We start from the raw sequence: 54259 nt of genomic DNA, 5'->3' as shown, positions 1-54259 counted from the left end.
CCAGGCGTATGAACCGGCCAGCGCACCAGCGGCTGCCGACTCGCCAAAACCCGCTGTCGCAGCGCCCAGCAAACCGTGGCAAGTCCTGCTCAAGGATGTGCAACTGCGTAACTATCAGGTCCACCTGGCCGACCGCCAGGCCAAACCCGCCGTTGCTCTGGAACTGGGCCCGCTGAACGTCGATGTGCAGAACTTCGACAGCCTCAACGGCAACCCCTTTACCCTCAAGGTCGACACCGGCCTGGGCAAGCAAGGCAAGATCCAGGCAACCGGCGAGGTCAACCTCAACCCGGTCAGCGCCAAGCTGAAAGTGAACACCCAGGATATCGACCTGCGGGTCGCGCAATCCTATATCAGCCCGTTCATACGCCTGGAGCTGCGTAGCGGCATGCTCGGCAGCAACCTCGACGTGAACCTGAAAAGCACCGATCCTCTGGCCCTGCAGATCACCGGCCGGGCGCAGGTCGATCAGTTGCACACCCTCGACACCCTCAAGACCCGCGACTTCCTAAAATGGCAGCGCCTGGTGCTGGAAGGCGTGAACTATCAGCATGGCAACAGCCTGTCGATCGACAAGGTCAACCTGCTGCAGCCCTACGTGCGCTTCATGATCAACGATGATCGCACCACCAACGTCGACGACCTGCTGATCCCACAGCCGGCCAACAGCGGCGCCAAGCCGGAGACCAAGGCGGCTGCCAGTAACGAAAAACCTCTGGGCATTCATATCGGGCAGATTGCGATCAACGACGGCTCGGCGAACTTCGCCGACTTCAGCCTCACGCCCAACTTCGCCACCGCGATTCAACAGCTCAACGGGCAGATCGGCACCATTGACAGCCGCCAGGCCAAACCGGCCAGTGTCGACATCAAGGGTAAAGTGGATCGCTATGCACCGGTCACCATCAAAGGTAGCGTGAACCCGTTCGATCCGATGGCGGCGCTGGATATCGCCACCAGCTTCAAACGTGTCGAACTGACAACCTTGACGCCCTACTCGGGCAAATTCGCCGGTTTCCGTATTCGCAAGGGTCGCCTTAACCTCGACCTGCATTATGTGATCATCAAAGGCCAGTTGAAGGCCGAGAACAAAGTGGTGGTCGAGCAACTGCAACTGGGTGAGAAGGTCGACAGTGCCGATGCGGTAGACCTGCCGATTCGCCTCGCGATCGCTCTGCTCAAGGACTCTGACGGCAAGATCTCGATTGAGCTGCCCGTCAGCGGCGACTTGAATAACCCGCAATTCAGCGTGATGCCGATCGTGTGGCAGACATTGCGCAACCTGGTGGTGCGCGCAGCAACGGCGCCCTTCAAGTTTATCGGTGGGCTGGTGACCGGCGGCGGTTCGGAAGACCTCGGCAATGTCTCGTTCGCAGCAGGCTCCAGCGAACTGAACAAAGACGCCGAGGGCGCCCTGAACACCCTGGCCAACGCCCTCAAAGAGCGCCCGACCCTGCGCCTGGAAATCGAAGGCACCGCGGCTGCCGACAGTGACGGCAAGTTCCTGGCAGAGCAGCGCCTGGAGCGTGAATACCAGTACAACTACTACAAGATGCTGCAGCGCCGTGGGGACAAGGTTCCGGCCCAGGCTTCCTTGCTGCAAGTACCGGAAAAGGAAAAAGCCCCGTTGCTCGAAGGTATCTACCGCACCCGCCTGAAGCAACAACCACCGGCGGAATGGAAAAACCTGAGCGACGATGAGCGCACGGCCAAACTGAAGGACGGCGTGATCAAGTTCTGGAGTGGCAGCGACGTGCTGCTGCGCCAGCTCGGTCAGGACCGCGCGAGCACCATCAAGGACTACCTGGTGGACAAAGGGCAGTTGGAAGATGACCGGGTGTACTTCATCGATGCCAAACTGGGCCAAGCCGAGAAGGATGGCCGGGTGATAACGCCGATGCATCTGGACGCCGAGTAACCCCTCGATCGTCATACACCGACGAAATGCAGAATAGAACAGGCCCCGACACATGTGCCGGGGCCTGGAATGACCACATCCCTATGGTCGGTCGCATGAACCCGTGAGGTGCATTGAGTGGATATCTAACTCACTCGTTGCCGCCGACGTCTAGTTCAGACGATTGATTGAGCGTTACTCTGCTTTCAGGCCATCGGCCGATACAGCTTTCACGCCTTTGATTTTCTTGGTGATGTTCACCGCAGTAGTTTTCTGCGCTTCAGTCACTGCGACGGAAGAAGACAGGGAAACTACACCCTTGTTGGTTTCGACTTTGATGTCGGTACCAGGAATACCTTTCTCGGTGACCAAGTCAGCCTTCACTTTGGTGGTGATCCAAGTGTCCGAAGTGGCTTCCTTGGATTTGTCGATGTTGTCAGCTTTTACCGCACCGCCAGCCAGCAAGCCGTCAGCGGACACCGCAGTGACACCCTTGATACGCTTGGTGATGGCTACGGCGGTGGCTTTCTGCGAGTCGGAGATGGCAACGGTCGAAGACAGGGAAACCACACCTTTGTTGGTCTCAACCTTGATGTCCGAACCTGGGATGCCCTTTTCGGTCAGCAGGTCAGCTTTGACTTTGGTGGTGATCCAAGTGTCCGAGGTGGACTCTTTGGCTTTGGTCATTTCGCCAGCAGCCAGTGTCATAGGCGCCTGGGAGGTTTGAGCGAAGGCAACGTTGGCCATGGCCAGGGTCAAAGCGGTAGCAGTTGCGGTAGCGAGAGCGAACTTCTTCATACGAGTAACTCCTGTTTTATTAAAAGTCTGCAGTGTGTGTACCTTGATGCTGCAGCGTTAACAGGAATATTGCAGGCACTGTGCCAAGTCGAATCAGAAAAATAAAACCTTTAAAAACAACACGTTAAGAATTTAGCCAGTTTTCGCATTCGTGCAATTTGCATGAAGCGGATCGTGCCTGCATGCAAGTTGCGGTTTTTGGATGTGATTAAGCGCCTGATTTTTCGGCATTTTCCTGCGCGCATAAAAAAAGGACTCCGAAGAGTCCTTTTTCAGCGTGAAGCCTGCGGGTATTTAAACGCCCGAAGCCTTGGCTGCTGCCACGTCTTTGATGGACAGCTTGATGCGGCCGCGGTTGTCCACGTCCAGTACCAGCACTTCCACTTCCTGGCCTTCTTTCAGAATGTCGGTCACTTTCTCAACACGAGCGTCGCTCAGCATGGAGATGTGAACCAGACCGTCTTTGCCCGGCAGGATGTTGACGAATGCGCCGAAATCGACGATGCGCTCAACTTTACCGACGTAGATCTTGCCGATCTCGGCTTCGGCAGTGATGCCCAGAACGCGCTGACGCGCAGCTTCTGCAGCTTCCTTGGTTTCGCCGAAGATCTTGATCGAGCCGTCGTCTTCGATGTCGATCGAAGCCTTGGTTTCTTCACAGATCGCACGAATAGTCGCGCCGCCTTTACCGATGACATCACGGATTTTGTCGGTGTCGATTTTCATCGCGATCATGGTCGGAGCATTTTCCGACAGTTCGGTACGGGACTGACCAATGATCTGGTTCATCTGACCGAGGATGTTCAGGCGCGCTTCCAGGGCTTGGCCCAGAGCGATTTCCATGATTTCTTCGGTGATGCCCTTGATCTTGATGTCCATCTGCAGCGCGGTCACACCTTTGGCGGTACCGGCTACCTTGAAGTCCATGTCGCCCAGGTGATCTTCGTCGCCCAGGATGTCGGTCAGGATGGCGAACTTCTCGCCTTCTTTAACCAGGCCCATGGCGATACCGGCAACCGGTGCCTTCATTGGCACACCAGCGTCCATCAGTGCCAGGGAAGCACCGCAGACCGAAGCCATGGAGCTGGAACCGTTGGACTCGGTGATTTCCGACACCACACGGATGGTGTACGGGAACACGTCGGCGGCAGGCAGCATGGCCGCAATCGAACGACGGGCCAGACGGCCGTGACCGATTTCACGACGACCAGCACCACCCATGCGACCACACTCGCCCACCGAGAACGGAGGGAAGTTGTAGTGCAGCATGAACGGGTCTTTTTTCTCGCCTTCCAGGGTGTCCAGCAGTTGTGCGTCACGGGCAGTACCCAGGGTCGCAACGACCAGGGCCTGGGTTTCACCACGGGTGAACAGCGCCGAACCGTGAGTCTTCGGCAGAACGCCGACTTCGATGTTCAGCGGACGCACGGTGCGAGTGTCGCGACCGTCGATACGTGGCTTGCCGTTCACGATGTTTTCGCGAACGGTGCGGTATTCGATTTCGCCGAAAGCCGCTTTGACGTCGCTGGAAGAAGGCTGGCCTTCTTCACCGGACAGCTTGGCCACGACCTGATCCTTCAACTCGCCCAGGCGAGCGTAACGGTCGGCCTTGACGGTGATGGTGTAGGCCTGGGAGATCGCTTCGCCGAATTCGGAGCGGATAGCGCCCAGCAGTTCGGTCGCTTCGGCTTGTGGAGCCCAGGCCCAAGTTGGCTTGGCAGCTTCGGCAGCGAGTTCTTTAACGGCGTTGATCACAACCTGGAACTCGTCGTGAGCAAACAGTACAGCGCCCAGCATCTGGTCTTCGGTCAGCTCTTTGGCTTCCGATTCAACCATCAATACGGCTTCCGAGGTACCGGCAACGACCATGTCCAGGCTCGAGGCTTTTTGCTGCTCGTAAGTCGGGTTCAGCAGGTAGCCGGTGCTTTCGTGGAAAGCAACGCGCGCGGCGCCGATCGGGCCATCGAAAGGAATACCGGAGATGGCCAGGGCAGCCGAGGTACCGATCATCGCAGCGATGTCCGGATCGGTCTTTTTGCTGGTGGAAACGACGGTGCAGACAACCTGCACTTCGTTCATGAAGCCTTCTGGGAACAGCGGACGGATCGGACGGTCGATCAGTCGGGAAGTCAGGGTTTCTTTCTCGGAAGGACGGCCTTCGCGCTTGAAGAAACCGCCAGGGATCTTACCGGCAGCGTAAGTCTTTTCCTGGTAGTGAACGGACAGAGGGAAGAAGCCCTTGCTTGGGTCCGCGTGCTTGGCGCCAACAACGGTCACCAGTACGGTAACGTCGTCGTCAACGGTAACCAGCACTGCGCCGGAGGCTTGACGGGCGATACGGCCTGTCTCGAGGGTAACGGTCGACTGACCGAACTGAAATTTTTTGATAACCGGGTTCACGGTGTCCTACCTTCTTTGTGGCTCTTGGGGAACTTGTCTTCTTGCGAAATTCTTGGGCAATGTCGGGAATCGGCCCAACCCTTGTCCAGGGGTAAAACGTGTATCCAGATAAAACTTGAGGCTGGAAGCCTGCCATGGGCCAGCGGGAATCCCACTGACACACGACAAACAACCAACCTCTAGCGCAATCGCTTATTAGCGACGCAGACCCAGGCGACCGATCAGAGCCTGATAACGACCCAGATCCTTGCCTTTCAGGTAGTCCAGCAGCTTGCGGCGCTGGTTTACCATGCGGATCAGACCACGACGGGAGTGGTGATCTTTACCGTTGGCCTTGAAGTGACCTTGCAGCTTGTTGATGTTGTGAGTCAGCAGTGCAACTTGCACTTCTGGCGAACCAGTGTCACCAACAGCTTGCTGATAGTCAGCTACGATTTGTGCTTTTTCTTGAACGTCGAGAGCCATGAGGCAATCCTTTTTTCAGGAAACCACCCAAAGGGCAGTTTCAACAGGCCAGGGACAAATCCCTGTATCTAAAAATGAGTAGTGACCGTGCCTGCTAACAGCCACCCTCGTTCCAGTTTGCGTAAAAGCTACTGCGCTTTTACCACAAACAGGTTCCGGTCATTCTGACCGAATCAGTCGACGTGGCGCGATGCGCCCGTCTTCGCTCACTTCACCGATACCGATAAAGCGACCGTTATGATCCTGTACCCGCACCATGCCGAATTTCGGGGCGTCCGGGGCACGTACCGGCTGGCCGTTGAGCCAGTAGAACGCGCTGTGCTCCGAAAAGTGCAGCAATGGCCAATCGAGTAAACCGCTGTCCGATGGCATCAGAAAGCGATCAACCGCTTCATTGCCGCCTTCGGCGTGTACCGCTTCCAGCTCTTCCAGCGTAACCGTCTGCGCCAGACTGAAAGGGCCGGCCTGGGTGCGTCGCAGTTGTGCAACATACGCGCCGCAACCGAGCGTTTCACCAATATCTTCCACCAGGGTACGGATATAGGTGCCTTTGCTACAGTCCACGGCCAGGCGTGCGGTGTCGCCTTCACAGGCGAGCAATTCCAAGCGCGCAATAGTAACAGAACGCGGTTCGCGCTCCACTACTTCGCCCGCACGTGCCAGCTTGTAAAGTGGCTGCCCATCCCGCTTGAGCGCCGAGTACATCGGCGGTATCTGGCTGATTTTCCCACGAAAAGCGGGCAAAGCAGCCTCGATATCAGCACGACCAACGGTCACGTCGCGAACCTGCAAAACATCACCTTCGGCATCGGCCGTGGTGGTGGTCTTGCCCAGTTGCATCAGGGTTTCGTAACCCTTGTCGGAATCGAGCAGGTATTGCGAGAACTTGGTGGCCTCGCCAAAGCACAACGGCAACACGCCGGTGGCCAGCGGATCGAGGCTGCCGGTGTGCCCGGCCTTCTCGGCATTGAGCAGCCAACGGACTTTCTGCAACGCCGCATTGGAGGTAAAGCCAATGGGTTTGTCGAGCAGAATGATGCCGCTGACGTTACGACGGATACGTTTGACCTGAGCCACCGCTTACTCCTTGGCGTCTTCAGGTGTGGACGGGTGCTGATTATCCTCAGCCACGGCGCGCTCGATCAGTGCCGACAGGTGCGCACCACGCACGACGCTTTCGTCGTAGTGGAAGTGCAACTGAGGCACGCTGCGCAGCTTCATTTCGCGGGCCAACTGCATGCGCAGGAAACCTGCGGCCGAGTTGAGCACCTTGATGCTTTGCGCAATTTCTTCGCTGCTGTCCTCACCCATCACGGTGATGAAGATTTTGGCGTGACCCACGTCACGGCTCACGTCAACGGCGGTGATGGTGACCAGGCCAACACGGGGGTCTTTGACTTCGCGACGGATCAGTTGGGCCAGCTCGCGCTGCATCTGATCGCCGATACGCTGGGTACGGCTGTATTCTTTTGCCATGTCTTGTTACCTGTTACTGCCACACGGTGAAACCCGTGGGGTCTGAAAGCGGCAAACGCCCGGCCTGACAAAAGCCAGACCGGGCGTTGCGTTTAGAGTCCGAACGTTGCGCGGGGCATTTGCATGCCCACACGCGGCGTGGCTCCTGAAGTGCGCGAGTTAGAGGCTGCGAGCAACCTGAACCTTCTCGTAAACTTCGATCTTGTCGCCAGGCTTGACGTCGTTGTAGCTCTTGACGCCGATACCGCATTCCATGCCGGCACGTACTTCGGAAGCGTCATCCTTGAAGCGGCGCAGGGATTCCAGCTCGCCTTCGAAGATAACGATGTCTTCACGCAGTACACGGATTGGACGGTTACGGTGCACAACACCTTCGATAACCATGCAACCGGCGATCGCGCCGAATTTCGGCGAGCGGAACACGTCACGCACCTCGGCGATACCCAGGATATTCTCCCGAACGTCGCTGCCAAGCATGCCGGTAAGGGCTTTCTTGACGTCTTCGATGATGTCGTAGATGACGTTGTAGTAACGCATGTCCAGGCCTTCCTGCTCGACGATCTTGCGAGCGCCAGCATCGGCACGCACGTTGAAGCCGAACAGTACAGCGTTGGAAGCCAGTGCCAGGTTAGCGTCGGACTCGGTGATACCACCGACACCGCCACCGACGACACGCACTTGCACTTCGTCGTTACCCAGGCCGTTCAAGGCGCCGTTCAACGCTTCGAGGGAACCACGAACGTCAGATTTGAGGACGATGTTGAGCGTCTTCTTCTCTGCCTGGCCCATGTTCTCGAAGATGTTTTCCAGCTTGCCGGCGTGAGCGCGAGCCAGTTTGACTTCGCGGAACTTGCCTTGACGGAACAGAGCCACTTCACGGGCTTTCTTCTCGTCCGACAGCACGCTCATCTCGTCGCCAGCGTCCGGGGTACCGTCCAGGCCGAGGATCTCGACAGGGATGGAAGGACCCGCTTCCTTGATTTGCTTGCCGTTCTCGTCGAGCATGGCACGTACACGGCCGTAGTTCGAACCGACCAGCACCATGTCGCCTTGACGCAGGGTGCCGTCTTGAACCAGAACGGTTGCAACCGGGCCACGACCTTTGTCGAGACGCGACTCAACCACAACACCGCGACCTGGGGCCGATGGCGTTGCTTTCAGTTCGAGTACTTCAGCTTGCAGCAAGACCGCTTCGAGCAGCTCGTCCACGCCAGTACCGACTTTCGCCGAAACCGAAACGAACGGCGTATCACCGCCCCACTCTTCAGACGTCACGCCGTGAACCGACAGTTCGCTGCGGATGCGATCGAGATCGGCGCCCGGCTTGTCGATTTTGTTCACTGCCACAACCAGTGGAACACCAGCGGCCTTGGCGTGCTGGACAGCTTCAATGGTCTGCGGCATTACGCCGTCGTCCGCTGCAACCACCAGGATCACGATGTCAGTCGCCTTGGCACCACGGGCACGCATTGCGGTAAACGCGGCGTGACCTGGGGTGTCGAGGAAGGTGACCATGCCGCGATCGGTTTCAACGTGGTACGCGCCGATGTGCTGGGTGATACCGCCGGCTTCGCCTGCAGCTACCTTGGCACGACGGATGTAGTCGAGCAGCGATGTCTTACCATGGTCAACGTGGCCCATTACGGTCACAACTGGCGCACGGGAGAACGTCTCACCTTCAAACTTCAGGGACTCGGCCAGGGAATCTTCCAGGGCGGTGTCGCTGACCAGGGTCACTTTGTGGCCCAGTTCTTCGGCTACCAGTTGAGCAGTTTCCTGATCAAGCACCTGGTTGATGGTCGCTGGAGTACCCAGTTTGAACATGAACTTGATGATTTCAGCAGCCTTGACCGACATCTGATTGGCGAGATCGCCAACAGTGATGGTCTCACCGATCTGCACATCACGCACGACAGGGCCGGTTGGGCTCTGGAAACCGTGGGCGTTGCGTTTTTTCAGCTTGGCCTTGCCGCGACCACCACGACGGAAGCTATCGCTTTCTTCGTCGGTAGTACGTGGCGCAACGCGTGGAGCAGGCGCTTTCTCTTTGACCGAGGCGCGATGCGGAGCGTTTTTGCGCTCGCCATCACCGCCGCCACCGCGACGACTATTATCGTCGGCACGTGGTTTGTCCGGACGACGAGGTTCGTCACGCTTGCGGGCGTCGGCAGCAGGCGCTGGTGCAGCGGCAACCGGAGTGGCCTCACGCACAGCTTCTACAGGCGCAGCAGGAGCGGCGACCGCTTCAGTACCAGCAGGTTGCGCAGCAGTAGGCTGGCGACGCGCTTCTTCTTCGGCGCGACGCTTGGTTTCTTCTTCAGCCTTCTGACGAGCAGCATTATCTACTGCGCGACGTTCTTCCAGATCGCGTTTGCGCTCGGCTTCGATTTCTTCCGGGCTGCGCTGTACGAAGACTTTCTTCTTGCGTACTTCAACGCTGATGCTCTTGCTACCAGCAACACGCAGGGTGCTGGTGGTTTTGCGCTGCAATGTAATCTTGCGCGGTTCTTCCACTTTCGCCTTGTGGCTGCTCTTCAAGTGAGTCAGCAAAGACTGCTTCTCACTATCGCTCACACCTTCATCGGCGGCGGTGTGCGGCAGACCTGCCTCACGCATCTGCTGCAACAGGCGCTCTACCGGTGTTTTGACCTCATCGGCCAGTTGTTTCACCGTGACTTGCGTCATGCACTTCTCTCCTCAGGCCGCGCCTAATTACTCGAACCAATGGGCTCGGGCGGCCATGATCAACTTGCCGGCACGATCATCGTCAATGCCGTCGATGTCGAGCAGATCGTCAATAGACTGCTCGGCCAGGTCTTCGCGGGTAATTACGCCGCGCACCGCCAGTTCCATCGCCAAATCCTTGTCCATACCCTCAAGCGAGAGCAGGTCTTCGGCCGGATGGGCGTCTGCCAGCTTTTCCTCAGTAGCGATGGCTTTAGTCAACAAACGATCCTTGGCCCGAGCGCGAAGCTCGTTGACGGTGTCTTCGTCAAAGCCATCGATGTTGAGCATTTCTTCCAACGGTACGTAGGCAATCTCTTCCAGGCTGGTGAAGCCTTCATCTACCAGCACCTGCGCCAGGTCTTCGTCGACTTCCAGCTCGTCGATGAAGTTGCGCAGGATGTCACCGGTTTCAGCTTGCTGCTTAGCCTGGATGTCCGATTCGGTCATCACGTTCAGGGTCCAGCCGGTCAGTTGGCTGGCCAGACGCACGTTCTGACCTCCACGACCAATGGCCTGAGCCAGATTGTCAGCGCCAACGGCGATGTCCATTGCATGGGCATCTTCGTCAACGATAATTGCCGCCACTTCAGCCGGCGACATGGCGTTGATCACGAACTGCGCCGGGTTATCATCCCACAGGACGATATCCACACGCTCACCGCCCAACTCGCCCGACACTGCCTGGACGCGCGAACCGCGCATACCAATGCAAGCGCCCTGCGGGTCGATGCGTTTGTCCTTGGAGCGGACTGCGATCTTGGCGCGCGAACCCGGGTCGCGGGCAGCAGCCATGACTTCGATCAGGCCTTCGGCGATTTCCGGCACTTCGATACGGAACAGCTCGATCAGCATTTCCGGCGCGGTACGCGACAGGATCAACTGAGGGCCGCGGTTCTCGGTGCGGATTTCCTTGAGCAACGCACGCAGACGCACGCCGACACGGAAGGTTTCGCGAGAGATGATGTCTTCGCGGGCCAGCAACGCTTCGGCGTTGTTGCCCAGGTCGACGATCACGTTGTCGCGGGTGACTTTTTTCACGGTGCCGGAGATGATTTCCCCCAGCCGCTCGCGATAGGCGTCAACGACTTGAGCACGCTCGGCTTCGCGAACCTTCTGCACAATGACCTGCTTGGCAGTTTGCGCAGCAATACGGCCGAACTCGATCGATTCGATCTTTTCTTCGACAACATCACCGACATTGGCGCCAGGGTGCGTTTGCGCAACCTTGCTCGGCCAGGTTTCGATGGCCGGATCATCAAGATCGGCTTCTTCAACGACCGTCCAGCGACGGAAAGTCTCATAGGCACCGGTGTGGCGGTTGATTTCCACACGCAGATCAACTTCGTCTTCAAAACGCTTTTTGGTAGCAGTGGCCAGGGCCAGCTCCAGCGCTTCAAAAATCACGTTTGCCGGTACGCCCTTTTCATTGGATACCGACTCAACAACCAGCAGTACTTCTTTGCTCATCGTACGCCTCGCCTTTCGCAAGCCATTGGATCCGCGGGATCCGCGTCTCAGTCAAAACTGGGAATAATGTTGGCCTTGTCGATCATATCGATCGGCAACAGGAACTCATGATCTTCTACTTGCACCACGACATCCTGCTCTTCTACACCGCGCAGAAGGCCCTGAAAATTGCGCCGCCCTTCAAAGGGCGATCGCAGCTTGATTTTCACTTGTCCACCGGCAAATTTTGCAAACTGCTCGAGAGTGAACAGCGGGCAATCCATGCCTGGCGAGGAAACTTCGAGGGTGTACTCAACAGCGATTGGATCTTCAACATCCAGGACACCACTGATCTGACGGCTGACAATGGCACAATCGTCCACCAGCACGCCGCCCTCTTTATCAATATAAACGCGCAACATTGAGTGGCGACCTTGAGCCGAAAACTCAATACCCCAGCATTCATAGCCCAGGGCCACGACCACCGGGGCCAGCAAGGCCTGCAACTCTTCTAGCTTGCTCGACACCTGAACCCCCTCGTGCATGTATGTGCATGCTGTGCAAAATAAAAAAATGGGCGAAACGCCCATCCTTGAAACGCCGTCGAATAGCGGCGTTGAAAGTGTCCAGCTAACAAAAAGCCCCTTAATAAGGGGCTCCGCTAAAACTGGTTGCGGGGGCCGGATTTGAACCGACGACCTTCGGGTTATGAGCCCGACGAGCTACCAGACTGCTCCACCCCGCGACAAAGCTGGGGCGGAAGTATACGACCGATCCCTTACAGGGTCAATGTAACCTTCCACCTACAAGAAAGCCCGCAACAGCGGGCTCTCCTGATAATTGGTACCGAGAAGGGGACTCGAACCCCTACACCCTATGGGCACAACCACCTCAAGGTTGCGTGTCTACCAATTCCACCACCTCGGCAATACAGCGCTTACAACCCTTCTTACTTTTGCTCTTGAGCTGGAGGTACGTCAGTCGCTGGAGTAGCCGACTTTTGCTCTTGAAGCACCGGGACATCATCAGAAGCCGGCTTTGCTTTTGGTACTTCCAACACTGCTGGGTTTGGCAAACCTACTTGAGTCAGCACATGAGCTTTCTCTTTAGCAAAGTAACCTAACCCTAAGCTGGTTATGAAGAAACCTGCGGCAAGTATAGCAGTAAACTTACTAAGAAAGGTAGAGGAACCTTGGCTTCCGAATACAGTATTTGAAGCACCTGCACCGAAAGACGCACCAGCATCCGCACCTTTACCCTGTTGCAACAAAACCAGGGCAATTACGCCCAGGGCAGCCAACAGATGAAAAACGACTACGACTGTTTCCAGCATTTTTTCAGTTTCCCGCGGCGCGACAAATCGCACCGAACTCATCTGCATTCAGGGAAGCTCCACCAATGAGCCCCCCATCGATATCCGGCATGCCGAACAGTTCGACCGCATTGGCCGCCTTCACGCTGCCGCCGTATAGAAGCCGCACACCTTGTGCGACCTCAGAATTCTCTGCCGCCAACTGCGCGCGGATGGCTGCATGCACATCCTGCGCCTGTTGCGGTGTTGCAGTCAGCCCGGTGCCAATGGCCCAGACCGGCTCGTAAGCAATGACTGCCTTCGCAAATGCACCAACACCCAACTCTTCGATGATGCTGCCCAACTGACGCGAGACAACCTCAAAGGTATTGCCCGATTCACGCTGCTCAAGGGTCTCCCCTATGCACAACACTGGAATCAAGCCACAAGCCTGTGCCGCTGCAAACTTGCGATTGAGTGTGCCGTCACGCTCGCCCATCAACTGACGGCGCTCGGAGTGCCCGACAAGCACATAGGAACAACCCGCATCAACCAACTGACTTGGCGAAATCTCACCTGTCAGCGCACCTTGCATGGGCTCCATCGCAGAATTCTGCGCGCCGATCTGAATCGACTTACCTTTCAAGCCATCAACCACTTGGTTGATATGCAAGCAAGATGGAAAAACCGCGACATCAACACCGCTCGGCAAAGCCAAATGACGAAGGCCATTGATCAGCTCAGCGACACTGGCGCGGGTACCGTGCATCTTCCAGTTACCAGCTACCATAGTGCGACGCATGCTGTACCTCGTCGGTCAAAGTGGGCGCAGATGTTACCCAACCACATCATCACTGGCAAGCCGAATTCAGGCGCAAACTTCAGTTACCAGTTTTGCCAGGTCTTCGGCATGCCCGCGAACCTGGGTTTCGTCCTCGCCTTCGACCATGACGCGCACCAGAGGCTCTGTGCCAGATTTGCGCAGCAACACTCGCCCACGCCCCGCCATTGCCAGGGTCACGCGCTCGCAGGCCGCTTTGACAGCCGGGTGTTCGATCGGATTGTCGCCACCGGAAAAACGCACATTGAGCAGCACCTGCGGGCACTTGCGCAAGGCCTGACGCGCCTGGGCCAGGCTCTCCTGGCGACGGCGCAACGACAACAATACCTGCAGCGCTGCAATGATCGCGTCGCCCGTGGTGGTGTGCTGGAAGCACACGACATGGCCGGAGTTCTCGCCACCGATCTGCCAATTGCGCTCCTGCAGCTCGGCAATCACATAGCGATCCCCGACATTGGCCCGCACAAAAGGAATTCCCAGCTCGGCCAGCGCCAACTCCAACCCGAGATTGCTCATCAGCGTGCCGACAACCCCCCCCTGCAGCCGATTACGCTCATGCAGGTCGCGAGCAATGATGAACAGCAGGTCATCGCCATCAACCACGGCGCCGGTGTGATCCACCATCAAGACGCGGTCGCCGTCACCATCAAAGGCAATACCCAGGTCGGCATGCTCGGCGAGGACGGCAGCCTGCAGTTGTTCCATATGCGTGGAGCCGCAGTTGTCGTTGATGTTCAACCCGTTAGGCTGGGCCGACAGCACCGTCACTTCCGCACCCAGCTCCTTGAATACGCTCGGCGCCACCTTATAGGTCGCACCATGAGCACAGTCGACGACGATCTTAAGCCCGGCGAAATTGGTGCTGCTTGGAACACTGCTCTTACAGAACTCGATATAACGGCCAGAGGCATCATTAATCCGCGACACCTTGCCCAGCTTGCTGGACTCGACCACCGTCATCGGCGCATCCAGCAGCTCTTCGATCATCAACTCGATCTCGTCCGGCAGCTTGGTGCCCTGCCCCGAGAAAAACTTGATGCCGTTGTCATCATGGGGATTGTGCGAAGCACTGATCACAATACCGGCCTCAGCGTGAAAGGTACGCGTCAGGTAAGCGATCGCCGGGGTCGGCATAGGACCCAGCAGCATCACATCAGCACCGGCGGCGGACAATCCAGCCTCCAGCGCAGACTCAAACATATAGCCCGAGATACGCGTGTCCTTGCCTACCAGGATGCGGCACGCGCCCATGCTGCGGAACGCCATGCCTGCCGCCCAACCCAGCTTGAGCATGAAATCAGGGGTAATCGGAAACTCGCCGACCCGACCACGAATACCGTCGGTGCCAAAGTATTTCTTTGTCATAAGTGCTCCATCATTCTTATTCGGCCGATTCTACTGCGGCAAGCATGCGGACAACATCCACGGTCTCGGCGACATCATGCACACGCAAGATGCGCGCACCCTTGGTCACAGCAAGTGCCGCAAGCGCCAACCCGCCATAAAGCCGCTCGCCCACCGGACGATTCAGCGCCTGACCTATCATGCTCTTGCGCGAAACGCCGACCAACAAAGGCCGACCCAGGGCATGCAAGGCTTCCATATGCTTGAACAGACTTAGATTGTGCTGCAGGGTCTTGGCGAAGCCAAACCCCGGATCGAGGATGATCTTGTCGGCAACGATCCCTGCTGCGGCGCATTGAGCAATGCGATCAGCCAGGAACCCACTCACTTCGCCAACCAGATCATCGTAGTGCGGATTATCCTGCATATTGCCGGGCTCACCCAGCATATGCATCAGACAGACCGGCAGGCCGGTAGCCGCGGCAGCGTCCAGCGCGCCATCACGCCGCAACGAACGCACATCGTTGATCAGCCCCGCCCCCAGGCGCGCCGTTTCGCGCATCACGGCCGGGGTCGATGTATCCACTGAAATGATCACATCCAACTCGCGAGCGATGCGCTCGACGATCGGCGCCACCCGCTCCAGCTCCTCCACGGGAGAAACAACGCGAGCGCCAGGCCGGGTCGACTCGCCGCCGACATCGATCAAGGTCGCACCCGCCGCCACCATCGCCTCGGCGTGACGCAACGCAGCATCAAGCTGATTGAAGCGGCCACCATCGGAAAAGGAATCGGGGGTTACATTAAGAATGCCCATGACATGTGTATGGGCCAAATCAAGAACCCGGTTGCCGCAAGGCAACCGGGTAGAGGACGACGCAAAAGTCATTTCAAACCTTAGTGGTCAGCTGCAGGACCGCCGATCGGGTTTTCAGGGCGTTCGTTCTGAACCACTGGCGGTGTGCCAGAGGTGCCCGAACCGCCTTCCCAATCGCGAGGTTCACGCGGTGTACGGCCAGCCATGATGTCGTCGATCTGGTCGGCATCAATGGTTTCGTACTTCATCAGCGCATCCGCCATGGCATCAAGCTTGTCGCGGTTTTCGGTGAGGATCTGCTTGGCCGTGCCGTAGCACTGGTCAATGATGCTGCGCACTTCGGAGTCGATCAGCTTGGCTGTCTCACCGGAGAAGCTGGCACTTTGACCGCCACCGCCACGTCCCAGGAACACTTCGCCTTCTTCCTCGGCGTACATCAAAGGGCCGAGTTTTTCCGACAAGCCCCACTTGGTCACCATGTTCCGCGCAATCTGGCTGGCGCGCATGATGTCGTTGGAAGCGCCGGTGGTTACACCGTCAAAGCCCAGGGTCATCTCTTCGGCAATTCGGCCACCGTACAGCGAGCAGATCTGGCTGATCAGCGCACGCTTGGAGAGGCTGTAGCGATCCTCTTCCGGCAGGAACATGGTGACACCCAGCGCCCGACCACGAGGAATGATCGACACTTTGTAGACCGGGTCATGCTCAGGCACGACGCGCCCCACGATGGCGTGACCCGCTTCGTGATAAGCGGTGTTCTGCTTCTCTTTCTCGGACATGACCATGGATTTGCGCTCGGCGCCCATCATGATCTTGTCTTTCGCCAGTTCGAACTCTTTCATTTCAACGATGCGCTTGCCGGTACGGGCCGCAAATAGCGAAGCCTCGTTTACCAGGTTGGCCAGGTCAGCACCGGAGAAGCCTGGCGTACCGCGGGCAATCACGGCCGGAGCCACGTCGTCGCCCATCGGCACTTTACGCATGTGTACTTTCAGGATCTGTTCACGACCACGGATATCCGGCAAGCCAACCACGACCTGACGGTCGAAACGGCCTGGACGCAGCAATGCAGGGTCCAGTACGTCCGGACGGTTGGTTGCGGCAATGACGATGATGCCGTCATTCATTTCAAAACCATCCATCTCCACCAGCAACTGGTTGAGGGTCTGCTCACGCTCATCGTGACCACCGCCCATGCCAGCACCACGATGGCGACCGACGGCGTCGATTTCATCGATAAAGATGATGCATGGCGCGTGTTTCTTGGCCTGCTCGAACATGTCACGAACACGGCTGGCACCGACACCAACGAACATCTCGACGAAGTCCGAACCGGAAATAGTGAAGAAAGGCACTTTGGCTTCGCCGGCAATCGCCTTGGCCAGCAAGGTTTTACCGGTCCCCGGAGGGCCAACCATCAGCACGCCGCGAGGAATGCGACCGCCCAGGCGCTGGAATTTGCCCGGATCACGCAGGAACTCGACCAGCTCGCCCACTTCTTCCTTGGCTTCGTCGCAACCGGCGACATCACCCAGGGTTGTCTTCACTTGGTCTTCGGAGAGCAAGCGCGCCTTGCTCTTGCCGAAACTCATCGGCCCGCCCTTGCCTCCCGCACCACCTTGCATCTGGCGCATGAAGAACATGAACACGGCGATGATCACCAGGATCGGGAAGCTCGCCACTAGGAGTTGAGTCCAGATGCTCTGCTGCTCAGGCAGCTTGCCTTCGACAACTACGTGGTTATCCACCAGGTCGCCGATCAGACCGTTGTCCTGGATCGCCGGACGAATGGTCTTGAAGCCGTCGCCATCGCTGCGCTTGCCGGTAATCACGTAGCCATCAACCGCTACGCGCTCGACCTTGCCATCCTTAACTTGCTGGATGAAGTCGGAATAGTTGAGGGTCTGCGGCTCGTTAGGGCTGGAGAAGTTGTTCATCACCGTCACCAGGACAGCCGCGATGATCAACCACAGGATCAGATTCTTTGCCATATCGTTCAATTAACTACCCTCTGAAGCAAGCTCCGCTACTGGCGCGCGCTTCGCATGATATTCACCAGCCTAACTTACTACATTACCTACAACTCTGGCAGGCACCGTCTGTAACCCTTTGTGAAACTTTGACTACACAATATTCGTAAAGCTTCGTGACGAAAGCGATATAAAAAAACCTATCGACTCCCTTCAAACCCTCAAAGACGCTCATCACTCGCTGCGCCTTCGATCCCGCGGAACCCCCGCGCCAGCAGATATTGCTCGCGAGACCGGTCCCGGGAAGAGTCCGGTTTGCGCATCTGCACCTTGTCGAACAGCTTGCGGATGTTCTTGTGGTACTCGTCGAAGCCCTCACCCTGGAAGACTTTGACCAGGAAATCACCACCCGGACGCAATACCCGCCCCGCCAGATCCAGCGCCAACTCGCACAGAAACATGGCTCGCGGCATATCAACAGCCGGTAATCCACTCATATTGGGGGCCATGTCGGAAATCACAAGGTCCACCTGCGAATTTCCCACCGCCTGCAGGATCTCCGCCAACACCGCGTCTTGGGTAAAGTCACCATGGACGAAGGTCACATCCGGGATGCTGTCCATCTCCAGAATGTCGGAAGCGATCAAGCGGCCTTGACCACCAATCAGACGACTGGCCACCTGAGACCAGCCACCTGGGGCGGCCCCCAGGTCGATCACGCTCATGCCGGGGCGGAACAATTTGTCCTTTTCCTGCAGCTCAAGCAGCTTGTAGCTGGCCCGGGAGCGGTAGCCGTCCTTTTGCGCCTTTTTGACGTAAGGGTCGTTGAAATGCTCTTGCAGCCACTTAAGGCTAGTTTTGGAACGGGCCACGGGCCACCTCGAAAATAAAACGGGTCGTGATTAACTGGGCGGTCCCGGACTCGCTCGGGTAAACTGGCCGCCGCTTTTTACAAGATCAGACGCAGGGGTCAGATTATGCCGCTCACTCAAGAGCAGAAGAAACAGTACAAATCCATTGGCCACCATCTGAAACCAGTTTTGATCGTGGCCGACAACGGTTTGACTGAAGGTGTGTTAGCCGAACTTGAACGCGCATTGGGCGATCACGAACTGATCAAGATCAAGGTCAACATCCTTGACCGCGAAGCGCGCCTGGCAGCCATTGCAGAACTGTGCAAGGTTGGCAAGGCAGACCTGGTTCAGGTCATCGGCAAGATGGCGCTGCTGTATCGCAAGAACTTCAGCGTCAACAAGCAACTGTCGAACGTTCATCGCTTCAAATGACAACAAGGGTCACGGGCGTGCTTCGCGCGCCCCGCCACTCCACCCCGGCGCCGGCTGCATCACCAGCACCAGGCCGGAAAACCCTAGCACAAGATAGCTGAATAGCTGCCAGCGCAACGCTTCCGGCAGCCACACATGCACGATGCAATACATTGCACACGCATACAGCGCCATCAACAGCAGTTGGCCGCGAATATCCCGCCACAAACTCCCCAAGCCTTCGGCCTTGATCAGCACCAGCGCCTGAAGCGTCACGCACGCCGCCGCAAAACCCACCAGCAGCGCACTCAGTAATCCATCGATCTCATCGATCAACAACGGCGCCAGGCCAATCAGGCCCAACGCCGGTAACACGCCAATATGCAGCAACCACAGGCCGCCCACCCAAAGCATCTGGGCAAACTGCCAAAGCATGGCGCCCGCACGAAGCGGGCGCCGCCTTTCAGACATGGCGAACTTCGACAATCTCATACTCGATCACGCCACCGGGCGTTTTCACAACCACCACATCCCCCTCTTCCTTGGCAATCAAGGCTCGGGCCAGCGGCGAACCGACGGAGATCTTGCCGAGTTTGAAGTCAGCCTCATCTTCACCCACGATGTGGTAGACCACACTTTCGTCAGTCTCGACGTTGGCGATTTCCACCGTGGTGCCGAAAATCACTTTGCCGGTGTGCGGGATGGTCGTGACATCGATGATCACCGCATTCTGCATGCGGCCTTCGATATCACGTATCCGCGCCTCGACCATACCCTGCTGCTCGCGGGCAGCGTGGTATTCAGCGTTTTCCTTCAAGTCACCCAGCTCGCGGGCCGTACCGATGTCCTGGCTCAGCTTTGGACGTACGACCTTGGTCAGATGGGCGTGCTCCTCTTCCAGGGCCTTGGCGCCCCGGACGGTCATTGGGTATTTGATCATGCCTTCAATCCTGCGTGTAGATCCTGCAAGCGACGCACGGTCTTTTCCGGACCGAACTTAAGCGCTTCGCAGATAGCTTCGCCAGCAGCAATGGTAGTGGTGCAGTAAATCTTGTGCTGCAAGGCATTACGACGAATGGAGTAAGAATCCGCGATCGACTGACGACCCTCGGTGGTGTTGATGATCAGGGTGACTTCGTCATTCTTGATCATATCGACCACGTGCGGACGGCCTTCCGTCACCTTGTTCACGCGACGCACTTTCAGGCCTGCCGCTTCAATCAGCTTGGCGGTCCCGGCGGTGGCCACGATCTCGAAGCCCAAGTTGATCAGATCACGGGCCACGCCTGCAACCAGTGGCTTGTCATCATCGCGCACGCTGATGAAAGCAGTACCGCCGGTCGGCAGCACTTCGCTGGCGCCCATCTGGGCCTTGGCGAAGGCCTCACCGAAGGTATCGCCCACGCCCATCACTTCACCGGTGGACTTCATCTCTGGGCCCAGGATCGGGTCCACACCAGGGAATTTGGCGAATGGGAACACCGCCTCTTTCACGCTGTAGAAGTTCGGAATGATTTCCTTGGTGAAGCCGATTTCCTTCAGGGTCTTACCGGCCATCACGCGGGCAGCGATCATGGCCAGGGACACACCGATGCACTTGGACACGAACGGCACGGTACGCGAGGCGCGCGGGTTGACTTCAATGACGTAGATATCGTCGCCTTGCAGCGCCAACTGTACGTTCATCAGGCCGACCACACCCAGTTCCAGGGCCATTTTCTTGACCTGTTCGCGCATCTCGTCCTGGATGTGCGCCGGCAGCGAGTATGGCGGCAGCGAGCACGCGGAGTCACCGGAGTGAACGCCCGCCTGTTCGATGTGCTGCATGATCGCGCCGATGACCACGTCGGTACCGTCGCACACTGCGTCCACGTCCATCTCGATGGCGCAGTTGAGGAAGTGGTCCAGCAGCACCGGGCTGTCGTTGGACACTTTCACCGCATCACGCAGGTAACGCTTGAGCTCTTCTTCTTCGTAGACGATTTCCATCGCCCGTCCGCCCAGTACGTAGGAAGGACGTACCACCAGCGGGTAGCCGATCTTGCCGGCCGCACGAAGGGCTTCGTCTTCGCTGCGCACGGTAGCGTTTGGCGGCTGACGCAGGTTCAGGCGCTCGACCATTTGCTGGAAGCGCTCACGGTCTTCGGCACGGTCGATGGCGTCCGGGCTGGTGCCGATGATCGGCACGCCGGCGGCTTCCAGGGCGCGAGCCAGTTTCAGCGGGGTTTGGCCGCCGTACTGGACGATCACGCCTTTAGGCTTCTCGACGCGCACGATTTCCAGCACGTCTTCCAGGGTTACCGGCTCGAAGTACAGGCGATCGGAGGTGTCGTAGTCTGTGGATACGGTTTCCGGGTTGCAGTTGACCATGATGGTCTCGTACCCGTCTTCGCGCAGGGCGAGGGCGGCGTGTACGCAGCAGTAGTCGAACTCGATGCCCTGGCCGATACGGTTCGGACCGCCACCCAGGATCATGATCTTGTCGCGACCCGACGGCGCAGCTTCGCACTCTTCCTCGTAGGTGGAGTACAGGTAAGCGGTGTCGGTGGAAAACTCGGCGGCGCAGGTGTCAACGCGCTTGTAGACCGGGAAGATTTCCAGCTTGTGGCGATGGGTCCGCAGGTTTTTCTCGGTCACACCCAGCAGCTTGGCCAGGCGCTGGTCGGAGAACCCTTTGCGCTTGAGGCGGAACATCGTATCGCGGTCGATGCTGGCCAGACCCAGGGTCTTGACCTTCTCTTCTTCCTTGATCAGATCTTCGATCTGCACCAGGAACCACGGATCGATCATGTTCATGCCGAAGATGTCTTCGACGGTCATGCCGGCGCGGAACGCGTCAGCAACGTACCAGATACGCTCGGCGCCCGGCACGGTCAGCTCGCGCTTGAGCACGCTCATGCTTTCCGGATTGCTCAGGTCGAGCTTCTCGTCCAGGCCGCAAACGCCGACTTCGAGGCCGCGCAGGGCTTTCTGCAGGGATTCCTGGAAGGTCCGGCCAATGGCCATGACTTCGCCGACCGACTTCATCTGGGTGGTCAGGCGCGCGTCAGCCTTGGGGAACTTCTCAAAGGCGAAACGTGGCAGCTTGGTCACGACGTAGTCGATGGACGGTTCGAAGGACGCCGGTGTCTTGCCGCCGGTGATGTCGTTCGACAGTTCATCCAGTGTGTAACCCACGGCCAGCTTGGCCGCGACCTTAGCGATCGGGAAACCGGTGGCTTTCGAAGCCAGGGCCGACGAACGGGACACACGCGGGTTCATCTCGATCACGACCATGCGACCGGTGTTCGGGCAGATACCGAACTGCACGTTGGAACCGCCAGTCTCTACGCCGATCTCGCGCAGTACCGCCAGGGAGGCGTTACGCAGGATCTGGTATTCCTTGTCAGTCAGGGTCTGTGCCGGAGCAACGGTGATCGAGTCGCCAGTGTGTACGCCCATCGGGTCGAAGTTTTCGATGGAGCAGACGATGATGCAGTTGTCCTTCTTATCGCGGACAACCTCCATCTCATATTCTTTCCAGCCGATCAGGGATTCGTCGATCAGCAGCTCTTTGGTCGGCGACAGGTCCAGGCCACGGGCGCAGATTTCTTCGAACTCTTCACGGTTGTACGCAATACCGCCACCGGTGCCGCCCATGGTGAAGGACGGACGGATGATGCACGGGAAGCCCAGGGTCTCGAGGACCGCATTGGCTTCTTCCATGTTGTGGGCGATACCGGAACGCGGGCACGCCAGGCCGATGGACTTCATCGCCTTGTCGAAACGCGAACGGTCCTCAGCCTTGTCGATGGTGTCGGCGTTTGCACCGATCATCTCCACGCCGAATTTTTCCAGAATGCCTTCGCGCTCCAGATCCAGGGCGCAGTTCAGAGCGGTTTGGCCACCCATGGTCGGCAGCAGTGCGTCCGGACGCTCTTTCTCGATGATCTTGGCAACGGTCTGCCACTTGATCGGCTCGATGTAAGTGGCGTCGGCCATGGCCGGGTCGGTCATGATGGTGGCCGGGTTGGAGTTCACCAGGATGACGCGATAACCCTCCTCGCGCAGGGCTTTACAGGCCTGGGCGCCGGAGTAGTCGAATTCGCAGGCCTGGCCGATCACGATCGGGCCAGCGCCGAGAATCAGGATGCTTTTTATGTCTGTACGTTTTGGCATGGGTTTGTCACTCAAATCCGCAGGTCAGTCGGCAAGCCGTCTTGAACAATCTTTGAAGAGCCTGCGGGGGCCACCGACATTCGGGGCCACCCGCAAGCCGCTCAGTCAGCGTCGCTTGGCCATCTCATTGATGAAACGGTCGAACAGCGGCGCTACGTCGTTCGGGCCCGGGCTGGCTTCAGGGTGGCCCTGGAAGCTGAACGCGCTCTTGTCGGTGCGTTCGATGCCTTGCAGGGAACCGTCGAACAGCGACTTGTGAGTTGCACGGACGTTGGCCGGCAAGGTCACTTCATCCACCGCAAAACCGTGGTTCTGGCTGGTGATCATCACCACACCGGTGTCCAGGTCCTGCACAGGGTGGTTGGCGCCGTGGTGGCCGTGACCCATTTTCAGGGTCTTGGCACCGGAGGCCAGAGCCAGCAACTGGTGGCCCAGGCAGATACCGAACACCGGAATATCGGTCTCCAGCACTTCCTTGATCGCCTTGATGGCGTAGTCGCAGGGCTCGGGGTCGCCCGGGCCGTTGGACAGGAACACGCCGTCCGGCTGCAGGGCCAGGACGTCGCTGGCCGGGGTTTGCGCCGGCACGACGGTCACGCGGCAACCGCGTTCAACCAGCATGCGCAGGATGTTGTACTTGATGCCGTAGTCGTAGGCCACTACGTGGTAGGGCAGATCCGCAGCGTCAATGGTCTCGTGGCTGTCGGTCTTCAAGTCCCAGACAGTGGAGCGCCATTCGTACTTTTCCTGGGTGCTGACGACTTTCGCCAGGTCCATGCCTTTCAGGCCAGGGAAGCCTTGCGCTGCAGCGATCGCCGCCGCTTCGGAAATATTGTCACCGGCCATAATGCAGCCGTTCTGCGAGCCTTTTTCACGCAGGATGCGCGTCAGACGGCGCGTATCGATACCGGCGATCGCCACAACGTTGTTGGCTTTCAGGTAATCGGACAGCGACATCGTGCTACGCCAGTTGCTCGCAACCAGGGGCAGGTCACGAATCACCAGGCCCGCCGACCAGACACGATCAGATTCGACGTCTTCCGGTGTAGTACCGGTATTGCCGATGTGCGGATAGGTCAGGGTAACGATCTGTTGGGCGTAGGAAGGATCGGTAAGGATTTCCTGATAGCCGGTCATGGCAGTGTTAAACACCACCTCTCCAACGGTTTGACCGTCGGCTCCAATGGCTTCGCCGCGAAAAATGCTGCCATCAGCAAGGGCGAGTATGGCTGGCTTAGTCAAGAAGACCTCCCGTAAATAAAGCCTGAAAGGGCGATCGCAGGTTGTAAAAAAGCGGAGTGACGTATGGACACGTCACCCCGCTTCTTCACTGAATTATTCTGCGCGCTTTTAGTGGACACACTAAAGCTGTAGCTTACAGAAAAAGGCTATTTTGGTCCACCGCTAATGAGCCTTAAAGGCAGGAGAATGCGACAGGACGTCGCTTAGCGGGTAAAAACGGGGCCTCAGGATAATCCCGAGACCCCATTTTAGCTACTGATTAGTGCAGATCCAACACATCGCGCATGTCATACAGACCGGGCGCACGACCGTCCAGCCACAGCGCAGCACGCACCGCACCCTTGGCGAACGTCATGCGACTGGAGGCTTTGTGCGTGATTTCCAGGCGTTCGCCTTCAGCGGCGAACAGCACGGTGTGATCGCCGACGACGTCGCCACCGCGAACAGTGGCAAAGCCAATGGTGTCACGCGCACGCGCACCGGTATGGCCTTCACGCCCGTACACCGCCACCTTCGACAAGTCTCGGCCCAGGGCATCAGCGATAGCCTCACCCATGCGCAATGCCGTTCCCGACGGCGCATCGATCTTGTGGCGATGATGGGTTTCGATGATCTCGATATCCGCCTCATCACCCAGCACGCGCGCCGCCAGATCAAGCAGCTTGAGCGACAGGTTCACGCCCACACTGAAGTTGGCCGCAAACACGATGGGAATGTCCTTGCCCGCCTCGACCAGCAACTGCTTCTGCTCAGCACTCAAACCGGTGGTGCCAATCACCATGGCTTTGCCCGCCCTGCGGCAGAACGCCAGGTTTTTCAGCATCACGTCTGGCAGCGTAAAGTCGATCAGTACGTCGAATTCGTCCGCCACCAGCTCCAGGTTGCCGGACAACGACACGCCGATACGCCCCAGCGAAGCCAGCTCACCGGCATCGGCACCGATCAACGTACTGCCAGGGCGAACGATCGCCGCCGTCAGGCCGGAGGCCGGCGAGCGCTGCTGCACCGCCTCGATCAAGGTTTTCCCCATGCGCCCGGCAGCGCCCATTACGGCTATACGTCGCATACTCAATTCCTTACAGGTCGCCGAAGAAGCGCTTCACACCATCGAAGAAGCCAGTGGTTTTCGGCGAATGGGAATCGTCGCCTGCCAACGAACTGCGGAACTCTTCGAGCAGTTCACGCTGACGACGGCCCAGATTGACCGGCGTTTCCACGGTGACACGACACATCAGGTCGCCCGCACCGCCACCACGCACCGGCGCAACGCCTTTGCCACGGATACGGAACTGCTTGCCGGTCTGCGTCCCCTCAGGGATCTTGAGATTGACCCGGCCGTCCAGGGTCGGAATCTCCAGCTCGCCGCCCAGGGCCGCGTCGACAAAGCTGATCGGCACTTCGCAGAACAGGTGCTTGCCGTCACGCTGGAAGATCGAGTGCTCGCGCACATTGATCACCACGTACAGATCACCCGTCGGACCACCCTGGGTCCCCGCCTCGCCTTCGCCCGACAGGCGAATGCGGTCACCGGTATCTACGCCCGCCGGCACTTTGACCGACAGGGTTTTGTACTCTTCGACACGCCCTTCGCCGTGGCAGGAATCGCATGGGTCAGAGATGATCTTGCCTTGGCCTTGGCAACGCGGACAGGTCTGCTGCACCGAGAAGAAGCCCTGCTGCATGCGGACCTGACCGATACCGCCGCAGGTCGGGCAAGTGATTGGCGCCGAGCCTTTCTTGGCACCCGAACCGTCGCAAGGCTTGCAGTTGACCAGCGTTGGCACGCGGATATTGACGCTGGTGCCGCGCACGGCTTCTTCCAGGTTCAGCTCCAGGGTGTAGCGCAGGTCGCTGCCACGCTGGGCGCCGCCACGCTGACCACCACGGCCACCGCCGAAGAAGTCACTGAACACATCGCCGAAAATATCGGAGAAGTTCTGACCGCCAAAGCCGGCACCGCCGCCACCCATGCTCGGATCGACGCCGGCGTGACCATACTGGTCGTAGGCTGCACGCTTGTTGGGATCACACAGGCATTCGTAGGCCTCGTTGGCCTCTTTGAACATTTCTTCGGATTCTTTGTTGTCCGGATTACGGTCCGGGTGGTGCTTCATCGCCAGGCGACGGTAAGCCTTCTTCAGGTCCGCCTCGCTGGAACCGCGCTCCACACCCAATACTACGTAATAGTCACGCTTTGCCATAAGTCTTTGCACTCTTAAGGACGTTCAGCCAGACCCTCCTGAGCCTTGCCGAACTCGTTGAGCCCCAATACAGGCCCGGACCCAACTCACGTCAATTCAACGATCCTGGTCATAACTGCTTTCAGCCAGGGATCCGGCCAAAAACGCGGTGACTGTCGCCGGAAAGCAGGAGCATTCCCGATCACACCGCCAGCATCCGAGCGTTGTCGCATGCTGTAAAAATTTGCATACCCCAGACACGCCAACGCGGGAGCAAGCTCCCGCGCGGCGACATCCTACCAGTCACCGCTTGTTAGCGGTCAACCGGCCAAGCAGATTACTTCTGCTCTTTGACTTCTTCGAACTCGGCATCGACAACGTCGTCGTGCTTGGCTTCAGGCTCTGCCTGATGCGCTGCACCGTCAGCTGGCTGACCTTGTTCGGCGTACATTTTCTGAGCAACCGGTGCGGAGACTTTCGACAGTTCCTCAACCTTGGCTTCGATGGCAGCCTTGTCGTCACCTTTAATCGCGGCTTCCAGAGCAACCACAGCAGCTTCGACCGCGGTTTTTTCTTCGGCAGTCACTTTGTCGCCAGCTTCAGTGATCATTTTACGTGTCGAGTGAACCAGTGCGTCGCCCTGGTTACGAGCAGCGGCCAACTCTTCAAACTTCTTGTCCGCCTCGGCATTGGTTTCCGCATCACGAATCATCTGCTGAATTTCTTCATCAGACAGACCAGAGTTGGCCTTGATGGTGATCTTCTGCTCTTTCCCGGTCGCCTTGTCTTTGGCGCCTACGTGCAAGATGCCGTTGGCGTCGATGTCGAAGGTCACTTCGATTTGTGGCACGCCACGTGGTGCTGGCGGGATCTCGGCCAGGTCGAACTTGCCCAGGGACTTGTTCTGCGCCGCTTGCTTACGCTCACCTTGCAGGACGTGAATGGTCACGGCGCCCTGGTTGTCATCGGCAGTCGAGAACACTTGCGATTTCTTGGTAGGAATCGTGGTGTTTTTCTCGATCAGCGCGGTCATCACGCCGCCCATGGTTTCGATACCCAGGGTCAGCGGGCTGACGTCCAGCAACAATACGTCTTTCACGTCGCCAGCCAGTACCGCACCCTGGATGGCAGCACCCATGGCAACCGCTTCGTCCGGGTTCACGTCTTTACGTGCTTCTTTGCCGAAGAACTCGGTCACCAACTTCTGAACCAGTGGCATACGGGTCTGACCGCCGACCAGGATCACGTCATTGATCGCACCCACTTCAATACCCGAGTCTTTCAGTGCAATGCGGCAAGGTTCGATGGTGCGCTGAACCAAGTCTTCAACCAGCGCTTCCAGCTTGGAGCGCGAGATCTTCACGTTCAAGTGCTTAGGACCGGTAGCGTCTGCAGTGATGTACGGCAGGTTAACGTCGGTCGACTGAGCCGAGGACAGCTCGATCTTGGCTTTCTCAGAGGCCTCTTTCAGACGCTGCATCGCCAGCGGGTCACCCTTGAGGTTCATGCCGCTTTCTTTCTTGAACTCGTCGACGAGGTAGTCGATCAGACGGATATCGAAGTCTTCACCACCCAGGAAAGTGTCGCCGTTGGTGGCCAACACTTCGAACTGGTGCTCGCCATCAACTTCCGCGATTTCGATCACGGACACGTCGAAGGTACCGCCACCCAAGTCATAAACGATGACGGTGTGGTCGCCCTTAGCCTTGTCCATGCCGTAAGCCAGAGCGGCCGCAGTGGGTTCGTTGATGATACGTTTTACGTCCAGGCCCGCGATGCGGCCGGCGTCTTTGGTCGCCTGGCGCTGGCTGTCGTTGAAGTAGGCCGGAACGGTGATCACCGCCTCGGTCACTGCTTCACCGAGGTAGTCTTCGGCGGTTTTCTTCATCTTTTTCAAGATTTCAGCCGAGATTTGTGGCGGCGACATTTTCTGGCCGTTTACTTCAACCCAGGCGTCACCGTTGTCAGCCTTGGCGATTTTGTAAGGGACCATCTTGATGTCTTTCTGTACGACTTCTTCGTCGAACTTACGACCGATCAAACGCTTCACCGCGTACAGGGTGTTGTGCGGATTGGTCACAGCCTGGCGCTTGGCCGACTGACCGACGAGGATTTCACCGTCGTTGGCGTAAGCAACGATCGACGGCGTAGTACGCGCGCCTTCGGCGTTTTCAATGACTTTTGCAACGCCGTTTTCCAGCACGGAGACACAGGAGTTGGTGGTCCCCAGGTCGATACCGATAATTTTGCCCATGATTTACTCTCCCGAAACTTGAATTTGGATGCCGCAGCAGTGGTGGCTAACTGCGGTAGCACTTAAACGCTTGACTTATAGATGGGGGCCTTGCGGCGAATTTCAAGCCTGCTCATCAATCGAAGGTGAAACCGGCGCAGGCGCCTTGCTGACTACAACCATTGCCGGGCGCAGCAAGCGACCGTTGAGCTGGTATCCCTTCTGGAACACTTTCAACACGCGGTTTGGCTCATGATCATGGCTTTCCTGCATAGCCATGGCCTGGTGATGCTCAGCGTTGAACGGCTCGCCACCTTGCGGATCGACCGCCTCCAACTGATAACGCTTCAGGGTGTCCTGGAACATTTTCAGGGTCAGCTCGATACCTTCACGCATCGGGCGGATGTTTTCGTCGTCCGGGCTGGACAACTCAAGTCCGCGCTCCAGGCTGTCGATGATCGGCAACAGATCACCGGCGAATTTTTCCAGCGCGAACTTGTGGGCCTTTTCTACATCCTGCTCAGCGCGGCGGCGGACGTTCTGCAGATCGGCGGCAACACGCAAAGATTGGTCCTGCGCAGCGGCCAATTGCTCTTCGAGCACTTGCACACGAGTTGCCAACTCATCACCGGCAGCCGAATTGGCGTCTGGAGTTTGCGTATCCTGCGTCTGTTCGTCAGCCATAGATTTCTCCTTTCAAAATCATGCGCGAACTCAACTCGCGCTTCTGTTCCGGTATATGGGGCCACAATTTCCAGGTTCAAGGGTGCAGGCGTTACCAAAAGTCTTTCAGCTGACCCAGATCAATTCCGACCCGTTCATTCCCCTTCGCGCTAAAAAAAACACCAGAACAAGCAAATCGAGCTAAGCGTCAGGATTGTCAGCTCGGAACAAAACACTGTATAAATAACCAGACCTAAAGCCTGGGAGCGGCCGTCATGCTCGTGCACCTGTCCGTACATAACTACGCCATCGTTGAACATCTGGATCTCGAACTGGATCGCGGGATGAGCGTAATCACAGGCGAAACCGGCGCCGGCAAGTCGATCATGCTCGACGCCCTAGGCCTGACCCTGGGAGACCGCGCCGACAGTGGCGTGGTACGCCCCGGCGCAGACAAGGCCGATATCCTGGCGACCTTCGACCTGGCGGACATCCCCGAAGCGGAAGCCTGGCTTGCCGAACGCGACCTTAATAATGAAGGGCCGTGCATCCTGCGCCGGGTCATCACCGCCGAAGGACGCTCCCGCGGCTATATCAACGGCACGCCCTGCCCCCTGGGTGACTTGAAAGCCCTTGGCGAGCTGCTGATCGATATCCACAGCCAGCACGAACACCAATCCCTACTCAAAACCGACACCCATCGCCGCCTGCTCGATGAATACGCCGGCACCACTGACCTGGCCCGCCAGGTCCAGCTAGCCGCGCAGCGCTGGCGCCAGACCCGCCTGGAACTGGAGCGCCTCTCCAATTCCGGCGACGAGCAGCGCGCACGCCATCAATTGCTCAGCTATCAACTCGAAGAGCTGGAAAGCCTCGGCCTTGGCGAAAGCGAGCTGGAACAGCTTGAGCAGGAACACAAGAACCTCACCAACGCCGAAACCCTGCTGGGTATTTGCCGCCAGGTGGTGGAGCAATGCAGCGAGAGCGATTCGGGCAATGTGCTGAATGCACTGACCGCCAGCCTTAATCGGCTGTCCAGTGTGAACAACGCGTCCGGCTCGCTGAACGAAGCCACGACCTTGCTGACCAGTGCGCAAATTCAGGTAGAAGAAGCGGTAGGCGAACTGAACCGCTTCCTGGACCACTTCGACGCCGACCCGGCACGCCTGCAGGAAATAGAAGAACGCCTGGACACCATCTACACCCTGGCGCGCAAACATCGAATCCAGCCCACTGAAGTGGCAACGATGCAGCAGAAGCTGCTGGATGAAATCGAAACCCTGAACGCGAATGACGAATCCATTGAGCGCCTGAGCGACGAACTGGCTTCTTTCGCCCGCCACTATCAAGAGAAGGCCCGTGAACTGAGCGACCTGCGCCACCAAGCCGCCACAGGCCTGGCCAGCGCGGTAGAGCAGGAAATCCAGCGCCTGGGCATGCCCGGCGGCCGCTTCACCATCGAACTGCGCACCAACACCAGCAACGAACTGCAGCCCCATGGCCTGGAACAGGTAGAACTGCTGGTCAGCGCCAACCCGGGGCAGCCGCTCAAGGCGCTGGCAAAAGTCGCCTCCGGTGGTGAGCTCTCACGGATCAGCCTGGCGATTCAGGTGATCACCGCCCAGACCTCGCGGGTTCCGACACTGGTCTTTGACGAGGTGGACGTTGGCATTGGTGGCCCGACCGCAGAAATTGTCGGCCAACTGCTTCGCCGCCTGGGGGATCGCGGCCAGGTGCTGACAGTCACCCACTTGCCGCAAGTGGCCGCCCAAGGGCATCAGCATTTGTTTGTACATAAAGTACGGGGCAGCGATGCGACACGCACTGCAGTGTCCAAGCTGAATAAGTCGGAGCGTGTTGAGGAAGTGGCGCGCATGCTCGGCGGTATCGACCTGACCAAAGAGTCCCTGGCCCACGCGAAGAAAATGGTGGTGGCGGCGAAGGCCTGACCGAACCAGCAATTTTCACGCTTATAGAAAGCACGAAGGCGACCCTGGGGTCGCCTTCAATCGTTTCGCAGAGTCAATCTGCGCCGATTTTTACTTTTTCTTACGAACGTAAAGAACCAAATTATGGTCCGCCAAGTCGTAGCCATGCTCCTCGGCAATTGCCTTCTGAAGCCGCTCGATTTCCGGGTTGGTGAATTCGATAACCTCACCACTGTCCACATCGACCATGTGGTCGTGATGACCACCGTCAGCCAATTCGAACACTGCATGACCGCCGTCGAAATTATGACGAACCACCAGCCCTGCGGCTTCAAACTGGGTCAGCACACGGTAAACCGTGGCCAGGCCAACGTCCTCATTAGACTCCATCAGCGCCTTGTAAACATCCTCGGCACTCATGTGGCGCTGCTCAGCAGAATCAAGCATTTGTAGAATTTTGACGCGTGGCAGAGTCACTTTAAGACCGGCTTTGCGTAGTTCGCTATTTTCAACCATGGTTAGCTTTCTCGCGGATGCTGCTTCGCAGCTTCTCTTAATACGGGTATGATCGGCGTTTACGTTGTCCCAGCCAAGATAGTGGAAGTCGCCCACCGATGCAAAACACCAAGCTCTTGCTAACCAGTTTCACCTTTGTGGGACTGCTCGCACTCGCCGGTTGTTCATTCCCCGGGGTTTACAAAATCGACATCCAGCAGGGCAATGTCGTCACACAGGACATGATAGACCAGTTACGCCCGGGAATGACCCGACGGCAAGTGCGGTTTATTATGGGTAACCCCCTGCTGACTGACACGTTCCATGCCGATCGCTGGGATTATCTCTATAGCATCCAGCCTGGGGGCGGTGAACGCCAACAGGAGCGTGTCGCTGTCATCTTTAATGGCAATGATCAACTGGTCAGCCTGTCCGGCGACTTCATGCCCGGCGTAAGCCGCGATGAAGCCTTACTGGGCAAGGACAACGGCACCAACGTGACTGCGCCAGCGCAGGGAGCCGAGAAGCCGAAGTCCGAAGTACCGGCCAAGCCAGGCTCATTGCTCGACAAGATCCAGAAAGACGTCGACGGCGTGCAAACCGTTCCAGTCCCGACGCCACAGCCTCTGGACACCAGCCCGCAGTAAGTGTGCGGTGTTCGATAAAAAGCCCGGCATGCCGGGCTTTTTGTTGCCTGCTGATTGGCCGGCCTATGAACGCTGTTGCTTGGCCAGCGCCGCCTTGGCCGCTCGCAGCCTGCGCACTTCTTTGGGGTCGGCCAGCAGCGGGCGGTAAATCTCAATACGATCACCTGACTGCACGGTGCGCGTATCGGGGTCCACCACCACCCTGCCGAATATCCCCAGCGGGCAATCAGCAAGGTCCGTCTCAGGAAAGTGCGCCGCAATACCCGACGCCTGCACCGCCGCCCGCAGGCTCGTGCCCGATGCCACCGCGACCGTCAGCAACACCTGACGATCCACCCCGGCATAGACCACTTCAATCTCAAACATGCAGTTGCTTGGCCCGCTGACAGAACGCGTCGACCAGGGTATTGGCGGCCTGATTGAACAGAGGCCCCAACGTCGCCCGCACAATGGGCCCCGCATAATCGAAGGACAGATCCAGGCTGATCTTGCAGGCTTGCTCGGTCAGCGCCTTGAATACCCAGACACCATGCAACTGGGTGAACGGCCCTTCCTGCAGATTCATTTCAATGGATTTGCCCGGCACCAGGACATTGCGTGTGACAAAGTGCTGGCTGAGCCCTCCCTTGGCCACCCCGACACTGGCAACCATGTGCTCATCACTGCTTTCCAGCACCTCGGCGGTCGAGCACCACGGCAGGAATTCCGGGTAACGCGCCACGTCGTTGACCAGGTCATAAAGCGCCTGGGCCGGATAGGGCAGCAGGGCCGAACGTTGAATATGCGTCGTCATGTGAGCGTTATTTCCACAACTGAGCGGCAAACATCGAGAAAGAACAACCCGATCCGCGAGAGAAAAAAACCAAAGAACTGCCGGTATTGTCCGGGATTCGTCCAACACGCTCAAGCACGCAGGTTGACCGTAGCCGACACGCTCGCAACTCCCTATAATGCCGCCCCTATGGCTAAACAAAAGAAACACCCCACAGGGACCATCGCGCAGAATAAAAAAGCGCGACACGATTACTTCATCGAACATCGGTTCGAGGCTGGTCTGGTCCTGGCCGGCTGGGAAGTAAAAAGTCTGCGAGCCAGCAAGCTGCAGCTAGTCGACAGCTATGTGCTGCTCAAGGATGGCGAGGCGTGGCTGCTTGGCAGTCATATCACCCCGCTGACCACCGCGAGCACGCACGTGATTGCCGACCCGGTGCGCACGCGCAAGCTGCTGCTCAACGCCCGCGAACTGGACAAGCTCGCCGCCGCGGTACAGCAGAAAGGCTATGCCTGCATCTGCCTGTCCTGGTATTGGAGCAAGCATCTGGTCAAGTGCGAGATCGCACTGGGCAAGGGCAAGAAGGAATACGACAAGCGCGATACCGAGCGCGAGCGCGATTCCGATCGTGAACTGCATCGCGCCGTGCGCAACAAAGGCAAGGAAGAATAATCCTTGTGACGCTGTAGCCTTGGGTGCTTCACCCTTGGCTACATGCCTTTGCGCCGCTCCGCACGGGCCACGCGCTGAACTTCCTGACGCACTTCTTCCAACACCTCCTGCACATACAGCAGATGACGCGTTGAAACTTCCCGCGCCTGCTCGGCCCGCCCCTCAATAATCGCCAGGTACAGATCCCGATGCTGACTGATCAGCATGTCGCGGGTTTCCGTGCGCTGCTGATACATGCCGCCAATATTGGTCACCACGTTCCGCTTGAGCAGGTCGAACAACCCACGAATGGTGTGCAACAGCACGGCGTTGTGGCTGGCCTCTGCAATGGCCAGGTGAAACCGCGCATCCGCCGCGCCCTCTTCCGCCCGGCTGACTTTATCGTCGCGTGCGTAACAATCCTGTAGCGCGTCAAAGGCCGCCGTCAGCCGCTCACGGTCGACCTCGGTAGCGCGCAACGCCGCGTAATAAGCACAGGACGCTTCGAGGGTCTGGCGAAACTCCAGCAAATCACGCTGAGCCTCGGGGTTGTTTTCCAGCAGGTGCAACAACGGATCGCTGAACGTCGAGCCCAACGACTCAGCCACGTAATTGCCACCGCCCTGGCGACTGACCAACAAACCCTTGGCCGCCAGTTTCTGAATCGCCTCACGCAGCGAGGGGCGCGACACGCCGAACTTTTCAGCCAACGCGCGCTCGGCCGGCAAGCGCTCGCCCGACTTCAGCGTGCCCTCAAGGATCATGCCCTCAAGCTGCTCGACAATATCGTCAGACAAACGGCGCTGACGCACCTGATCAAACCCCATAACTCTCTCTCCACGATCCCGACCACTCGCCGGGGCCTCTATTCTGGCCTATCGCAACGTTTGCAGCACGCATCAGAACACCTTCGATTTATCCGATCAGAGCGGCCGCCCATAACCTTAAGACCAAAGTTTCGCAGGCGGCAAATTGACACACCACCGCCTAGGCTTTTACTCTAGCCAACAGCGGCTGTAAATTGGTATTACCAATTACCCAAGCCGACTAAAATGTGCCTGACCAACAACAATTAGGGGCCACCCCATATGCAAACCTGGCAACAGCTCTACAGCCCACTCGGCAGCCTCGGCCTGTCCGCACTGGCCGCCGTTATTCCAATCGTATTTTTCTTCCTGGCTCTGGCCGTGTTTCGCCTTAAAGGCCACGTCGCCGGCAGCATCACGCTTGCGCTGTCGATCCTGGTGGCAATCTTTGCCTTCCAGATGCCGGTGGACATGGCACTGGCCGCTGCCGGCTACGGCTTTGCCTACGGCCTGTGGCCAATCGCCTGGATCATCGTCGCAGCGGTGTTCCTCTACAAACTGACGGTCAAAAGCGGCCAGTTCGAGATCATCCGCAGCTCGGTGCTGTCGATTACCGACGACCAACGCCTGCAGGTCTTGCTGATCGGCTTCTGCTTCGGCGCCTTCCTGGAAGGTGCCGCCGGCTTCGGTGCTCCCGTAGCGATTACCGCCGCGCTGCTGGTCGGCCTGGGCTTCAACCCACTGTACGCCGCCGGCCTGTGCCTGATCGCCAACACCGCACCCGTCGCCTTCGGCGCCTTGGGGATTCCGATCATCGTCGCCGGACAAGTGACTGGCATCGACGCGTTCAAGATCGGCGCCATGACCGGTCGCCAATTGCCACTGCTATCGCTGTTCGTTCCGTTCTGGCTGGTGTTCATGATGGACGGCCTGCGCGGCGTGCGCGAAACCTGGCCAGCCGCCTTGGTGGCAGGCTTGAGCTTTGCCATCACTCAATACTTCACGTCCAACTTCATCGGCCCGGAACTGCCGGACATCACCTCGGCCCTGGCCAGCCTGGTTTCCTTGACCCTGTTCCTGAAAGTCTGGCAACCCAAGCGCACCGCCGGCGCACAGATTGCTGGCGCAACCTCCAGCGCAACGGTCACCGCCAGCGCCGGCGGCTTCGGCCTCCCACGCAGCACTGTCGCTTCGCCCTACAGCCTGGGGCGAATCTTCAAGGCCTGGTCGCCGTTCCTGATCCTGACCGTGCTGGTGACCATCTGGACCCTCAAGCCATTCAAGGCGATGTTCGCCGCTGGCGGCTCGATGTACAGCTGGGTGTTCAACTTCGCGATCCCGCACCTGGACCAAATGGTGGTCAAGGTTGCGCCTATCGTGACCAATCCGACGGCCATCCCCGCCATATTCAAACTGGACCCGATTTCAGCAACCGGCACCGCGATCTTCTTTTCCGCGCTGATCTCGATGCTGGTATTGAAGATCGACATCAAAACTGGTCTTACCACTTTGAAAGAGACCTTCTACGAACTGCGCTGGCCGATCCTGTCCATCGGCATGGTGCTGGCCTTCGCCTTCGTCACCAACTACTCGGGCATGTCCTCGACCATGGCGTTGGTCCTGGCCGGCACCGGTGCAGCCTTCCCGTTTTTCTCGCCGTTCCTCGGCTGGCTGGGGGTTTTCCTGACAGGCTCCGACACCTCGTCCAACGCCCTGTTCAGCTCGCTGCAAGCCACCACCGCCCACCAGATCGGTGTCAACGACGTCTTGCTGGTAGCGGCGAACACCAGCGGCGGCGTGACCGGCAAGATGATTTCGCCGCAATCGATCGCCGTGGCCTGCGCCGCGACCGGCCTGGTCGGCAAGGAATCCGACCTGTTCCGCTTCACCCTCAAGCACAGCCTGTTTTTCGCCACCATCGTCGGGCTGATCACGCTGGCCCAGGCCTACTGGTTCACCGGCATGCTGGTGCATTGAGACCACAGACAATCAAGCAATAACCGACGCCGAACAGCGATTTCGGCGTCAGCTTTCCACAACCCATCTGCCGGGCCGCTGAACACGCTGCGGCCCTGACGGACGGACAACCGGGACTACCCGGAGAACGCGCCTGATGAGCGAGCTTTTTTACAACGCCGTGCCGAATGCCACCCGTGTCGCGCCGCCCCTGGCCCCGCCACGTGAATACCCCCACGAAAAACCGCAGAAGGTCTACCTGTTCGGCACCTGCGTGGTGGACCTGTTCTATCCCGAAGCCGGCATGGACGCGATCCACCTGCTGGAACGCGAAGGGATCTGCGTGGACTATCCCCAAGGGCAAAGCTGCTGCGGGCAACCGGCCTACACCTCGGGTTATACCGACCAGGCCCGACAAGTGGCGCGCGCGCAACTGGCGTTGTTCGCCGGCGACTACCCAGTGGTGGTGCCGTCCGGTTCCTGTGCCGGCATGTTACGCGAGCACTACGCCGACCTTTTCAAGGACGAACCCGACACCCTCAAACAAGTGCAGGCCCTCGCGGCCCGTACTTATGAGTTGGCGGAGTTCCTGTTGTTCGTGTGCAAGGTGCAACTCAACGACAGCGGGGCGCCGGTCAAAGTCGCCCTGCACACTTCATGCTCCGCGCGCAGGGAAATGAATACCCACCTCCACGGCCGCGAATTGCTGGCCCAACTGCGCAATGTCGAACGCGTCGACCACAGCCACGAAAGCGAATGCTGTGGCTTTGGTGGAACGTTCAGCGTGCGTATGCCGGACATTTCCGGCGCAATGGTGGCCGACAAGACCCGAGCCTTGCAGGAATCCGGCGCCCATCAAGTGCTGAGCGCTGATTGCGGTTGCCTGATGAACATCAATGGCGCCCTGGAGAAACAGCAAGCCGCCTTACGCGGCCAACACCTGGCCAGCTTTCTCTGGCAACGCACCGGGGGTGAGCGATGAACGCCGCCGCGCTGATTCCGACCGTCGATGTGTCGGAAGACTTCCGCACCCGCGCCCACCAGGCGCTGGGCGACGCGCAACTGCGAAACAACTTTCGCAACGCGATGGATTCCCTAATGAGCAAACGGGCGGCGTCTTTCAGCGACGCCCACGAACGCGAACACCTGCGCGCCCTCGGCAACGCGGTGCGTGCCCGTGCCCTGTCGAAGCTGCCCGACCTGCTCGAACAACTGGAAGCCAACCTGACCCGTAACGGCGTTACCGTGCATTGGGCCGAAACGGTTGAAGAGGCCAATGCGATCGTCTTGTCGATCATCCGCCAGCGTGAAGCCACGCAGGTGATCAAAGGCAAATCCATGGTCAGCGAAGAGATGGAGATGAACCACGTACTCGCCACCCAAGGCATCGAATGCCTTGAGTCGGACATGGGTGAGTTTATTGTTCAACTCGACCACGAGAAGCCATCCCACATCATCATGCCGGCGATCCACAAGAACGCCAGCCAGGTCGCGTCGCTGTTCCACGAAAAACTAGGTGTGGAGTACACCAAGGATGTCGACCAGTTGATTCAGATTGGTCGCCGTGTGCTGCGGGAAAAGTTCTTCGAAGCAGATATCGGCGTCTCCGGTGTCAACTTCGCCGTAGCCGAAACCGGCACGCTGCTGCTGGTGGAAAACGAAGGTAACGGGCGTATGTCGACCACGGTGCCACCGGTGCATATCGCCGTGACCGGCATCGAGAAGGTCGTGGAAAACCTGCGTGACGTAGTGCCGTTGCTGTCGCTGCTGACCCGCTCCGCGCTCGGTCAGCCGATCACCACCTACGTCAATATGATCTCCGGCCCGCGCAAGCCCGATGAGCTCGACGGCCCAGAAGAAGTCCACCTGGTATTGCTGGACAATGGGCGCAGCCAGGCGTTTGCCGACAGTGAATTGCGCCAGACGCTCAACTGCATTCGCTGTGGCGCCTGTATGAATCATTGCCCGGTGTATACCCGAATCGGCGGCCATGCCTACGGTGAGGTGTACCCCGGCCCTATCGGAAAAATCATCACGCCGCATATGGTCGGCCTGGCGAAAGTGCCGGACCACCCCAGTGCGTCTTCGTTGTGCGGCGCTTGTGGAGAAGTGTGCCCGGTAAAAATCCCGATCCCGGCCTTGCTGCGCCGTCTGCGGGAAGAGAACTTAAAAGCGCCGGATAGCCCACACCCCGTGATGCGCGGCCAAGGCAGCAAGTATTCGCGCCAGGAGCGGTTTATCTGGAACGCCTGGGCCAAGCTCCACAGCTCACCGATGCTATACCGCGTGTTCACATTCGCCGCCACGCGCCTGCGTGCCCTCGTACCGAGCAATGTCGGACCATGGACGCAAAACCATAGCGCGCCTAAACCCGCCGCCCGTTCGCTGCATGACCTGGCACGCGAGCATTTGGCCAAACAGGGAGCGCGTTGATGAGCGCCAAGCAAAATATCCTCGGCAAATTGCGCCACAGCCTGACGGGCACAACACCGGTGCCCGACAACTTCGATGAGACTCTGGTCACACAGATCTACACCTATCCGCCAGAGCAGCGCATCGCACAATTGCGCAAGCTGATGGAAGCGGTGCATACCGAGATCCACCTGACCCGCAGCGCCGAATGGCCGGCCTTGCTCGCGCAACTGCTGCAAAAGCGCGAACTGCCCAGCCTGCTCATCGCGCCGACAACCGAGCACGGTCGGCGCATCACCGAACACTGGTCGAACAACCCGCAATTGCCACGGCTCAAAGCCTATGACCGCCCAGTGGAAGAATGGAAAGCCGAGCTGTTTAATGACACGCCGGCCAGCCTGACCACTACCCTCGGCGCCATCGCCGCCACCGGTAGCCTGATTCTGTGGCCCACGCGGGAAGAACCGCGCCTGATGAGCCTGGTGCCACCGGTACATTTTGCACTGCTCAAGGCCAGTGAGATTTACGACAACTTTTATCAGGTCCAGCAGCAATTCGCCTGGGCCCAAGGCATGCCCACCAATGCCCTGCTGGTGTCCGGCCCGTCGAAGACGGCTGACATCGAACAAGTTCTGGCTTATGGCGCCCACGGTCCGAAGGACCTGGTGGTGCTGATCCTGGAGGACCAATGAGTCTGCCTGCCGCTTTCCTTGCTGACGTCACATTGCTGATCCCGAAAAGTCGTCGCTTCGACGACCCACTTTCCACCTTGGCATTTGGCACAGACGCCAGTTTTTACCGACTGATCCCACAGTTGGTGATCCGCGTCGAGTCGGAAGACGAAGTCGTGGCGCTGCTGCAACTGGCCCAGCGCGATCATGTTCCGGTGACCTTCCGCGCAGCGGGCACCAGCTTGTCCGGGCAGGCCATCAGCGATTCAGTGCTGATCGTACTGGGGGACAACTGGAACGGCCGCGAAATTCGCGGGCAAGGCACGCAGATCCGCCTGCAACCCGGCGTGATCGGCGCCCAGGCCAACGCCTGGCTGGCCCCCTTCGGGCGCAAGATCGGGCCGGATCCGGCGTCGATCAACGCCTGCAAAATCGGCGGCATCGTCGCCAACAATGCCAGCGGAATGTGCTGCGGTACGGCGCAAAACACCTACCACACCCTCGCTGGGATTCGCCTGGTACTGGCCGACGGCAGCCGCCTGGACACCGAAGATGCCGCCAGCGTCGCGGCATTTCGTCAGCAGCACAGCACGCTGCTTGAGCGCTTGGCCACACTCGGCCAAGAGACGCGGGCAAACGCTGAACTGGCCGCCAAAATCCGCCACAAATACCGCCTGAAAAATACCACCGGCCTGTCACTCAACGCCCTGGTGGATTTCGATGAGCCGCTGGATATTCTCAGCCACCTGCTGGTGGGCTCCGAAGGCACCCTGGGTTTTATCAGTGCCGTGACCTACGACACCGTCATCGACCACCCGAACAAAGCCTCGGCGCTGATCGTATTCCCCGATGTCGAGACCTGCTGCAATGCGGTAACCGTCCTGAAAACCCAACCGGTCTCAGCCGTTGAGCTGCTCGACCGACGCAGCATGCGTTCGGTGCAGGACAAGCCCGGCATGCCGGCCTTCGTACAACATCTATCGGAAAATGCCTGCGCGCTGCTGATCGAATCCCGCGCCGCATCGCCCTCTTTGCTCCACGAGCAACTGGCGCTGATCATGGCGTCCCTGGCGGCGTTTCCGGTGGAAAAACAGGTCGACTTCACCGAAGACCCCGTGGAAAACGCCCGCCTGTGGGCGATCCGCAAAGATACCTTCCCCGCCGTCGGCGCCGTGCGCAAAACCGGCACCACGGTGATCATCGAAGACGTAACCTTCCCGGTCGAACAACTGGCCATCGGCGTTAACCGCTTGATCGAGCTGTTCGACAAACATCACTACGACGAAGCCATCCTTTTCGGACACGCCCTGGAAGGCAATCTGCACTTTGTGTTCACCCAAGGCTTCAACAGCAGCGAAGAAGTCGCACGCTACCAAGCGTTCATGGACGACGTCGCGCAACTGGTGGCGGTGGAGTTTGGCGGCTCGCTGAAAGCCGAACATGGCACCGGCCGCAACATGGCGCCGTTCGTCGAGCTGGAATGGGGCAGCGACGCCTACCAACTGATGTGGCAACTCAAACGCCTGCTCGACCCCAACGGTATTCTCAACCCGGACGTGGTGCTCAGCGAAGACCCGCAGATCCACCTTAAACACCTCAAGCCGCTGCCCGCCGCCGACGAGCTTGTGGATAAGTGCATCGAGTGCGGGTTCTGCGAGCCGGTGTGCCCGTCGAAAGGCCTGACCTTGAGCCCGCGCCAGCGCATCGTGATCTGGCGCGATATCCAGGCGAAAAAACGCGCCGGCATCGACACGACTGAACTGGAAACGGCCTACCGCTACCAGGGCATCGACACCTGCGCCGCCACCGGGCTATGTGCCCAGCGCTGCCCTGTGGGAATTAACACCGGCGACCTGGTGAAAAAACTCCGGGCCCGCGACGCCGACCATACGAAAACCGCCGAATGGCTTGCCACCCACTTCGCCACTGCGCTGCAAGGCGCACGCTTTACCCTGCACGTCGCCAACGGTGCACGCATGCTGTTGGGCGCGCCGCGCCTGGCTAAGTTGTCGGCCACAGTGACCAAGCTGTCCAAGGGACAAATCCCACAATGGACCAACGCTATGCCGCAGCCGGAAAAAGCCATTCGCTTCAGCCCGGCGGTGACCGATGAGCGACCACGCGTGGTCTACCTCGCGGCGTGCGTCTCACGCGCCATGGGGCCGGCGGCTGGCGATAAAGAGCAGATGTCGCTGTACGACAAAACCCGTGGCCTGCTGGAAAAAGCCGGCTACCAAGTCGTCTTCCCCGACAACCAGGACAACCTGTGCTGCGGCCAGCCCTTTGCCTCCAAGGGCTACGCCGAACAGGCCGAACACAAGCGCCAGGAACTGATCGGCGCCTTGCTCCACGCCAGCCGTGGCGGCCTCGACCCGATCTACTGCGACACCAGCCCCTGCACCCTGCGCCTGGTGCAAGACCTGGGCGAAACACGCCTGGACCTCTACGACCCGGTTCGGTTTATCCGCACGCACCTGATGGACCGCCTCGACTTCACGCCGCAGGAGGCACCGATCGCCGTACACGTCACCTGCAGCACCCAGCACCTTGGGGAAAGCCAGGCATTGATCGACCTGGCCCGCCGCTGCTCCAAAAACGTGGTGATTCCGGAAGGCATTCATTGCTGCGGCTTTGCCGGCGACAAAGGCTTTACCACACCGGAGCTCAACGCCCACTCCCTGCGCTCGCTCAAGGACGCCGTGCAATATTGCAGCGAAGGCATCTCCACCAGCCGCACCTGCGAGATCGGCCTGAGCCAGCATGGCGGCATCGATTACCACGGGTTGGTGTACCTCGTGGACCGCGTGACCCAGCCGAGGGCACATTAAAACCCGCAAAAAACAGAACCCCTGCGCACCGGCGCAGTCATCTGCATAGGCCTCGGCGATCGAGGCTCATCAGTGATGTCGCTGGCAGCACGTGAACGCCAGCAGCGTCGAGCCCTTTTTCGCAAGGAGATACCCCTATGAAGCATTCCGCTCTTGCTGGCTTGTTCGTTACCGCCGCGATGCTGGCGTCACCGGTGTTTGCAGCCGGAAAAACCGACCAGCTGTGTCAGATTAATCTCGACAAAATCAACAACGGCAAAGCGCTGCTCGCCACCGACACCAGTGGCAAACGCGGCGAAATCGATACCGCCGTGTCTCAAGCGCAGGCCGCCCACGCGGCAGGCGATGACAAGAAGTGCATAGAGATCACGTCCAAAGCCCTGCAAGACCTACAGAACGGTGACAAAGGCGGCAATCAGTAACGTCCCGACGTTCAAGGCCAACCTTCGGGTTGGCCTTCTGTGACCGTTTGACGTACACTGCATAGGCTTGTCACTCACTAAGAAACAACGAGTTACAAGCACGGGGCCGTTTAGGATTCGACGCCGGTCGCGAAACTTTAGGTGCATGCCGAGTTGGTAACAGAACTCGTAAATCCACTGTTGCAACTTTCTATAGTTGCCAATGACGAAACCTACGGGGAATACGCTCTCGCTGCGTAAGCAGCCTTAGCCCTTCCCTCCTGGTACCTTCGGGTCCAGCAATCATCAGGGGATGTCTGTAAACCCAAAATGATTGTCATATAGAACAGAATCGCCGTGCAGTACGTTGTGGACGAAGCGGCTAAAACTTACACAACTCGCCCAAAGCACCCTGCCCGTCGGGTCGCTGAGGGTTAACTTAATAGACACGGCTACGCATGTAGTACCGACAGCGGAGTACTGGCGGACGGGGGTTCAAATCCCCCCGGCTCCACCACTTCATCATCTAAAGACGTCCACGGACGTCTTTTTTTGTGCCTGAAATCCAGTGAATACAGGGGTTTCAGCGCTTATGGGAGCTTTGGAGAGTTTCTGAGTTCCAGCCGCTTTGGTATCCCGGACTATCAAATACTATTTTCAGGATACCAAAACGGTGCTGGAGGTAGCCCCATGCCTACTAACGCACCCCGCCTCTCCGATCGCCAACTGAAAGCAGTGAAGGCAACTGGCAAAGATTTCGTCCTCAGCGACGGCGATGGCGTACAGCTTCGAGTCCGCGCGAGCGGCTCAATGATGGGGAATTTCAATTACCGCGAGCCCCTGACCAGAAGCCGTATCAATATGGCGCTTGGTCCATACCCCGACCTCTCGCTAGCCAACGCCCGAAAGAAAGCCGCAGAGGCGCGTGCGCTGCTCGCTATGGGCATTGATCCTAAAACCCAGCGTGATGAGGTAAGGCAAGCCAAACTTGCTGAGACTGAACACACTTTCGAGAAGGTGGCCACCGCCTGGTTCGAGCTGAAGAAAGACTCCGTAACCAAAGCCTACGCCGAAGACATTTGGAGATCGCTGACGCTCCATGTGTTCCCAAGCATGAAAACAACGCCGCTCTCTCAAATCACTGCTCTGATGGTTATCAAGATCCTTCGCCCAATCGAGGCCAAAGGGAGCGTCGAAACCGTGAAACGATTGAGTCAACGACTCAACGAGATCATGACCTATGGGGTCAACTCCGGGCTGATATTTGCGAACCCCCGCAATGGAATTCGGGCGGTATTCAAGAAACCCAAGAAAGAAAACATGGCTGCGCTACCACCTGAGGAGCTTCCCGAGCTCATGATGGAAATCGCGAATGCCAGCATCAAACGCACGACCCGCTGCCTGATCGAATGGCAGTTGCATACGATGACCCGCCCTGCCGAAGCAGCCACCACACGATGGGCAGATATCGACTTCGACAAGCGCATTTGGACCATTCCGCCAGAGCGCATGAAAAAGCGTCGACCGCACACAATCCCCCTGACCGATCAGGCACTTTCGTTACTGGAGACGCTCAAGCAACTCAGTGGTAACAGAGAGTACGTGTTCCCTTCAGATAGAAATCCCCGCACCCATGCCAATAGCCAGAGCGCCAACATGGCGTTGAAGCGCATGGGCTTTCAGGACCGTTTAGTCAGCCACGGCTTGCGCTCGATGGAGAGCACCATCCTGAATGAGCATGGCTGGGATCCGGAACTGATCGAGGTCGCGCTGGCGCATGTCGACAAGGACGAAGTTCGTAGCGCCTACAACAGGGCGGATTACATCGAACGCCGGCGCCCGATGATGGCCAGGTGGAGTGAGCATATCCAGCGAGCAGCTACTGGAAGCCTGTCGGCATCTGCCATCAATCAAACTAGGGACCGCAATGTCGTCCCGATATGCTAAGGGATTACTGGATGCCGATAGACTTGGCGACTGTCGCCAAGTCATCTGCTTGCCTGCGCTACTCATGCCAAGCCTCTGTACAGGGGAACTCCTGCGGCAATCATCAGGACGATGGCAGGGGCAATAACCACGCGGGCCGATAGCATCGCCCCTCAAACCCGGCCACATTCAGTGCTCCTCCGCCGATAATCACACACAACCCGATCGCGCTATTCAGTACAGCTGTATGGATTGCCGTGGCCGGTATCGTGTGATCACCGGCAATCCTCAAGACCCAGGTCTGCAGGCCAGTAAACAAAGCGAAAATGGCGACACCCAGATCACCAGCAAGATACCCACCGGCGTGATACCCAGAAGAGGACCGTAAATGCCCAAGGTCACCAAGGCCAATGCCATCAAGGGTCGCCCAGCTAGCCATTGATCACAGCAAGGATTCCGGCAGTTAGTTCGTGCTTCACCAGCAAAAGACGGTAGTTAAGGGTGGCGGTTTCGTCCGGGATACGCTCCAGACTCACCCCCGCGATCTGGCGCAGGACGGTCGTTTCTTACAGTGCCTCTTCCATCGCCGGATCGCTGTAACCGGACCAATTTTGCATCATGTGTACGTGCAGCACCGCCATAAACGCTAAGGCCGGACGACCACCTTTGCCTTTTGGATAGTGCGGTTCGATCAGCACGATCAAGCTCTTCCAGGGCAGCACTTGATCATCTCGGTCAGGAACAATTCTTTGCGGGTCTGCTTGCGCTTGCCGACATACTCGATGTCGACGAAAGTCATCTGCGTCATCACCGAAAGACTCGGCGATTAGTGTTCAGTGACTTCGCCAAATCAAGAAGTCTTTTTCAGAGCTTCCTTAGGTTCTTCAGCGATGTTGATCGCCAATCGCGAATTTGAATTCAATGATAAGTAACCGGCGGCAATCACCGCAGGCAACGGACTGGTCCTCGTGCGTATCGGTGACGTAGGATAAATGCCTCGACACAAGGAGAGTCACGGATGAGCGCTACCGACCCCCAATCGTTTTCCCTGGCGTTGCGCTCTTATTCAGGTGAGGTTGAGCTGCACGAACATGACTTTCATCAAATAGTCCTTTCTCAGTCCGGCTCAATGGAAATTGAGGTCGACGGACGAGGTGGCAAAGTCGACGCGAGCCAAGGCGTCGTGATTTGCGCGGGTTCCCGGCATACGTTTCTGGCCAACACCCATAACAATTTTCTGGTGTTGGATGTATCGACCGACCGTGGCGAAGCGCATAAAAGCACTTCTGCGTCACTTGACCCCCTCAACGACAAACGCTTTTTTGCGGTCAGGCCCGATATACGGCATTTGCTCGATTACGCCAGCAGCAACGGGCCACAGTTGGTCGGCTCGCTCGCGATGGCCGAGTCCTGGAGTCGGTTGCTGTTGTGTTCTTTATTGCAGCCCGAGGTTGCGCGCAGCGACCCTGGCCAGTTCATTCTCGCTCGCGCGCTGGCCTACATCGAGCAGCACCTGGCCACCGCCCTGACGGTGCATGATATTGCGCGTTATGCGGGCACCAGCGAGCGGCGCTTGTATGCCCTATTCGGGCAGCACCTGAACACAACCCCGTTCTCGCATATCGCGAACTTGCGCCTGAGTCTGGCCATTGATCTGCTGCGCCAAACGTCCTTGTCGATCATTGATATTGCGCATCGCACCGGTTACGCCGACCAGAGTGCGTTAACCCATGCCCTGAAGAAAGCCCGCCACCTGACACCGGCCGTTGTGCGTAAACAAGTGCCAGACCACTGAAAAATAGCAGTCCCGAACAATTCTTTGGCGGGACTGATCAATACTCGCTCTCTCGACCTTTCTATTGTTCCCGCTTGAGGATAATCCGCAGACGGGGCTTGCATGAGCACTTCCAACCCATCCATCACCCTTGCCAAGGGCGCCGCCAGTGCGACGCTGATCGGGGTGATTGCCGTGTTTTTGTGGGCGTGCCTGGCGCTTCTGACCACCTTGACCGCCGGGATCCCGGCCTTTCAGTTGCTGGCTTCGAGCTTCGCGGTCGCATTCGTGGCCAGCCTGTGCATGCTGGGGATGCGTGGCGCTGCCGGGTTCAGCAGCTGGCGCCAGCCCTGGCCTGTATGGGCAACGGGGTTTGCCGGCATCTTCGTCTATCACGCGTTGTATTTCTTCGCCCTGAAGGCCGCGCCTGCGGCTGAAGCCAGCCTGATTGCCTACCTGTGGCCACTGCTGATCGTTCTGCTGTCGAGCTTTGCCACCGGCGAGCCGCTGCGCAAGCGCCAGTTGCTGGGCGCGTTGCTCGGCCTTGCGGGGACGGCCTTCATCATGCAACTGCGGGCCCAGAGTGACAGTGTGGCGATGCCGGTTATCGGTTACGCCGCAGCCTTTGCGTGTGCCTGGGTCTGGGCGATTTATTCGGTGTTCAACCGGCGTTTCAGCCATGTTCCGAGCAGCATCGTCGGGGGTATTTGCGGGCTGGTGGCAGTGGCCGGAGGGCTCTGCCACCTGGCGTTCGAAACCACGGTGCAGCCTGAACCGGGCCAGTGGGCGGCAATCATTGCCCTGGGGCTGGGCCCGGTAGGCCTGGCTTTTTTCGCCTGGGACCACGCGACCAAGCACGGAAATCTATCGATGCTGGGCGCCTTGTCTTACCTGGCGCCGCTGTTCTCCACGCTGCTGCTGATTGCCGTGGGGCAAAGCGATGCCAAGCCGATCCTGATGATTCCCGCCGTGTTGATCATTGCGGGGGCGGTCATCGCCACTTCACGCTCACGCACGACCTCACGGTGATTTCGACGGGTAAGGAGACAGGGAAATGAACTTGATAGCTTCGCAGGGAACCATGAGGATCGAGAGCGACGGGCCGAGTTTTTCGGTCGCACCTACGCGGCCCTTACTCAGTCATCTGGGAAAGCCATCGTTGCTGAACAGCCGAACCGGCATCCGCCGTCGCGCCAATGGTGAGGCGCCTCGTGTGCTGCTGTTTGTGCCGCCCTACACACGCCTGATCGAACCCACGTCACACGACAGCGCATTCGCCCGCATCGGCATTGATACGTTCGAAGTGATGAAGCGTGCCGGTACGCCTATCGGCCTGTTGCGCATCGCCACGGTAGCCCGGCGTGCCGGTTATTACGTGCAGATTGTCGATTCGCCCTTTGCCGGTTGGTCCCAGGAGCACAGCCTGGTCAAGGTCGACCAAGGGCATCTGATCCGCTACGGCCTGACCGATACGCAGATACGCGAGATCATCGAAACCGCGCAGCCCGATATTGTCGGGATCCAGTGCAACTACACCGTGCAATGGGGCAATGCACGGGCGTTGGCCGAGCTGGTAAAAACCCTCGACCCCAATCTGGTGCTGGTCACTGGCGGCGCTCACTCCAGTGGTGACTGGAAGAATGCACTGCTGGATTCGGCCTTCGACTTCGCGCTGATCAACGAAGCTGACCGGGCCTTTACGCTGCTGCTCGATGCCTTGACTCACGAAGGGACAGACATCAATGCCGTACCTGGGGTGGCGTACCGCGACAGCCGAGCGCAACTGATCCGGCCCACCCAGAAATCCAGCTACCTGAGCATCATCCCCAAGCGGCAGGACCTCGAGGAGAGGCTCGGAGTGATGCCCTTGCCGCACTTCAGCTTTCTGAACATGAACCATTACCTGCAGCCTTATCACTCCTCAGGTGCGCGAGTACGCAAGCATGGCGCGTGGGCGCAGATATTCTCCACGATTGGCTGCAACGTGAACTGTAACTTCTGCTACATCCCGAAAATCAACGGCCCCTGGCGCGCACTTGGCCTGGACTGGTTTGACCTGCACCTGGCCGATCTGGTGAAACAGGAGCGCTTGGCCTGGAGATAGATCACGTCCAGGCCAAGCCTGTCCTCTTTGATGATGCCGTCGAGGGACTCAGGCACTCTTCCAAAAGGACCACGCGCATGGCATTCACCACCCTGATACTGGACGCCCCTGGCCCGCCGCTGCTATGTGAGGAAGTCGACCGATTCCTTGAACTCGGGCTGGCCGTCACCCTGAACCTTCACTACTTCACCGATAAGGACAGCATCAGGAACCACTACGGCGAGCGCATTCAATATGCCCAGATCAATTGCCACGACAAGCCCGCCTTCATCGCTGCGCTGACCCAGGCCGGAGGCTACAGCGTGTTCAAGACGCGCTTGAACATCCCCCTCGATGGCGAACTGATCAACGCCGCCGCCTGCCTGGCAACACCGCTGCGCGCCATCGCCCAGGCAGGCGTAGGGCTTAACCACATCGACCGGCAAGCAGCCGGGCACGCTGGCGTGACGATACTGAACACACCAGGCGCCAACGCCCCAGCCGTCGCGGAATACGTGGTGGCCCAAGCGTTGTTTTTATCCAGGGACCTCGGCCACTACAACGCCGAAACCCACAAAGGTCATTGGTCCAAGGGCAGCCTGCCTCCCGTCCAGGAGTTCTCCGAGTTGACGCTGGGGCTGGTGGGCACTGGCGACATCGCGCAACAGGTCGCTCGCAAGGCTCGAGCACTCGGCATCAAGGTCATCGCTACCGGTTCGGAACGGTTTACAGGTCAGGTCGCACAAGACCTTGGGCTTGATCGAAGACCAACCCTCACGCAGTTGCTCGGCGAAGCCGACGTCGTCTCGATCCATACACCGCTCACGCCGCTCACGCGAGGCCTGTTCGACACGACGGCGTTCAGCCAGATGCGCCAGGGCTCGATCCTGATCAATACCGCTCGCGGTGGCATCGTCGACGAGGACCAGTTGGCAGCTTTCATGACGCGTTTTCCCGGGCATATCAAAGCGGTCGCCATCGATACCTTTGCCCAGGAAAAGGACCGCTTCAACTCACCGCTGGCAGGCATTCCCAATGCGCAACTGACGCCGCATATCGCGGGCAATAGCGCAACGGCGATCAGGACGGCTTCACGCCAAATCGTCGACAAGATCTACGCGTTCGGCATCGCGGCGAAATCACGCTAATCCCAGAGGACACAAGGAAGACCTCAGCGATGCCATGGGCCGCCCGAACATTGTGTGTCAGTGCGCCGACATGAGGCACTGGAGCGCTCGTTCAACTTGACGGGCAAAGCCTGGACATTGCGCGACAGCCCTATCGGCGTGGAGGGAGGCTCGGCCGGAGATTAGACTGTTTAGCCTCCCCTGCTCCTCGAACGACATGAATTGCCGGACTTCGCAGGCAGTCTAAAAGACTTCGATCTAAATAATTCTCAACAATAAGAAATAGCAAGTTAGCCAACTAACTATTTAAAGTATCCGTGCGGATAGACACTCATCTGCTCTCATATCGTTTTAACCATAAATCCGCCCAGTATATTTTTTCACATATATTTTACATTCCGTTGCATATGCTAATGTCATTACGACACTAACGCTGTTTAACCAGGCTCAGGGAGTGTGTATGACCGGAGTATTGGCATCCGTTAACAGCCGCACACAACTGGTTGGGCAGAACAGGCTCGAACTGTTGCTTTTCCGTTTCAATAACCACCAACTGTACGGGATCAACGTATTTAAAGTTCGGGAAGTTATTCGCTGCCCGAAGCTATCTTCGATACCAAAGTCTAATAGCAATATTTGTGGCGTGGCCAATATCCGAGGTGTCTGCATCCCTATTCTTGACCTTGCCATGGCAACGGGACTGCCCGGCGTCGAAGATCAGGAAAGCGCTTTTATCATACTTACGGAGTACAACAATCGCGTTCAGGGCTTCCTCGTCTACGCAGTCGAGCACATCGTCAACTTGAACTGGGAAGACATTCATCCGCCGCCCAAGGGCAGTGGTGAGAACAATTACCTGACGGCCGTCACCCGCACGGACGATCGTTTGGTCGAGATCATCGATGTTGAAAAGGTGCTGACAGAAATATCGCCATCGTCCGAAGAAATATCCAGCGGCGTGATCGATCACGACGTCAACCAACAAGCCCGACACCTGCGTGTGTTGACCGTGGACGACTCGATGGTCGCGCGCAAACAGGTGACCCGCTGCCTGGAAACCGTGGGCGTCGAGGTGGTGGCCTTGAACGATGGCCGGCAAGCACTTGACTACCTGCGCGCCATGCTCGACGAAGGGCGCAAGCCAGATGAGGAGTTTCTGATGATGATCTCCGACATCGAGATGCCGGAGATGGACGGCTACACCTTGACCGCCGAGATCCGTAACGACCCGCGCATGGCCAACCTGCACATTGTGCTGCACACCTCGCTCTCGGGGGGCTTCAACCAGGCCATGGTCAAGAAAGTCGGCGCCGATGATTTCCTGGCCAAGTTCCGCCCCGATGACCTGGCCGGCCGTGTCATCTCACGTATCAAAGCCGTCAATCCGAACTGAAGTTCTATTACTACAAGACTCAAGCCAAGGAGGCTGTAAGGAAGCAAATAAGAAAAAATCAACAGAGGGCAGATCATGTCGAAATGTAGTGAGCTCTATCATCTGGTGTCAGACAACGAAGCCAGGCCATTCTGGAAGGACTGCGCGGGTGACGCGCAAGCGGACATCCGGTGCGCCATGGGCTGTGGCGCGCAGCTGGCCGAGACGCCCCAATTATCAGACCCGGCCCCCGCGCCCGCAGCGGCTGCGATCGCCCCCACCTGCATGAACGACGAGTTGGTCGCCGCCCAGGAAATCTGCGCCCGCGCCAAGACCGCCGTGGTCGAGATGTTCAGCCATGCCCGCATGGGCCGCGCCCTGGAGCTGGAACATATCGGCGCGCTGATAGACGACATTTCCTCTTCGATCGCACGTCATCCCAACGCTTTTATCAGCCTGGCACGCCTGAAAAGCCTCGACGATTACACCTATATGCATTCGGTCGCCGTGTGCGCACTGATGGTTGCCCTGGGCAACCAGCTGGACCTGCCTGCTGCGTTGATTCGCCGGGTGGGAATGGCCGGCCTGCTGCATGACGTCGGTAAAATGGCCATACCGAGCGCCATCCTCAACAAGCCTGGACGCTTGAGCAGTGACGAATTTGAGCTGGTCCGCACCCACCCGCTGGAAGGCGAGAAAATCCTGCAGGCGACCTCGCAGCTGTGCGACATGGTCGTGGATGTCTGCCTGCACCACCATGAACGGGTCGACGGCAGCGGCTACCCCCATCAGTTGGTGGGCGACCAGATCAGTCTTTTTGCGCGAATGGCCGCCGTTTGCGATGTCTATGACGCAATCACCTCGGACCGATCCTACAACCGAGGCTGGGACCCCGCCGTCGCGATTCAGCAAATGTCGACATGGGACGGGCATTTCGATGATGAGGTGTTCCGTGCGTTTTTGAAGTCCGTGGGCATTTATCCAGTCGGGTCTATCGTTCAATTGAAAAGTGGCAGTATCGGCGTGGTGATCGAACAACATCCCGACTCATTATTGACGCCAAAAATAAAGTTATTCTTCTTGCCGGTGTTAAATATCTATATCACCCCAAGAATAGTCGACCTGAGTGATCCCGAACAAACCGATCGCATCATTGCGCGCGTGCCGGCACAGCGCTATGGCTTTAAAAATACCGAACGTTTATGGCTCGACGATGAGGCGTCAGAACAGAACTAAGCGACTACCCAGCTGTACCGCATTTATATGCTTAAGCAGCCCATGATCAAGCAGTAAGCCTTGTAAACAAAAAACTGGAATGCCGACATCCAATTATTTCGGCAACTACTAGCGTGGGCAGGAAATATCATGAAATTCAACTCATTACAGACTCGAATTTGCTTCACCGCCGGACTCTGCCTATTAATCTCTTGCGCGAGTTTGGTGTCATATGGGTTGTACTCCTCAACCGCCAATCAAGCCTACGTGGGCACTGAAGTTTCAGCATTGATTGAAAGCGGCACCATCCGCGAAGTGCAAAACCTGGCGGAGTCCCGTGCCAACGCCATCAAGGCGAAACTGCAAAATGCCTTGGACTCGGCACGCACGCTGGCCAATACGCTGGGTGCGAGTAAAAGTGCGCAAAGCCCGCTGGCGCTGGGCCGCGACCAGATCAATACGATGTTGCTCAGCGTGCTCAAGGACAACCCCGAGTTCAACGGCACGTATTCGTGCTGGGAGCCGGATGCGCTGGACGGCCAGGACCAAGCGTTTCGTAACAACGAGGGCGGCAACAACCCGTTGACCGGCCGCTTCACGCCCTATTGGACGCGCAGCTCGGACGGCCATGTCGCGGTGCAACCGCTGGTCGAGTACGACTCCGATGCCCGCCACCCCAATGGCGTGCTCAAGGGCGGCTGGTACAGCGGCCCCCGGGATACCCAGAAAGAAAGCGTGCTCGACCCCATCCCCTACGTGGTGCAAGGCAAAAATGTGTGGCTGACCACGCTTTCGGTACCGATCACCGCCAATGGCAAGTTTTACGGCGTGGTCGGTGCGGACTTCGACATTTCGTTTATCCAGAAACTCAGCGAGCAAATGTCCGCCGACCTCTATGACGGCAAAGGCTCGGTGTCGATCCTGAGCAATCAGGGGCTGGTGGTGGCCGACAGTAAACGGCCAGAACTGATCGGCCAGCCATTGAAGGCATTGCTACCCGACACCTGGGATAGGGTGCTGGCCAATGTGCAGAAAGGCCAGGGCGACAGCCGCCTGAACCAGGACTCCCAGGAAATCGAAGTACAGATGCCGATCACCCTGGGTCGCACCGGAAAACCCTGGGCCATCTTGATCCATCTGCCCAAGGCGGTGGTCATGAGCCAGGCCATTACCCTGGAGAAGGAACTGCAATCGCGTGGCGTCAGCAGCAGTATCTGGCAGATCTCGGTCGGCCTGGGCATCTCATTGCTGGCATTGCTGGCGCTGTGGTTCGCTACCGCAAAAATCGTCGGGCCGATTCGTGAAGCCGCCGCCTTGGCTGCCAACATCAGCCTGGGGGATTTCTCACGTCGCCTGGTGCAAAAATCCGAAGATGAAGTCGGCCAGTTGTCCTTGGCCTTGAACGAGATGTCTGAAAGTCTGCAGCGTCAGGTCCGTGTGGCTGAACGTATCTCCGAAGGCGATCTGGACCTGGAGGTGCGCTTGTCCTCCCCCAACGACACGTTGGGCAAGTCCCTGGAGAAAATGGTCGGCAACCTGAACACCTTGATTTCCCAGGTACAGGCCAGCGCCACGCAAATCACCGGCAGCTCCGCACAAGTCACCGAGTTGAGCCAGTCGTTGTCCGACGGCGCGTCCAATTCGGCATCGTCCATCACTGAAATCAGTGCCGTCATGACGCAGATGGCCGCGCAGACCTCCGACAACGCCGCCAATGCGAAAAAGGCCGACGAACAATCCCAGGCCTCACGCGCCGACGCCGGGGAAAGTGACAAGCTGATGAGCGAATTGATCGCCGCCATGGCGGAAATCGACAATTCGGGCAAAGACATCACCGCCATCATCACCACCATCGACAACATCGCCGCCCAGACCAACCTGCTGGCCTTGAACGCAGCAATCGAGGCGGCACGCGCCGGGGAATTGGGCCGCGGCTTTGCCGTCGTCGCCGATGAAGTCAGGAGCCTCGCCGCCCGCAGCGC

Annotated in this window: 45 protein-coding genes, 2 tRNA genes, 1 other RNA gene and 1 pseudogene; 20 read left to right on the top strand and 29 right to left on the bottom strand. The window is 58.4% G+C overall.

The window, feature by feature from the left end; all coding sequences use genetic code 11:
* Window positions 1-1918, top strand: a 1918-nt coding sequence (locus L9Z73_RS00940) for a DUF748 domain-containing protein (RefSeq protein ID WP_247395698.1), incomplete at its 5' end; no start/stop codon positions are given.
* 174 nt (window positions 1919-2092) lie between these two features.
* On the opposite strand, the gene L9Z73_RS00935 is transcribed toward L9Z73_RS00940, so the two are convergent.
* The 16 genes from L9Z73_RS00935 to rlmE form a co-directional block, all read right to left on the bottom strand.
* Window positions 2093-2695 carry a BON domain-containing protein gene (locus L9Z73_RS00935; protein WP_247395697.1) on the bottom strand — a complete coding sequence of 201 codons (603 nt, stop codon included), beginning with the start codon at window positions 2693-2695 and terminating at the stop codon, window positions 2093-2095.
* A gap of 294 nt (window positions 2696-2989) precedes the next feature.
* A complete protein-coding gene (pnp, locus tag L9Z73_RS00930) occupies window positions 2990-5095 on the bottom strand; it encodes a polyribonucleotide nucleotidyltransferase (protein WP_247395696.1) in 2106 nt (701 codons plus the stop codon).
* 195 nt (window positions 5096-5290) lie between these two features.
* Window positions 5291-5560 (bottom strand): 30S ribosomal protein S15, encoded by a 270-nt coding sequence (gene rpsO, locus L9Z73_RS00925; protein WP_003176135.1) that lies wholly within the window; start codon window positions 5558-5560, stop codon window positions 5291-5293.
* 159 nt (window positions 5561-5719) lie between these two features.
* The gene (gene truB / locus L9Z73_RS00920) at window positions 5720-6637 is read right to left on the bottom strand and encodes a tRNA pseudouridine(55) synthase TruB (protein ID WP_247395695.1); all 918 of its coding nucleotides are present in this window, start codon (window positions 6635-6637) and stop codon (window positions 5720-5722) included.
* A gap of 3 nt (window positions 6638-6640) precedes the next feature.
* Window positions 6641-7036, bottom strand: a complete 396-nt coding sequence (rbfA, locus tag L9Z73_RS00915) for a 30S ribosome-binding factor RbfA (RefSeq protein ID WP_247395694.1) — start codon at window positions 7034-7036, stop codon at window positions 6641-6643.
* A gap of 159 nt (window positions 7037-7195) precedes the next feature.
* Complete coding sequence (gene infB / locus L9Z73_RS00910) at window positions 7196-9721, bottom strand: translation initiation factor IF-2 (RefSeq protein WP_247395693.1); 2526 nt, start codon at window positions 9719-9721, stop codon at window positions 7196-7198.
* A gap of 27 nt (window positions 9722-9748) precedes the next feature.
* Window positions 9749-11230 carry a transcription termination factor NusA gene (nusA, locus tag L9Z73_RS00905; RefSeq protein ID WP_247395691.1) on the bottom strand — a complete coding sequence of 494 codons (1482 nt, stop codon included), beginning with the start codon at window positions 11228-11230 and terminating at the stop codon, window positions 9749-9751.
* 47 nt (window positions 11231-11277) lie between these two features.
* The gene (rimP, locus tag L9Z73_RS00900; protein ID WP_247395690.1) at window positions 11278-11736 is read right to left on the bottom strand and encodes a ribosome maturation factor RimP; all 459 of its coding nucleotides are present in this window, start codon (window positions 11734-11736) and stop codon (window positions 11278-11280) included.
* A 141-nt stretch (window positions 11737-11877) separates the two neighbouring features.
* Window positions 11878-11954 (bottom strand) — tRNA-Met (locus tag L9Z73_RS00895).
* A gap of 96 nt (window positions 11955-12050) precedes the next feature.
* Window positions 12051-12136, bottom strand: a tRNA-Leu gene (locus tag L9Z73_RS00890).
* A gap of 22 nt (window positions 12137-12158) precedes the next feature.
* Window positions 12159-12542 (bottom strand): preprotein translocase subunit SecG, encoded by a 384-nt coding sequence (secG, locus tag L9Z73_RS00885; RefSeq protein ID WP_078835321.1) that lies wholly within the window; start codon window positions 12540-12542, stop codon window positions 12159-12161.
* A 4-nt stretch (window positions 12543-12546) separates the two neighbouring features.
* Complete coding sequence (tpiA, locus tag L9Z73_RS00880) at window positions 12547-13302, bottom strand: triose-phosphate isomerase (RefSeq protein WP_247395689.1); 756 nt, start codon at window positions 13300-13302, stop codon at window positions 12547-12549.
* Between the two features lie 66 nt (window positions 13303-13368).
* Window positions 13369-14706 (bottom strand): phosphoglucosamine mutase, encoded by a 1338-nt coding sequence (gene glmM, locus L9Z73_RS00875; protein ID WP_247395688.1) that lies wholly within the window; start codon window positions 14704-14706, stop codon window positions 13369-13371.
* Window positions 14707-14722: 16 nt separating this feature from the next.
* Window positions 14723-15574, bottom strand: a complete 852-nt coding sequence (folP, locus tag L9Z73_RS00870) for a dihydropteroate synthase (protein WP_247395687.1) — start codon at window positions 15572-15574, stop codon at window positions 14723-14725.
* Window positions 15575-15582: 8 nt separating this feature from the next.
* Complete coding sequence (gene ftsH, locus L9Z73_RS00865) at window positions 15583-17493, bottom strand: ATP-dependent zinc metalloprotease FtsH (RefSeq protein WP_247395686.1); 1911 nt, start codon at window positions 17491-17493, stop codon at window positions 15583-15585.
* A gap of 200 nt (window positions 17494-17693) precedes the next feature.
* A complete protein-coding gene (rlmE, locus tag L9Z73_RS00860) occupies window positions 17694-18344 on the bottom strand; it encodes a 23S rRNA (uridine(2552)-2'-O)-methyltransferase RlmE (RefSeq protein ID WP_247395685.1) in 651 nt (216 codons plus the stop codon).
* Window positions 18345-18449: 105 nt separating this feature from the next.
* Between rlmE and L9Z73_RS00855 the strand changes: the two genes are divergently transcribed.
* Window positions 18450-18758, top strand: coding sequence for a YhbY family RNA-binding protein (locus L9Z73_RS00855; protein WP_017139256.1), 309 nt, complete (start codon window positions 18450-18452; stop codon window positions 18756-18758).
* Between the two features lie 9 nt (window positions 18759-18767).
* Here L9Z73_RS00855 and L9Z73_RS00850 read toward each other — a convergent pair whose 3' ends face one another.
* The 8 genes from L9Z73_RS00850 to grpE form a co-directional block, all read right to left on the bottom strand.
* Window positions 18768-19172: a hypothetical protein gene (locus L9Z73_RS00850; RefSeq protein ID WP_017847416.1), complete on the bottom strand. Its 405-nt coding sequence runs from the start codon at window positions 19170-19172 to the stop codon at window positions 18768-18770.
* A 28-nt stretch (window positions 19173-19200) separates the two neighbouring features.
* The gene (gene greA / locus L9Z73_RS00845; protein WP_017847415.1) at window positions 19201-19677 is read right to left on the bottom strand and encodes a transcription elongation factor GreA; all 477 of its coding nucleotides are present in this window, start codon (window positions 19675-19677) and stop codon (window positions 19201-19203) included.
* Window positions 19674-22895 carry a carbamoyl-phosphate synthase large subunit gene (gene carB, locus L9Z73_RS00840; protein WP_247395684.1) on the bottom strand — a complete coding sequence of 1074 codons (3222 nt, stop codon included), beginning with the start codon at window positions 22893-22895 and terminating at the stop codon, window positions 19674-19676. The genes greA and carB overlap by 4 nt, the downstream gene beginning before the upstream one ends.
* Before the next feature lie 105 nt (window positions 22896-23000).
* Window positions 23001-24137, bottom strand: coding sequence for a glutamine-hydrolyzing carbamoyl-phosphate synthase small subunit (carA, locus tag L9Z73_RS00835; protein WP_247395682.1), 1137 nt, complete (start codon window positions 24135-24137; stop codon window positions 23001-23003).
* 259 nt (window positions 24138-24396) lie between these two features.
* On the bottom strand, window positions 24397-25203 hold the full coding sequence (gene dapB / locus L9Z73_RS00830) for a 4-hydroxy-tetrahydrodipicolinate reductase (RefSeq protein WP_247395679.1): 807 nt from the start codon (window positions 25201-25203) through the stop codon (window positions 24397-24399).
* 10 nt (window positions 25204-25213) lie between these two features.
* A complete protein-coding gene (gene dnaJ / locus L9Z73_RS00825) occupies window positions 25214-26338 on the bottom strand; it encodes a molecular chaperone DnaJ (protein WP_247395678.1) in 1125 nt (374 codons plus the stop codon).
* A gap of 316 nt (window positions 26339-26654) precedes the next feature.
* The gene (dnaK, locus tag L9Z73_RS00820) at window positions 26655-28571 is read right to left on the bottom strand and encodes a molecular chaperone DnaK (RefSeq protein ID WP_247395676.1); all 1917 of its coding nucleotides are present in this window, start codon (window positions 28569-28571) and stop codon (window positions 26655-26657) included.
* Between the two features lie 102 nt (window positions 28572-28673).
* On the bottom strand, window positions 28674-29234 hold the full coding sequence (gene grpE / locus L9Z73_RS00815; protein WP_247395674.1) for a nucleotide exchange factor GrpE: 561 nt from the start codon (window positions 29232-29234) through the stop codon (window positions 28674-28676).
* A gap of 254 nt (window positions 29235-29488) precedes the next feature.
* Between grpE and recN the strand changes: the two genes are divergently transcribed.
* Window positions 29489-31162, top strand: a complete 1674-nt coding sequence (recN, locus tag L9Z73_RS00810; RefSeq protein ID WP_247395672.1) for a DNA repair protein RecN — start codon at window positions 29489-29491, stop codon at window positions 31160-31162.
* A 90-nt stretch (window positions 31163-31252) separates the two neighbouring features.
* Here the strand turns inward: recN and fur are convergent, their stop codons facing one another.
* Entirely contained in the window at window positions 31253-31657 is a 405-nt protein-coding gene (fur, locus tag L9Z73_RS00805) for a ferric iron uptake transcriptional regulator (RefSeq protein ID WP_247395699.1), read from the bottom strand.
* Window positions 31658-31755: 98 nt separating this feature from the next.
* On the opposite strand from fur, the gene L9Z73_RS00800 reads away from it, so the two are divergent.
* Window positions 31756-32283 (top strand): outer membrane protein assembly factor BamE, encoded by a 528-nt coding sequence (locus L9Z73_RS00800; protein WP_247395671.1) that lies wholly within the window; start codon window positions 31756-31758, stop codon window positions 32281-32283.
* Between the two features lie 63 nt (window positions 32284-32346).
* Here L9Z73_RS00800 and L9Z73_RS00795 read toward each other — a convergent pair whose 3' ends face one another.
* Window positions 32347-32649 (bottom strand): RnfH family protein, encoded by a 303-nt coding sequence (locus L9Z73_RS00795; RefSeq protein WP_247395670.1) that lies wholly within the window; start codon window positions 32647-32649, stop codon window positions 32347-32349.
* A complete protein-coding gene (locus L9Z73_RS00790) occupies window positions 32642-33076 on the bottom strand; it encodes a type II toxin-antitoxin system RatA family toxin (RefSeq protein WP_247395669.1) in 435 nt (144 codons plus the stop codon). Before L9Z73_RS00790 ends, L9Z73_RS00795 begins: the two co-directional genes overlap by 8 nt.
* Window positions 33077-33244: 168 nt before the next feature.
* Between L9Z73_RS00790 and smpB the strand changes: the two genes are divergently transcribed.
* Window positions 33245-33727, top strand: coding sequence for an SsrA-binding protein SmpB (gene smpB / locus L9Z73_RS00785; RefSeq protein ID WP_048724498.1), 483 nt, complete (start codon window positions 33245-33247; stop codon window positions 33725-33727).
* A gap of 38 nt (window positions 33728-33765) precedes the next feature.
* Here smpB and L9Z73_RS00780 read toward each other — a convergent pair whose 3' ends face one another.
* Window positions 33766-34533 (bottom strand): FCD domain-containing protein, encoded by a 768-nt coding sequence (locus L9Z73_RS00780; RefSeq protein WP_247395668.1) that lies wholly within the window; start codon window positions 34531-34533, stop codon window positions 33766-33768.
* A 261-nt stretch (window positions 34534-34794) separates the two neighbouring features.
* On the opposite strand from L9Z73_RS00780, the gene L9Z73_RS00775 reads away from it, so the two are divergent.
* From L9Z73_RS00775 to L9Z73_RS00740, 8 genes are all read left to right on the top strand, one after another.
* The gene (locus L9Z73_RS00775) at window positions 34795-36489 is read left to right on the top strand and encodes a lactate permease LctP family transporter (RefSeq protein WP_247395667.1); all 1695 of its coding nucleotides are present in this window, start codon (window positions 34795-34797) and stop codon (window positions 36487-36489) included.
* A gap of 136 nt (window positions 36490-36625) precedes the next feature.
* Window positions 36626-37450 (top strand): (Fe-S)-binding protein, encoded by an 825-nt coding sequence (locus L9Z73_RS00770; RefSeq protein WP_247395666.1) that lies wholly within the window; start codon window positions 36626-36628, stop codon window positions 37448-37450.
* The gene (locus L9Z73_RS00765) at window positions 37447-38901 is read left to right on the top strand and encodes a LutB/LldF family L-lactate oxidation iron-sulfur protein (RefSeq protein ID WP_247395665.1); all 1455 of its coding nucleotides are present in this window, start codon (window positions 37447-37449) and stop codon (window positions 38899-38901) included. The genes L9Z73_RS00770 and L9Z73_RS00765 overlap by 4 nt, the downstream gene beginning before the upstream one ends.
* Complete coding sequence (locus tag L9Z73_RS00760; protein WP_247395664.1) at window positions 38901-39572, top strand: LutC/YkgG family protein; 672 nt, start codon at window positions 38901-38903, stop codon at window positions 39570-39572. Before L9Z73_RS00765 ends, L9Z73_RS00760 begins: the two co-directional genes overlap by 1 nt.
* Window positions 39569-42379: an FAD-binding and (Fe-S)-binding domain-containing protein gene (locus tag L9Z73_RS00755; protein ID WP_247395662.1), complete on the top strand. Its 2811-nt coding sequence runs from the start codon at window positions 39569-39571 to the stop codon at window positions 42377-42379. Before L9Z73_RS00760 ends, L9Z73_RS00755 begins: the two co-directional genes overlap by 4 nt.
* A gap of 137 nt (window positions 42380-42516) precedes the next feature.
* A complete protein-coding gene (locus L9Z73_RS00750; RefSeq protein ID WP_247395660.1) occupies window positions 42517-42801 on the top strand; it encodes a hypothetical protein in 285 nt (94 codons plus the stop codon).
* 102 nt (window positions 42802-42903) lie between these two features.
* Window positions 42904-43297, top strand: a transfer-messenger RNA (tmRNA) gene (gene ssrA, locus L9Z73_RS00745).
* Window positions 43298-43470: 173 nt separating this feature from the next.
* Complete coding sequence (locus L9Z73_RS00740) at window positions 43471-44727, top strand: integrase domain-containing protein (RefSeq protein ID WP_247395658.1); 1257 nt, start codon at window positions 43471-43473, stop codon at window positions 44725-44727.
* A 413-nt stretch (window positions 44728-45140) separates the two neighbouring features.
* On the opposite strand, the pseudogene L9Z73_RS00735 reads toward L9Z73_RS00740, so the two are convergent.
* A pseudogene (locus L9Z73_RS00735) lies at window positions 45141-45514 on the bottom strand (transposase); the annotation flags it as partial.
* A 210-nt stretch (window positions 45515-45724) separates the two neighbouring features.
* On the opposite strand from L9Z73_RS00735, the gene L9Z73_RS00730 reads away from it, so the two are divergent.
* The 7 genes from L9Z73_RS00730 to L9Z73_RS00700 form a co-directional block, all read left to right on the top strand.
* Window positions 45725-46501: an AraC family transcriptional regulator gene (locus L9Z73_RS00730; protein ID WP_247395656.1), complete on the top strand. Its 777-nt coding sequence runs from the start codon at window positions 45725-45727 to the stop codon at window positions 46499-46501.
* 102 nt (window positions 46502-46603) lie between these two features.
* Window positions 46604-47509 carry an aromatic amino acid exporter YddG gene (yddG, locus tag L9Z73_RS00725; protein WP_247395655.1) on the top strand — a complete coding sequence of 302 codons (906 nt, stop codon included), beginning with the start codon at window positions 46604-46606 and terminating at the stop codon, window positions 47507-47509.
* Between the two features lie 130 nt (window positions 47510-47639).
* Window positions 47640-48584: a B12-binding domain-containing radical SAM protein gene (locus tag L9Z73_RS00720; protein WP_247395654.1), complete on the top strand. Its 945-nt coding sequence runs from the start codon at window positions 47640-47642 to the stop codon at window positions 48582-48584.
* Window positions 48585-48661: 77 nt separating this feature from the next.
* Complete coding sequence (locus L9Z73_RS00715) at window positions 48662-49711, top strand: NAD(P)-dependent oxidoreductase (protein ID WP_247395653.1); 1050 nt, start codon at window positions 48662-48664, stop codon at window positions 49709-49711.
* Window positions 49712-50150: 439 nt separating this feature from the next.
* The gene (locus L9Z73_RS00710; RefSeq protein WP_247395652.1) at window positions 50151-51083 is read left to right on the top strand and encodes a chemotaxis protein CheV; all 933 of its coding nucleotides are present in this window, start codon (window positions 50151-50153) and stop codon (window positions 51081-51083) included.
* A 75-nt stretch (window positions 51084-51158) separates the two neighbouring features.
* Window positions 51159-52298 carry an HD-GYP domain-containing protein gene (locus L9Z73_RS00705; RefSeq protein ID WP_247395651.1) on the top strand — a complete coding sequence of 380 codons (1140 nt, stop codon included), beginning with the start codon at window positions 51159-51161 and terminating at the stop codon, window positions 52296-52298.
* Between the two features lie 216 nt (window positions 52299-52514).
* On the top strand, window positions 52515-54259 hold a 1745-nt coding region (locus L9Z73_RS00700; RefSeq protein WP_430624271.1), incomplete at its 3' end, for a methyl-accepting chemotaxis protein.

Origin of the sequence: Pseudomonas emilianonis, assembly GCF_023072625.1 — a bacterium.
GTDB lineage: Bacteria > Pseudomonadota > Gammaproteobacteria > Pseudomonadales > Pseudomonadaceae > Aquipseudomonas > Aquipseudomonas paraveronii.
Note: the sequence above shows the minus strand (reverse complement) of the source record. Positions and strands in the feature narration are given on the sequence as shown.

Excerpts from the sequence above, each read along its gene's own strand:
- L9Z73_RS00935 (WP_247395697.1), bottom strand. The coding sequence starts at position 2,695 with ATGAAGAAGTTCGCTCTCGCTACCGCAACTGCTACCGCTTTGACCCTG.
- rpsO (WP_003176135.1), bottom strand. The coding sequence starts at position 5,560 with ATGGCTCTCGACGTTCAAGAAAAAGCACAAATCGTAGCTGACTATCAG.
- rbfA (WP_247395694.1), bottom strand. The coding sequence starts at position 7,036 with ATGGCAAAAGAATACAGCCGTACCCAGCGTATCGGCGATCAGATGCAG.
- infB (WP_247395693.1), bottom strand. The coding sequence starts at position 9,721 with ATGACGCAAGTCACGGTGAAACAACTGGCCGATGAGGTCAAAACACCG.
- nusA (WP_247395691.1), bottom strand. The coding sequence starts at position 11,230 with ATGAGCAAAGAAGTACTGCTGGTTGTTGAGTCGGTATCCAATGAAAAG.
- secG (WP_078835321.1), bottom strand. The coding sequence starts at position 12,542 with ATGCTGGAAACAGTCGTAGTCGTTTTTCATCTGTTGGCTGCCCTGGGC.
- tpiA (WP_247395689.1), bottom strand. The coding sequence starts at position 13,302 with ATGCGTCGCACTATGGTAGCTGGTAACTGGAAGATGCACGGTACCCGC.
- glmM (WP_247395688.1), bottom strand. The coding sequence starts at position 14,706 with ATGACAAAGAAATACTTTGGCACCGACGGTATTCGTGGTCGGGTCGGC.
- folP (WP_247395687.1), bottom strand. The coding sequence starts at position 15,574 with ATGACTTTTGCGTCGTCCTCTACCCGGTTGCCTTGCGGCAACCGGGTT.
- ftsH (WP_247395686.1), bottom strand. The coding sequence starts at position 17,493 with ATGGCAAAGAATCTGATCCTGTGGTTGATCATCGCGGCTGTCCTGGTG.
- L9Z73_RS00855 (WP_017139256.1), top strand. The coding sequence starts at position 18,450 with ATGCCGCTCACTCAAGAGCAGAAGAAACAGTACAAATCCATTGGCCAC.
- L9Z73_RS00850 (WP_017847416.1), bottom strand. The coding sequence starts at position 19,172 with ATGCTTTGGCAGTTTGCCCAGATGCTTTGGGTGGGCGGCCTGTGGTTG.
- greA (WP_017847415.1), bottom strand. The coding sequence starts at position 19,677 with ATGATCAAATACCCAATGACCGTCCGGGGCGCCAAGGCCCTGGAAGAG.
- carB (WP_247395684.1), bottom strand. The coding sequence starts at position 22,895 with ATGCCAAAACGTACAGACATAAAAAGCATCCTGATTCTCGGCGCTGGC.
- dapB (WP_247395679.1), bottom strand. The coding sequence starts at position 25,203 with ATGCGACGTATAGCCGTAATGGGCGCTGCCGGGCGCATGGGGAAAACC.
- dnaJ (WP_247395678.1), bottom strand. The coding sequence starts at position 26,338 with ATGGCAAAGCGTGACTATTACGTAGTATTGGGTGTGGAGCGCGGTTCC.
- dnaK (WP_247395676.1), bottom strand. The coding sequence starts at position 28,571 with ATGGGCAAAATTATCGGTATCGACCTGGGGACCACCAACTCCTGTGTC.
- grpE (WP_247395674.1), bottom strand. The coding sequence starts at position 29,234 with ATGGCTGACGAACAGACGCAGGATACGCAAACTCCAGACGCCAATTCG.
- recN (WP_247395672.1), top strand. The coding sequence starts at position 29,489 with ATGCTCGTGCACCTGTCCGTACATAACTACGCCATCGTTGAACATCTG.
- fur (WP_247395699.1), bottom strand. The coding sequence starts at position 31,657 with ATGGTTGAAAATAGCGAACTACGCAAAGCCGGTCTTAAAGTGACTCTG.
- L9Z73_RS00800 (WP_247395671.1), top strand. The coding sequence starts at position 31,756 with ATGCAAAACACCAAGCTCTTGCTAACCAGTTTCACCTTTGTGGGACTG.
- L9Z73_RS00795 (WP_247395670.1), bottom strand. The coding sequence starts at position 32,649 with ATGTTTGAGATTGAAGTGGTCTATGCCGGGGTGGATCGTCAGGTGTTG.
- L9Z73_RS00790 (WP_247395669.1), bottom strand. The coding sequence starts at position 33,076 with ATGACGACGCATATTCAACGTTCGGCCCTGCTGCCCTATCCGGCCCAG.
- smpB (WP_048724498.1), top strand. The coding sequence starts at position 33,245 with ATGGCTAAACAAAAGAAACACCCCACAGGGACCATCGCGCAGAATAAA.
- L9Z73_RS00780 (WP_247395668.1), bottom strand. The coding sequence starts at position 34,533 with ATGGGGTTTGATCAGGTGCGTCAGCGCCGTTTGTCTGACGATATTGTC.
- L9Z73_RS00775 (WP_247395667.1), top strand. The coding sequence starts at position 34,795 with ATGCAAACCTGGCAACAGCTCTACAGCCCACTCGGCAGCCTCGGCCTG.
- L9Z73_RS00770 (WP_247395666.1), top strand. The coding sequence starts at position 36,626 with ATGAGCGAGCTTTTTTACAACGCCGTGCCGAATGCCACCCGTGTCGCG.
- L9Z73_RS00765 (WP_247395665.1), top strand. The coding sequence starts at position 37,447 with ATGAACGCCGCCGCGCTGATTCCGACCGTCGATGTGTCGGAAGACTTC.
- L9Z73_RS00760 (WP_247395664.1), top strand. The coding sequence starts at position 38,901 with ATGAGCGCCAAGCAAAATATCCTCGGCAAATTGCGCCACAGCCTGACG.
- L9Z73_RS00755 (WP_247395662.1), top strand. The coding sequence starts at position 39,569 with ATGAGTCTGCCTGCCGCTTTCCTTGCTGACGTCACATTGCTGATCCCG.
- L9Z73_RS00750 (WP_247395660.1), top strand. The coding sequence starts at position 42,517 with ATGAAGCATTCCGCTCTTGCTGGCTTGTTCGTTACCGCCGCGATGCTG.
- L9Z73_RS00740 (WP_247395658.1), top strand. The coding sequence starts at position 43,471 with ATGCCTACTAACGCACCCCGCCTCTCCGATCGCCAACTGAAAGCAGTG.
- L9Z73_RS00730 (WP_247395656.1), top strand. The coding sequence starts at position 45,725 with ATGAGCGCTACCGACCCCCAATCGTTTTCCCTGGCGTTGCGCTCTTAT.
- yddG (WP_247395655.1), top strand. The coding sequence starts at position 46,604 with ATGAGCACTTCCAACCCATCCATCACCCTTGCCAAGGGCGCCGCCAGT.
- L9Z73_RS00715 (WP_247395653.1), top strand. The coding sequence starts at position 48,662 with ATGGCATTCACCACCCTGATACTGGACGCCCCTGGCCCGCCGCTGCTA.
- L9Z73_RS00710 (WP_247395652.1), top strand. The coding sequence starts at position 50,151 with ATGACCGGAGTATTGGCATCCGTTAACAGCCGCACACAACTGGTTGGG.
- L9Z73_RS00705 (WP_247395651.1), top strand. The coding sequence starts at position 51,159 with ATGTCGAAATGTAGTGAGCTCTATCATCTGGTGTCAGACAACGAAGCC.